The sequence below is a fragment of the Domibacillus aminovorans genome, from assembly GCF_001643235.1.
Taxonomy (GTDB): Bacteria; Bacillota; Bacilli; order Bacillales; family Domibacillaceae; genus Domibacillus; species Domibacillus aminovorans.
Map to the genome: position 1 here is coordinate 173,015 of NZ_LQWY01000005.1, position 57,671 is coordinate 230,685.

Annotated in this window: 62 protein-coding genes, 1 other RNA gene, 1 pseudogene and 2 other annotated features (2 of these 66 running past the window's edge); of the genes and pseudogenes, 60 read left to right on the forward strand and 4 right to left on the reverse strand. The window is 43.4% G+C overall.

Translation table 11 applies throughout. The features are described 5' to 3' along the window. The 28 genes from AWH49_RS02925 to pheA form a co-directional block, all read left to right on the forward strand. Positions 1-974, forward strand: the 3' portion of a protein-coding gene (locus tag AWH49_RS02925) for a DUF7305 domain-containing protein (protein WP_063964577.1). It extends 277 nt beyond the left edge of the window; 974 of the gene's 1,251 nt are visible here — the last part of the coding sequence; the start codon falls outside the window, past its left edge; its stop codon occupies positions 972-974. 189 nt (positions 975-1,163) lie between these two features. Further along, a complete protein-coding gene (locus tag AWH49_RS02930) occupies positions 1,164-1,751 on the forward strand; it encodes a hypothetical protein (protein ID WP_063964578.1) in 588 nt (195 codons plus the stop codon). Between the two features lie 29 nt (positions 1,752-1,780). Next, entirely contained in the window at positions 1,781-3,145 is a 1,365-nt protein-coding gene (locus AWH49_RS02935) for a G5 domain-containing protein (protein ID WP_063964579.1), read from the forward strand. 20 nt (positions 3,146-3,165) lie between these two features. Further along, the gene (locus AWH49_RS02940) at positions 3,166-4,824 is read left to right on the forward strand and encodes a GspE/PulE family protein (RefSeq protein ID WP_063964580.1); all 1,659 of its coding nucleotides are present in this window, start codon (positions 3,166-3,168) and stop codon (positions 4,822-4,824) included. Between the two features lie 5 nt (positions 4,825-4,829). Continuing rightward, positions 4,830-5,879, forward strand: coding sequence for a type IV pilus twitching motility protein PilT (locus tag AWH49_RS02945; RefSeq protein WP_063964581.1), 1,050 nt, complete (start codon positions 4,830-4,832; stop codon positions 5,877-5,879). Further along, positions 5,872-7,080 carry a type II secretion system F family protein gene (locus AWH49_RS02950; RefSeq protein ID WP_063964582.1) on the forward strand — a complete coding sequence of 403 codons (1,209 nt, stop codon included), beginning with the start codon at positions 5,872-5,874 and terminating at the stop codon, positions 7,078-7,080. The genes AWH49_RS02945 and AWH49_RS02950 overlap by 8 nt, the downstream gene beginning before the upstream one ends. Positions 7,081-7,219: 139 nt before the next feature. Continuing rightward, positions 7,220-7,663, forward strand: a complete 444-nt coding sequence (locus AWH49_RS20935) for a type II secretion system protein (protein WP_063964583.1) — start codon at positions 7,220-7,222, stop codon at positions 7,661-7,663. After that, the gene (locus AWH49_RS02960) at positions 7,663-8,406 is read left to right on the forward strand and encodes a prepilin peptidase (RefSeq protein WP_063964584.1); all 744 of its coding nucleotides are present in this window, start codon (positions 7,663-7,665) and stop codon (positions 8,404-8,406) included. Before AWH49_RS20935 ends, AWH49_RS02960 begins: the two co-directional genes overlap by 1 nt. Positions 8,407-8,422: 16 nt before the next feature. Continuing rightward, positions 8,423-9,379 carry a type IV pilus biogenesis protein PilM gene (gene pilM / locus AWH49_RS02965; protein WP_063964585.1) on the forward strand — a complete coding sequence of 319 codons (957 nt, stop codon included), beginning with the start codon at positions 8,423-8,425 and terminating at the stop codon, positions 9,377-9,379. 6 nt (positions 9,380-9,385) lie between these two features. Next, positions 9,386-9,997, forward strand: coding sequence for a hypothetical protein (locus AWH49_RS02970; protein ID WP_063964586.1), 612 nt, complete (start codon positions 9,386-9,388; stop codon positions 9,995-9,997). Beyond that, on the forward strand, positions 9,998-10,777 hold the full coding sequence (locus tag AWH49_RS02975; protein ID WP_063964587.1) for a hypothetical protein: 780 nt from the start codon (positions 9,998-10,000) through the stop codon (positions 10,775-10,777). A 192-nt stretch (positions 10,778-10,969) separates the two neighbouring features. Further along, positions 10,970-11,536, forward strand: coding sequence for an SPOR domain-containing protein (locus AWH49_RS02980; RefSeq protein ID WP_063964588.1), 567 nt, complete (start codon positions 10,970-10,972; stop codon positions 11,534-11,536). A gap of 97 nt (positions 11,537-11,633) precedes the next feature. Then, entirely contained in the window at positions 11,634-12,215 is a 582-nt protein-coding gene (locus AWH49_RS02985; protein WP_018394065.1) for a Maf family protein, read from the forward strand. Between the two features lie 21 nt (positions 12,216-12,236). Beyond that, a complete protein-coding gene (gene radC / locus AWH49_RS02990) occupies positions 12,237-12,944 on the forward strand; it encodes a RadC family protein (RefSeq protein WP_034286232.1) in 708 nt (235 codons plus the stop codon). A 134-nt stretch (positions 12,945-13,078) separates the two neighbouring features. Beyond that, complete coding sequence (locus AWH49_RS02995) at positions 13,079-14,089, forward strand: rod shape-determining protein (protein ID WP_018394063.1); 1,011 nt, start codon at positions 13,079-13,081, stop codon at positions 14,087-14,089. A 103-nt stretch (positions 14,090-14,192) separates the two neighbouring features. Further along, entirely contained in the window at positions 14,193-15,086 is an 894-nt protein-coding gene (mreC, locus tag AWH49_RS03000; protein ID WP_063964589.1) for a rod shape-determining protein MreC, read from the forward strand. Beyond that, positions 15,083-15,595 (forward strand): rod shape-determining protein MreD, encoded by a 513-nt coding sequence (mreD, locus tag AWH49_RS03005; RefSeq protein ID WP_034286229.1) that lies wholly within the window; start codon positions 15,083-15,085, stop codon positions 15,593-15,595. The genes mreC and mreD overlap by 4 nt, the downstream gene beginning before the upstream one ends. Positions 15,596-15,662: 67 nt before the next feature. Continuing rightward, positions 15,663-16,340, forward strand: a complete 678-nt coding sequence (gene minC / locus AWH49_RS03010; RefSeq protein ID WP_018394060.1) for a septum site-determining protein MinC — start codon at positions 15,663-15,665, stop codon at positions 16,338-16,340. 1 nt (position 16,341) lies between these two features. Beyond that, the gene (minD, locus tag AWH49_RS03015) at positions 16,342-17,148 is read left to right on the forward strand and encodes a septum site-determining protein MinD (protein WP_018394059.1); all 807 of its coding nucleotides are present in this window, start codon (positions 16,342-16,344) and stop codon (positions 17,146-17,148) included. A gap of 84 nt (positions 17,149-17,232) precedes the next feature. After that, entirely contained in the window at positions 17,233-17,682 is a 450-nt protein-coding gene (locus tag AWH49_RS03020) for a hypothetical protein (RefSeq protein ID WP_063964590.1), read from the forward strand. Beyond that, positions 17,675-18,490, forward strand: coding sequence for a M50 family metallopeptidase (locus tag AWH49_RS03025; protein WP_063964591.1), 816 nt, complete (start codon positions 17,675-17,677; stop codon positions 18,488-18,490). Before AWH49_RS03020 ends, AWH49_RS03025 begins: the two co-directional genes overlap by 8 nt. Positions 18,491-18,537: 47 nt before the next feature. Then, positions 18,538-18,611 (forward strand) — a sequence feature (ribosomal protein L21 leader region). Positions 18,612-18,623: 12 nt separating this feature from the next. Further along, positions 18,624-18,932 carry a 50S ribosomal protein L21 gene (gene rplU / locus AWH49_RS03030; RefSeq protein WP_063964592.1) on the forward strand — a complete coding sequence of 103 codons (309 nt, stop codon included), beginning with the start codon at positions 18,624-18,626 and terminating at the stop codon, positions 18,930-18,932. Between the two features lie 12 nt (positions 18,933-18,944). Next, positions 18,945-19,277 carry a ribosomal-processing cysteine protease Prp gene (locus tag AWH49_RS03035; RefSeq protein WP_018394055.1) on the forward strand — a complete coding sequence of 111 codons (333 nt, stop codon included), beginning with the start codon at positions 18,945-18,947 and terminating at the stop codon, positions 19,275-19,277. Positions 19,278-19,290: 13 nt separating this feature from the next. Next, entirely contained in the window at positions 19,291-19,575 is a 285-nt protein-coding gene (rpmA, locus tag AWH49_RS03040) for a 50S ribosomal protein L27 (protein ID WP_018394054.1), read from the forward strand. A 164-nt stretch (positions 19,576-19,739) separates the two neighbouring features. Continuing rightward, on the forward strand, positions 19,740-20,276 hold the full coding sequence (locus tag AWH49_RS03045) for a Spo0B C-terminal domain-containing protein (protein WP_063964593.1): 537 nt from the start codon (positions 19,740-19,742) through the stop codon (positions 20,274-20,276). A 15-nt stretch (positions 20,277-20,291) separates the two neighbouring features. Further along, positions 20,292-21,581, forward strand: coding sequence for a GTPase ObgE (gene obgE, locus AWH49_RS03050; RefSeq protein ID WP_063964594.1), 1,290 nt, complete (start codon positions 20,292-20,294; stop codon positions 21,579-21,581). A gap of 28 nt (positions 21,582-21,609) precedes the next feature. Continuing rightward, positions 21,610-22,071 (forward strand): ACT domain-containing protein, encoded by a 462-nt coding sequence (locus AWH49_RS03055; protein WP_034286227.1) that lies wholly within the window; start codon positions 21,610-21,612, stop codon positions 22,069-22,071. A gap of 33 nt (positions 22,072-22,104) precedes the next feature. After that, complete coding sequence (pheA, locus tag AWH49_RS03060) at positions 22,105-22,974, forward strand: prephenate dehydratase (protein WP_018394050.1); 870 nt, start codon at positions 22,105-22,107, stop codon at positions 22,972-22,974. Positions 22,975-23,013: 39 nt separating this feature from the next. On the opposite strand, the gene AWH49_RS03065 is transcribed toward pheA, so the two are convergent. Beyond that, the gene (locus AWH49_RS03065) at positions 23,014-23,547 is read right to left on the reverse strand and encodes a transcription repressor NadR (RefSeq protein WP_063964595.1); all 534 of its coding nucleotides are present in this window, start codon (positions 23,545-23,547) and stop codon (positions 23,014-23,016) included. A gap of 20 nt (positions 23,548-23,567) precedes the next feature. Continuing rightward, complete coding sequence (locus AWH49_RS03070) at positions 23,568-24,671, reverse strand: cysteine desulfurase family protein (RefSeq protein WP_082862648.1); 1,104 nt, start codon at positions 24,669-24,671, stop codon at positions 23,568-23,570. Between the two features lie 95 nt (positions 24,672-24,766). On the opposite strand from AWH49_RS03070, the gene nadB reads away from it, so the two are divergent. From nadB to yajC, 15 genes and pseudogenes are all read left to right on the forward strand, one after another. Further along, a complete protein-coding gene (nadB, locus tag AWH49_RS03075; protein WP_063964597.1) occupies positions 24,767-26,353 on the forward strand; it encodes an L-aspartate oxidase in 1,587 nt (528 codons plus the stop codon). Continuing rightward, positions 26,307-27,167: a carboxylating nicotinate-nucleotide diphosphorylase gene (gene nadC, locus AWH49_RS03080; protein WP_034286221.1), complete on the forward strand. Its 861-nt coding sequence runs from the start codon at positions 26,307-26,309 to the stop codon at positions 27,165-27,167. The genes nadB and nadC overlap by 47 nt, the downstream gene beginning before the upstream one ends. Further along, complete coding sequence (gene nadA / locus AWH49_RS03085; protein ID WP_063964598.1) at positions 27,154-28,263, forward strand: quinolinate synthase NadA; 1,110 nt, start codon at positions 27,154-27,156, stop codon at positions 28,261-28,263. The genes nadC and nadA overlap by 14 nt, the downstream gene beginning before the upstream one ends. Before the next feature lie 67 nt (positions 28,264-28,330). After that, the gene (locus AWH49_RS20485) at positions 28,331-29,152 is read left to right on the forward strand and encodes a LysM peptidoglycan-binding domain-containing protein (protein WP_063964599.1); all 822 of its coding nucleotides are present in this window, start codon (positions 28,331-28,333) and stop codon (positions 29,150-29,152) included. Between the two features lie 116 nt (positions 29,153-29,268). Next, positions 29,269-29,493, forward strand: a complete 225-nt coding sequence (locus AWH49_RS03095) for a hypothetical protein (protein WP_157723658.1) — start codon at positions 29,269-29,271, stop codon at positions 29,491-29,493. A 177-nt stretch (positions 29,494-29,670) separates the two neighbouring features. Continuing rightward, positions 29,671-30,423 carry a DeoR/GlpR family DNA-binding transcription regulator gene (locus AWH49_RS03100; protein ID WP_063964601.1) on the forward strand — a complete coding sequence of 251 codons (753 nt, stop codon included), beginning with the start codon at positions 29,671-29,673 and terminating at the stop codon, positions 30,421-30,423. Beyond that, positions 30,420-31,334 carry a 1-phosphofructokinase gene (pfkB, locus tag AWH49_RS03105; RefSeq protein ID WP_063964602.1) on the forward strand — a complete coding sequence of 305 codons (915 nt, stop codon included), beginning with the start codon at positions 30,420-30,422 and terminating at the stop codon, positions 31,332-31,334. The genes AWH49_RS03100 and pfkB overlap by 4 nt, the downstream gene beginning before the upstream one ends. Positions 31,335-31,374: 40 nt before the next feature. Beyond that, positions 31,375-31,653 (forward strand): annotated as a pseudogene (locus AWH49_RS18915) (PTS fructose transporter subunit IIB); the annotation flags it as partial. A gap of 164 nt (positions 31,654-31,817) precedes the next feature. After that, the gene (locus tag AWH49_RS03110; protein WP_244886767.1) at positions 31,818-32,558 is read left to right on the forward strand and encodes a uroporphyrinogen-III synthase; all 741 of its coding nucleotides are present in this window, start codon (positions 31,818-31,820) and stop codon (positions 32,556-32,558) included. Positions 32,559-32,640: 82 nt separating this feature from the next. Next, positions 32,641-33,255, forward strand: coding sequence for a Holliday junction branch migration protein RuvA (gene ruvA / locus AWH49_RS03115; protein WP_063964604.1), 615 nt, complete (start codon positions 32,641-32,643; stop codon positions 33,253-33,255). A gap of 18 nt (positions 33,256-33,273) precedes the next feature. Continuing rightward, complete coding sequence (gene ruvB, locus AWH49_RS03120) at positions 33,274-34,281, forward strand: Holliday junction branch migration DNA helicase RuvB (protein WP_034286211.1); 1,008 nt, start codon at positions 33,274-33,276, stop codon at positions 34,279-34,281. Next, a complete protein-coding gene (locus AWH49_RS03125) occupies positions 34,278-34,484 on the forward strand; it encodes a DUF2905 domain-containing protein (protein ID WP_082862650.1) in 207 nt (68 codons plus the stop codon). Before ruvB ends, AWH49_RS03125 begins: the two co-directional genes overlap by 4 nt. Before the next feature lie 14 nt (positions 34,485-34,498). Then, entirely contained in the window at positions 34,499-35,557 is a 1,059-nt protein-coding gene (queA, locus tag AWH49_RS03130; RefSeq protein WP_063964605.1) for a tRNA preQ1(34) S-adenosylmethionine ribosyltransferase-isomerase QueA, read from the forward strand. Then, positions 35,544-36,683 carry a tRNA guanosine(34) transglycosylase Tgt gene (gene tgt, locus AWH49_RS03135; protein ID WP_063964606.1) on the forward strand — a complete coding sequence of 380 codons (1,140 nt, stop codon included), beginning with the start codon at positions 35,544-35,546 and terminating at the stop codon, positions 36,681-36,683. Before queA ends, tgt begins: the two co-directional genes overlap by 14 nt. Before the next feature lie 35 nt (positions 36,684-36,718). Continuing rightward, positions 36,719-36,988: a preprotein translocase subunit YajC gene (gene yajC / locus AWH49_RS03140; RefSeq protein WP_018394033.1), complete on the forward strand. Its 270-nt coding sequence runs from the start codon at positions 36,719-36,721 to the stop codon at positions 36,986-36,988. A gap of 45 nt (positions 36,989-37,033) precedes the next feature. Here the strand turns inward: yajC and spoVB are convergent, their stop codons facing one another. Continuing rightward, positions 37,034-38,548 (reverse strand): stage V sporulation protein B, encoded by a 1,515-nt coding sequence (gene spoVB / locus AWH49_RS03145; RefSeq protein WP_063964607.1) that lies wholly within the window; start codon positions 38,546-38,548, stop codon positions 37,034-37,036. 98 nt (positions 38,549-38,646) lie between these two features. Here spoVB and AWH49_RS03150 point away from each other — a divergent pair, with 98 nt between their 5' ends. The 16 genes from AWH49_RS03150 (at position 38,647) to AWH49_RS03225 (ending at position 55,945) form a co-directional block, all read left to right on the forward strand. Next, positions 38,647-38,961 (forward strand): post-transcriptional regulator, encoded by a 315-nt coding sequence (locus tag AWH49_RS03150; protein WP_018394031.1) that lies wholly within the window; start codon positions 38,647-38,649, stop codon positions 38,959-38,961. 116 nt (positions 38,962-39,077) lie between these two features. Then, positions 39,078-41,342 carry a protein translocase subunit SecDF gene (gene secDF / locus AWH49_RS03155; RefSeq protein WP_063964608.1) on the forward strand — a complete coding sequence of 755 codons (2,265 nt, stop codon included), beginning with the start codon at positions 39,078-39,080 and terminating at the stop codon, positions 41,340-41,342. 173 nt (positions 41,343-41,515) lie between these two features. Next, entirely contained in the window at positions 41,516-41,848 is a 333-nt protein-coding gene (locus tag AWH49_RS03160; protein ID WP_063964609.1) for a LapA family protein, read from the forward strand. A gap of 107 nt (positions 41,849-41,955) precedes the next feature. Then, positions 41,956-44,298 (forward strand): single-stranded-DNA-specific exonuclease RecJ, encoded by a 2,343-nt coding sequence (gene recJ / locus AWH49_RS03165; RefSeq protein WP_063964610.1) that lies wholly within the window; start codon positions 41,956-41,958, stop codon positions 44,296-44,298. Then, the gene (locus tag AWH49_RS03170; RefSeq protein WP_018394027.1) at positions 44,295-44,810 is read left to right on the forward strand and encodes an adenine phosphoribosyltransferase; all 516 of its coding nucleotides are present in this window, start codon (positions 44,295-44,297) and stop codon (positions 44,808-44,810) included. The genes recJ and AWH49_RS03170 overlap by 4 nt, the downstream gene beginning before the upstream one ends. 117 nt (positions 44,811-44,927) lie before the next feature. Continuing rightward, on the forward strand, positions 44,928-47,126 hold the full coding sequence (locus AWH49_RS03175; RefSeq protein ID WP_063964611.1) for a RelA/SpoT family protein: 2,199 nt from the start codon (positions 44,928-44,930) through the stop codon (positions 47,124-47,126). 17 nt (positions 47,127-47,143) lie between these two features. After that, positions 47,144-47,587 (forward strand): D-aminoacyl-tRNA deacylase, encoded by a 444-nt coding sequence (gene dtd, locus AWH49_RS03180; RefSeq protein ID WP_063964612.1) that lies wholly within the window; start codon positions 47,144-47,146, stop codon positions 47,585-47,587. 53 nt (positions 47,588-47,640) lie between these two features. Then, positions 47,641-47,849: a binding site (T-box leader), on the forward strand. A gap of 59 nt (positions 47,850-47,908) precedes the next feature. Next, positions 47,909-49,186: a histidine--tRNA ligase gene (gene hisS / locus AWH49_RS03185; RefSeq protein WP_034286198.1), complete on the forward strand. Its 1,278-nt coding sequence runs from the start codon at positions 47,909-47,911 to the stop codon at positions 49,184-49,186. After that, on the forward strand, positions 49,187-50,959 hold the full coding sequence (aspS, locus tag AWH49_RS03190; protein ID WP_034286196.1) for an aspartate--tRNA ligase: 1,773 nt from the start codon (positions 49,187-49,189) through the stop codon (positions 50,957-50,959). A gap of 92 nt (positions 50,960-51,051) precedes the next feature. Continuing rightward, positions 51,052-51,238, forward strand: a non-coding RNA gene (gene ssrS, locus AWH49_RS03195) — 6S RNA. A 37-nt stretch (positions 51,239-51,275) separates the two neighbouring features. After that, positions 51,276-52,037, forward strand: a complete 762-nt coding sequence (locus AWH49_RS03200; protein ID WP_063964613.1) for a tRNA threonylcarbamoyladenosine dehydratase — start codon at positions 51,276-51,278, stop codon at positions 52,035-52,037. 173 nt (positions 52,038-52,210) lie between these two features. Then, complete coding sequence (locus tag AWH49_RS03205) at positions 52,211-53,002, forward strand: hypothetical protein (protein WP_063964614.1); 792 nt, start codon at positions 52,211-52,213, stop codon at positions 53,000-53,002. Positions 53,003-53,005: 3 nt separating this feature from the next. Further along, positions 53,006-53,386 (forward strand): GntR family transcriptional regulator, encoded by a 381-nt coding sequence (locus AWH49_RS03210; protein WP_063964681.1) that lies wholly within the window; start codon positions 53,006-53,008, stop codon positions 53,384-53,386. Then, positions 53,379-54,083: an ABC transporter ATP-binding protein gene (locus AWH49_RS03215; protein WP_063964682.1), complete on the forward strand. Its 705-nt coding sequence runs from the start codon at positions 53,379-53,381 to the stop codon at positions 54,081-54,083. Before AWH49_RS03210 ends, AWH49_RS03215 begins: the two co-directional genes overlap by 8 nt. Beyond that, on the forward strand, positions 54,080-54,997 hold the full coding sequence (locus AWH49_RS03220; RefSeq protein WP_094777133.1) for an ABC transporter ATP-binding protein: 918 nt from the start codon (positions 54,080-54,082) through the stop codon (positions 54,995-54,997). Before AWH49_RS03215 ends, AWH49_RS03220 begins: the two co-directional genes overlap by 4 nt. Continuing rightward, entirely contained in the window at positions 54,998-55,945 is a 948-nt protein-coding gene (locus AWH49_RS03225) for an ABC transporter permease (RefSeq protein ID WP_063964616.1), read from the forward strand. A gap of 79 nt (positions 55,946-56,024) precedes the next feature. Here the strand turns inward: AWH49_RS03225 and AWH49_RS03230 are convergent, their stop codons facing one another. After that, a complete protein-coding gene (locus tag AWH49_RS03230; protein WP_063964617.1) occupies positions 56,025-57,296 on the reverse strand; it encodes a replication-associated recombination protein A in 1,272 nt (423 codons plus the stop codon). Between the two features lie 196 nt (positions 57,297-57,492). Here AWH49_RS03230 and cymR point away from each other — a divergent pair, with 196 nt between their 5' ends. After that, positions 57,493-57,671, forward strand: partial view of a cysteine metabolism transcriptional regulator CymR gene (cymR, locus tag AWH49_RS03235; RefSeq protein WP_018394019.1) — the 5' end (the start) only. 241 nt of this gene lie beyond the right edge of the window; only the first 179 of its 420 coding nucleotides appear in the window; its start codon is at positions 57,493-57,495; the stop codon falls past the right edge of the window.

Consider the following 57,671-nt stretch of genomic DNA (forward strand, 5'->3'; position numbering starts at 1 on the left):
TTTACAGTGATTTGGAACAGCAGATTGTAAGCAGAAGTTCAGATCCGAACCGTTATCCATCGCCGGTTTTTGAAGATGCGTATGGCGAAACACCGAGTGCTGAAATAACGGTGCAAGGCAGCATTGGAAACTACACGATCACATCTACAGGAAGGATTGGAAATCAAAAACGGAAAGTTATACAGGCGTTTAGCGTAAATTGGAGTTCTGGAGAAGGAGGTTCAGGAACGCCGGAATCACCTAAGTATTCAAAGGAAACAGCTTTAATCATTAAGTCGACGCTTGATATAAATGGGAGTGTGACGATTAAAGGAGACGTGTGGACAGACGATCCGGGAGCGCTAAGTAACAGTAAATATATTAATGGAAGTATTTATAGTTTGTCAGAAACAAATCAATCGATACCGAAATTCCCTGTCTTTCCACAGAAGCCTTCTTTAGAAGAGACAGGCGATTACAAAGTCAATAAAAATAAAGAATTAATACTTTCAAAAAATGTATCATTTTTTAACCTTTTTCAGGTTAGCGACAGTATATTAACAATTAATACAGGAGAATCAGATAAGGAAATTCTTATAAATAATTTAAATTTAGGTAAAGATGGACAGATCCATATTAAGGGGACCGGGAAATTAACCATATATGTTAGTGGTGAATTCACAATGGATAACAAAAGTACAATAAACGACAACACGAAACAACCGGAGAAGCTCAAAATCTATTGGAAAGGAGCAGGTACACTAAGCTTACAAAATAATCATCAAGAAATTTACGGATTGCTGTACGTGGAAAACGGGACCATTGATCTTAATGGAGGTTTGATTAAAGGAACAATCGTTGCCAACAAATTCATTGCAAGAGGGAATGCGACAGTTGAGCATGGAACCGAGCTGCCTTTTACAAATGGCAATAGAACTCCGCTTCCTCCACCAAATGGAATCGTCAGCCCTAGTTCGATCCGCGAAGCTGAATGAAAGCAGGTAATCTTTATTGAATACCTGTTTTCATTATTTTTTTTGCAAAACTTGATAAAATTCGACATATCCACTTATTCCATTCTTTTAAATTACACGATTGTACTATACAATATTTTTTGACCAGAACTTTCTTTAAATTGTATATATAGCAAGTAGATTGACTACTTTTGATCGTGGGGGTTGTAAATGATACATATAATCATGTCCGTTATTGCGTTTTTTCTCGTATTGCCTCTATTAATCTATTTGCCGATCGGATTGACGATGAAAGGAAAATTGGTCATTGCCCTTCAATGTTTAGCGGTCGCCATAGGAGCGATCGTGCTTTTTCCATATGTGCCGATTTGGCAGACGGGGCTTCTTGTTTTTCTTGTACTATTTTTTGCCGGCTATTTCACGGTGAAATATGGCGCTATAAACTGGGCGATTGACAGCGGCACTGTTTGGGAAGAAGAACACGAAAGGGAATTTGCTTTCATAGAGCCGCTTCGTGAAGAGATGAAACAACCGTATGAAATGCCAGTGATGGATGAGATGGAAGAAGTTATTGAACCGAATGAACCGGCTGTACCGGCTTCTGAGTCTGTTAAAGAGGAAGAAGATGACTATCTCGAGTCGTTGTTTTATGGTGAGCAGGATGGTGAATCCGAGATGGATGCACCGTCTATCCCAAATGAAGAATCACATTATTTGGAAGAATTATTCAACGAAGTGGATGATGATGAAGACACGGATATTCCGCTGCTTCACTTTGATGATAAGGGAAAATTGTAAAGCGTCATGGCAGATTGGAGCACCCGCACATGAAGAAAAAAGAGACAGTAAAAATCGCCGCTATGTTTATGATGCTGACGTTGTACTTTATCGGGTTTTCGTATTACGGAACAGCTGTGTACGAGAAATTTTTTCAATCAAACGAGCGTTTTGATGAGGGAACGATGATAGGATCTGAATCGTTTGATCATGTGACAAAAGTGGAAGCGATGCGCACATTAACAGAAAAAGTAACAGCGTGGCAGCTTGATAGGGTGTTAACGTTTCAATACGTTGAAAAATCAGCGAATATAAGCACAAACTTAATCGAGTTTCAAATCGAAAAATCGATTGAAAAAGCCGTTACAGGACAAAAAAGTAAATTGTACACAACTGTTTCGGCAGAGCGTCTCCAGGCAGAACTCGATGAACAATTTCCATTGCTTCGTGACACAACGTTTGATATCGAAACGCTCACGTCAGATATTGCGGATATCGGTGATTATTTGAAACCGGAAGAGACGATAATTGATCTTACTTTATATATGAATGAAGAAGCGAAGCAGTCGATTGCGGCAGAAGCATTAACAGGAACCGTTAGTGAACCGCTGGCGGCATTTATTAAAACGAATTCGTCGATCCCGGTTAAAAGCGGGGATGTCGTATCGTTTAATAAATGGCTGTCGTCTACACAATATGGGGAGTTAGATAATGAAAGCATCAATATCCTTTCATCTGCTTTATATCGACTCGTCATGCAGACGAATTTCGTGCTGCTGGAGAAAAATCAAAGCATAGCTTTGCCGGATGATCTCGAGCTCGGGTATGAAGCGAAAGTGGATCAGGCGAACGATCAAGATTTTATTTTCTTGAACGAAAACAATACGAGTTATACCGTCGAGTGGAAAGTCCTGGACGGTAAGCTATATGGTGTGTTAAAAGGAATGCCGTTTTATTATACGTACATGCCTGTGCTTAAAAATAAAGCGGAGTTACCGACAAAAACGATTTTGCAATTTGACCCTAGTATGCCATACGGCACGACGCGCGTTGAACGGTTCGGTGAAAGCGGCGTGATGATTGACGTGTATCGACAGACGAGAGAAGGGACTTTGAAGCTAAAAGAAGAAAAAGTGGCGGAAGATTTTTACCTGCCTGTTCATCAATTTGAGTGGCATAGTACGCAAGATCCACCGCCAGAGTCTGAACCAAAACCAGTTGAACCGAATGTAGATAGCGAAATGATTACGAATCAGGAAACAGATCCAAATGCAAACACGGAAACAGACATAAATACAAATAAAGAAACAGACGTAAATAAGGAAACAAGTACAAACGCAGGAACAGATTCAACGACAGAAAAAGAAGCTGAAAAAAATACAATTGAAGAAAAAAGAGTGCTACAGAGACAATAACAAACTAAGGGTGATGGGCAATGAGAACGCAGCGAAAACGACTCGGAGACATAATCGTTGAAACGGGACTCATAACAGAAGCGCAGCTCAAATCGGTGCTGTCGGAAAAAACGTCCGATCAAAAACTGGGGGATGCTTTGCTGCAGCGTGGCTACATTACCGAGCAGCAGCTTATTGAAGTGCTTGAATTTCAGCTTGGCATCCCGCATGTCAGTCTGTATCAGTATCCGGTTGATACGAAAATATTGATGCTCATTCCGAAAGAATTGGCGAAGAAAAACTTAATTATTCCACTTAAAAAAGAAGAAAACCGATTGTTTGTGGCGATGGCAGACCCGATGGATTATTACACAATAGAAGACTTGAGGCTCTCAACTGGTTTTCAAATCGTATCGGCCATTGCATCGAAAGACGATATTATTCGGGCGATCAACAAGTATTATGATATCGATGATTCGTTTGAAGAAATGATACAGGCAGATATTGAAGAAGCGGCGATTGAACAAGAAAACAGGGACGATGATTCACCAATCGTCCGTCTTGTCAATCAAATTTTTTCTCATGCGATGGCGGAAAAAGCGAGTGACATTCATATCGATCCTCATGAAACGAAAGTGATGGTTCGTCTTCGTGTGGATGGGATGCTGCACGTTGAACGGCAGCTGCCAAAGCATATGCAAAGTATGCTCATTGCACGCATTAAAATTTTAGCGAATCTTGATATTACGGAGCATCGTATTCCGCAAGATGGACGGATTAAAACAAACATTGAATTTCGTCCGGTTGATTTGCGCGTATCTACATTGCCGACTGTGTACGGAGAAAAAATCGCTATGCGGATTTTAGATTTAAGCAGCTCATTAAACGATTTGAATCGGCTCGGGTTTAATAAAGTCAATTTGCAGCGTGTTGAAAAAATGCTCGAACGGCCGAACGGAATTGTACTTATCACCGGTCCGACCGGTTCTGGTAAATCATCGACCCTTTATGCCGGACTGAACAAGCTGAACAAAGAAGAAGTCAATATTATTACGATTGAAGACCCGGTTGAATATCAACTAGAAGGTGTCAATCAAATTCAAGTCAATCCAAATGTCGGTTTAACATTCGCTGCGGGCCTTCGTTCCATTTTGCGGCAAGATCCGAACATCATTATGGTCGGAGAAATACGGGATAAAGAAACGGCTGAAGTCGCCATTCGGGCTTCATTGACCGGGCATCTTGTGTTAAGTACTCTTCATACGAATGATTCGATTTCAAGTATTACGCGTCTCATTGATATGGGGGTCGACTCGTTTTTAGTTGCGTCATCGGTAAGCGGCATCGTGGCCCAGCGTCTCGTGCGGAAAGTGTGCCGTGACTGTGGCCGCGAAGAAGAAGCGACAAAACGGGAGATTGATATTTTCGGCAAGCGTGGATTAAAGATCGAAAAAATCAAGAGAGGCCGCGGCTGTGCTTCTTGCAACATGACCGGCTACAAAGGCCGGATCGCGATTCATGAAGTGCTCACGGTAACAGAAGAAATGAAACGATTGATTTTAAATGAAGAACCGCTTTCAAAATTAAAAGAAGCAGCGCAAAAGCAAAAAACGATTTTTCTGCTCGACGACGGCTTGCTGAAAGTACGGCAAGGAGTTACGACGACAGAAGAAATATTGCGCGCTGTTTTAATGGAGTAGACAGGATGAGAGAAAAACTTGAATTTTTATTGCGTTCAGCATACGAATTGCAGGCATCGGACATTCATTTGACGGTCGGGACAGCACCGGTTTTCCGCATTCACGGCGATTTGAAACGGTACGGAAAAGAAGTGCTTACACCGGACGACACGGAACAAATGGCCAAATCTATTATTACGGAATCATTATGGGCGTCGTTTCAAGAGCAGGGAGAAATTGATCTTTCATTCGGTATACCGAAAGTGTCGCGGTTCCGGGTAAATGCGTTTCATCAGCGGAATTGTGTGTCGATTGCGATTCGTGTCATTCCGACGAAAATTCCGTCACTCGAAGACTTGCATATGCCGCTTGTGCTAAAAAAAATCGTCAGTCGGCCGAATGGACTTGTCCTCGTCACCGGTCCGACCGGGAGCGGGAAATCAACGACGCTTGCCAGCATGATTGATTATGTAAATAAAGAAACGAAAAAGCATATTATTACACTCGAAGATCCGATTGAGTATTTGCATAAGCATGGGAAAAGCATCATTGATCAGCGGGAAGTCGGGTACGATACGAAAAGTTTCGCTAACGGGCTGCGTGCGTCGCTGCGGCAAGACCCGGATATTATTCTCGTCGGAGAAATGCGTGACTTAGAAACGATTCAAACGGCGATCACCGCGGCTGAAACGGGTCATCTTGTGCTGGCAACGCTGCATACATCGAGTGCACCGGCGACGATTGAACGGATTATTGACGTATTTCCAGCCGAACAGCAGCCGCAAATTCGGACGCAGCTGGCTACTGTATTGGGTGCAATCGTCTCACAGCGTCTATTCCCAACGCCTGATTTGCGAGGCAGACGGGCGGCTGTTGAAGTGCTGCTAAATAACCCAGCCGTTTCCAACTTAATCCGGTCTGAAAAAGTACATCAAATTGTCAATGTTATGCAGACGTCTAAAGCATCCGGTATGCAGGTGATGGCCGACCATGTGCACGATTTAGTCGAACAAGAAGCCCTCTCCCGCGACGCGGTTCTCCCTTATTTAAGAGAAAGAGCAAAAGAGAATGGCTAAATTTCACTATAAAGGCCGGGACCGGAGAGGAACGAGAAAAGGGACGATTACAGCTGAAACGAAAAAAGAAGCACTGGCTAAACTGCAAAAAAAAGGGATTCGTGTCACCGACATTCAGCAGCAAGCAGAAACGCTTTTAAATCGTGATCTTGTAATCGGACGACAAGTGAAACTGGAGCATATGGTCATTTTCCTCCGCCAGTTTTCGGCGCTGTTAGCAGCGGGTGTGACGGTCATTGATGCGACGGCGATTTTGTCACAGCAAACAGAAAGCAAAGTGCTGAAAAAAACGCTTGGTAAAATGGAAATCGAAATACGCGAAGGCAGGCCGCTTTCCGACGCCGCTGCCCATCAGCGTAAAATATTCGAACCGCTGTTTATTAATATGCTGCGGGCCGGCGAAGCGACAGGGAATCTCGACGAAACGTTTCATGATATGGCTGAGTATTACGAGCGGCAACACCGGACACGTCAAAAAGTCATTTCGGCTCTTGCCTATCCTGCAGCTGTCGGTATCATTGCCATCGCTGTCGTCATCTTTTTACTCGTCTCGGTCGTGCCGACATTTGTTCAGATGTTCGCCGATTTTGGCGGCGAGCTGCCGGCGATTACGCAGTTCGTTATTTCATCGAGTGAATGGATGCAGCGCTATTGGTATGTTGTGATCGGTTTGATTGCACTGATCGGCTTTTTCATCTGGGGTGTCCAGCAGCGGAAAGAAACAAAATTTTATTACGATTATGCGATGTTAAAAATGCCGATTATCGGAAATCTCATGCAAAAAGCAGTACTTGCCCGGATGACACGAACACTTAGTTCATTATTTTCGAACTCGGTGCCCATTATCCGGGCGATGGAAATGGTCGGTGAAGTCGTTGAGAATGAAGTAATTGAGCGTGTCATAAAAGAATCACGCGATGCACTCGAACGAGGAGAATCATTAACCGGGCCGATGAAAAAACATTGGGCTTTTCCGCCGCTCGTTCATCATATGATTTCAATCGGTGAAGAAACAGGCTCACTCGATTCCATGCTATCAAAAGTGGCCGATTTTTACGAACGTGAAGTGGAAGCGACGACCGACCGGCTGAAATCATTAATTGAGCCGTTTATGATCGTTCTGCTAGCGGGGATTGTCGGTACGATCGTAACGTCGATCCTTATACCGATGTTTGAGATTTTTAATACAGTACAGTCATAAAAGCCAGAAAAAATTAGTACTTAATTTATTAAACATTTATTGAATATAGATAATAAACGGAGTAAGATGAAGGTGAAAAGTAAGATATTCATAGTTTGGAAGAATTGAACAAAATAATAGATATTCAGGAGGAGAAAACATGTTAGTAGCGATGAAACGAAACATGAAAAATGAAAAAGGCTTAACATTGATTGAATTGCTCGCTGTCGTCGTCATTCTCGGTATTATTGCAGCTATTGCCATCCCGTCTATTGGTGGACTTATTGATAACTCGAAAAAAGATGCACACATTGCCAATGCGACGCAAATGATTAACTCAGCGAAAACATATGTCGCGGGGAATGCAAACTCTACTCTAGATGCAAATCTAACATTGGAAGATATGATTGCCGGCGGCTATATTGATGAAATGGAAGACCCAGATGGTGGGGTATATGTTCCGAAAAATTCCGAAGTAGTAATTGCTAAAAGTGGGAATTCATACACGTATACTGTAACGCTTGTTGGGACTGAACGTAGTATTAAAGATAAAGAAATAGATGAATTAGACAGAGCTGCAGTCGAAGAAAATGCTACACCGTAATGATCTCTATATTAATCTTCCTCTATGGTCTCATCTTCGGCTCATTTTATAACGTCGTTGGTCTCCGGGTTCCGGTCGGGAAGTCCATTGTGAAACCGCGCAGCGCTTGTTCGCTGTGCGGTCATCAATTGACCGCCCTGGATCTGATTCCGGTCGTTTCATACATATTCCTTAAGGGACAGTGCCGCAAATGCGGGGCTCACATATCCCCCATTTATCCTTTAACAGAGCTGCTGACGGCGCTGTTATTTTTGTATGCGTATCTTTATTTTGGGTTAACAATGGAATTTCTACTAGTTATTCTCTTCATTTCGATGCTGATCATTATCGTCGTCTCCGATCTTGCTTACATGCTGATCCCTGATAAAATATTGCTGTTCTTTTTTAGTTTGTTTCTCATCGTTCGAATTATTCACCCGCTCACGCCGTGGTGGGATTCGCTCCTCGGTGCTGCGGCAGGCTTTTTCCTTCTTTTGATCATTGCTATCGTCTCAAAAGGCGGGATGGGCGGCGGTGATATTAAAATGTTCGGTGTTCTCGGGTTTATGATGGGGACGAAACTTGTGTTGCTGACGTTTTTTTTATCGTGTGTATTTGGCGCTGTAATCGGGCTTGTCCTCCTGATTTTTGGTATAGTAAAAAGAGGGAAACCGATGCCGTTTGGACCCTATATTGCGATGGCCGCGATCACCGCTTATTTTCACGGCGGCGAGCTGATTCACTGGTATCTCCAGTTTTTTTAATAAAGGAGAAATTTAAATGGCGTTTCGATTATTTTCCAAAAAAGATAAAATGATTAATCTTGTGTTTACCGATTATGTGATCCGCTACGTAGAAATAAAGCAAACGTATCCGCTCATTATTGAAAGGTGCGGTGAGCGATTCATTCCGGACGGACTCATTCGAAGGGGTGAAATTGTCGATTTTGATGCGTTGCTGACCGTTTTGGAAAACTGTGTCGACGAGTGGAAAATAAAACATCGTACTGCTCGCTTTATCGTACCCGATCATTTCGTCGCGATGCGGGAAGAAAAAGTCGATGCTGATTTGCAAGATGATGAAATTAAAAATTACATTTTCATGCAAATCGGGTCTACCATTCATTTGCCGTTTGAAGAGCCGGTATTTGACGTTTCTATGATCGGAGAACATGACGGAAAAAAAGGCGTGTTATTAATTGCGGCGCCGGAAGAAAAAGTACGTGACTATATGAATGTAATTGAAGAAGCGAAATTAAAACCCGTTGCAGCGGATATTGGGCCGCTTAGCTTGTACCGCCTTTATCACCAAGAAGACATTACGAATGTGAAGTCACACGAGCTTATGATTCATTTAACGGAAAACGTAATGATGCTGTCGATCTTTCATGAAAATCGGCCGAAGTTTATGAAGCCGGTCTTTATCGAAAAAAATGAAGACATGGTAGAAGTGTTAGGAACAGAAAGGGATGAAGCAGATGAACTAAGGGATGTACTGAATGAGCTGGAAAAAGTGATCAACTTTTATGAAAATTCGCTTCATAAGGGGCAAATTCACATTGATAAAATCTTTTTTAATGGCGATCATCCGCAGTCTGATTTCGTTCATCATCATTTTGAGACGAGACTCGGACTTCGCGTTTATGGCAATGACGCTGTCGAAGCTATAACAAAAGATGGGAGTGCGCTGCCTCCTTCATTTTACGAAGCGGCTGGACTTGGATTGAAAGAGGGATGATGGACAATGTTAATTGAGATTAATTTGCTGCCTCAAAAAGAGAAAAAAAGACTGTCATTGTTCGTTATCCTTCTTTTCATTGCGCTGCTTCTGATGGCGTCAGCCAGCGCATTTTTTGTCATTTATACGAAAAATAAAGAGCTCGACAATGTGGAGCGGCAGCTGTCTAATGCCGTACAGCTGCGGGAAACACTTGAAATGAATGCGGCGAGTAACAGAGGGGCAACCGCAAGCAGCGCCGAAATGCTAAAAGAGGCGATTACTTGGGCAGACCGTATGAAAGTACCTGTATCGCCGATAGTAGCGCATTTAATTGAGCGGCTTCCAGAACGCGGCTTTTTTCAAGCTCTTTCCTATACGAGTGAGGAGTCGCTGATCGTCACGATTCAATTTGATACGAGTCGTGACGCGGCTTATTATTTAAGTGAACTGAAATCATCCAAATGGGTCGATTCAGCGAAGATTTTAACATTGAATACGTCCGTTGAGGAAGGCGAAGAAGATGCACAGGCCATTTTGGACGACGCGAATGCACTGCCTCGTTACGTAGTTGAATATGAAATCGTTTTTAATACGGAAGTGGTCAATGACACACTGGCGCAGGGGGCGAACAAATAAATGAGTAGAACACGTCTTTATGCAATTCTCATTTCGATTGTTGTCATTGCCCTTTATGCATACGTGTATTTTGCCATGTATCGACCGGTCGTCTTCAATATTAAGACGACTAATCAGCAGCTGCAGTCTGAAGAAGAATTGATCGCCGTACTTGAGCAGCAGGCCACAGGGACGGCGGTGAGCGGGCCGTCTGTTGCGACAGGCACGCTGCAACATAAAGTACCTGTCAAACCGATGAGTGATAGACTTTTACTTGATTTTGAAAAAGCGGAATTGCTGTCAAGAAGCTTGATTACAGCGATTGTGTTTACTGAAGGGGAAGAGGAAACACTCCCTACAACGCCAGAAAAAGACATTACTCAATTAGAAAAAAGGGGGACAGCGGTCGATCAAGTGGAAGAATCAACTGATGAAAATGTGACAGATGCAACGGAAGAGGAGATAGAGCCTGCTGAACAGCCGCTCCCTGAAGAAGTGCTTCCTGTAGGCATCCGCAAAATCCGTGCGCAAATAACCGTCGAATCGCCGGACTATGCAGAAATGGACACGTTTATTGACACGCTTGAAAATCAAATGCGCATGTTAAAAGTGGAGCAGCTTACATTTACAGGACCGGAAGAAGCACAAAAATTAGCTGGTGAAGTAGAACCGATTACGTACAACATAACAGTTGCGGCGTACTACATGCCAGAATTGCTTGATTTGTTGCAAGATTCACCGGAAATCGATACACCGGATCCAGCCAATAAAAAAGACCCGTTTGTTACCGTTGAAGAGTGAAAATAAGTGTGTGCTGACGTGTACCCCGGAATGCTGAGTAATAAAAAGAACAGAACGCCTGCCGTTCTGTTCTTTTTATGGTGAAAAACCGTATATATAATAAAGTGAAACTTCATTTATCCCCCACTCCGCCTTCTTTTCGATGTCTTGAAGTGGGGATCTTACTGCGGGATAAACATGGGAGGGATGAAGATGGACGAGCTGGACTGGACACGGCCAAACAGTGATGTTCTCGTCTGGCAAATGCCAGGAGAAGAAGGGCCCGCTGTCTCGAAAAAAAAGAAATCCATCATTCGGCCGGCTGCTGGAGCGACAATCGTCTTATCCGCGCTGATTACCGGTACACTATTTGGCGTGACGATGATTCGTGCCGTGAATGTGGAAGAGATAAAACCGCCGGCAGCAGTTGTGAGCGAGGTACCTGTACAGGAAACGAAACGAGTGGATGTGACGGTTTCAGTCATTCAAGGGGGCCTTTTTTCGACGAAAGAAGCGGCGAAAAAAGGTGTTGAAAACGCAAAAGCAAAGAAAATTACGGCAAACTATGTTTCATCAGAGGGGCAATATATGGTCCTTTACGGTGTGTTTTCGTCACCGGATGAAGCAAAAAGTGCTGCCGGGCTGTTAGAAGAACAAGGAACGGCTGTTTATGTGAAAGACGTGACCGCTTCGATGACAGAAGCCGCTGCAAAAACGATGACAGAAGAAACCGATCCGCAAAAAAAAATAAATCAATTAAAAGAAGCCATGTCACGATAACCTGCCCTCTTTTGGCAGGTTTTTATTGTTGGATTTACGTACATTTGATATGATGGATTCGTATTCTCCCAATCCTTTAACAGAAAGGTGATCCTCTTTGACAAACATCGTTCTTGCTTCATCGTCGCCCCGTAGAAAAGAATTGCTTACTCAAGTTTTCATTCCATACACTGTTCATGCTGCTGATACAGACGAAACGATTTTAGAAGGAACCACGCCGTCGGCTGCGGTTGAACAACTCGCTCTCCGTAAAGCGGAAGCCGTTTTTGCGCTCTATCCGGATGCAGCTGTGATCGGTGCAGATACAGTCGTTGTCCATAACGGACGTATTCTCGGCAAACCGGCAGATGCAGCGGAAGCCCGTGCGATGATTGCCGCGCTGTCTGGTACCATTCATTCTGTCTATACAGGCGTCGCGATCGTGACGCAAAATGAAAAAATCATATTTCATGAAAAAACAGATGTTGAATTTTGGGAACTATCAGAGGAAGAAATAGCTGGCTACATCCAGACGGGCGAACCGTTTGATAAAGCGGGTGGCTACGGCATTCAATCAGCTGGTGCGCTGTTCGTTAAAGCGATTCAAGGCGACTATTTTACCGTTGTCGGCCTCCCGTTATCCTCTTTGTATCGCCATCTAAAACGTCTCGGAATCGTAACAGGCACCTTTTCTTCTTAAATGAGAAAGGAGAACGAACGAATGACAAATGATCAACAGTTGCCAGCGAAGCCTATAATGATTAGAGACGTACCACCCCATGACCGTCCGCGTGAGCGAATGATCGCGAACGGGCCGCAAAGTTTATCCACCCACGAACTCCTTGCTATCCTACTCAGGACAGGAACGAAAGAAGAGTCGGTCCTGCAGTTATCCAACCGCATATTAAACGAATTTGAAGGGCTACGTCTATTAAAAGATGCTTCTCTTGAAGAAATAACCTCTATCCACGGAATCGGCAGCGCAAAGGCCATTCAATTGATGGCCGCTGTCGAAATCGGCCGCCGAATCGGGCGATTGAAATATGAAGATCGGTTTATGATCCGTTCTCCTGAAGATGCAGCGAATTATATGATGGAAGAAATGCGTTTTCTTAGTCAAGAACATTTCGTATGTCTATACTTAAATACGAAAAACCAGGTCATGCATAAGCAAACATTGTTTATTGGCAGCTTAAATGCCAGTATTGTGCATCCGCGCGAAGTGTTCAAGGAAGCATTTAGGCGTTCCGCTGCATCAATCGTGTGTTTGCATAATCACCCGAGTGGTGATCCTGCACCTAGCCGGGAAGATATTGATGTTACGAAGCGTCTCGTAGAGTGCGGTAAAATACTAGGGATTGACGTACTTGACCATCTCATTATAGGAGAGAAAAAATATGTGAGCTTGAAAGAAAAAGGTTATTTATAACGCTATGCTTTTTTTTTTTGTTCCGCTATAATATAAGTTATGGTTTTTGAGACGCTTTTCATACAATTTAACAACCATCAATAGAGAAACAATTACGATAAAAAGGATCTGCTGAGGAAAGGGAGATACACTACATGTTTGGAATTGGGAGCCGTGATTTAGGCATCGACCTAGGGACTGCAAATACACTTGTTTATGCGAAAGGAAAAGGAGTCATCGTTCGTGAACCATCCGTTGTCGCATTGCAGACAGATACGAAGCAAATTGTCGCTGTTGGGAATGACGCGCGAAATATGATCGGAAGAACGCCAGGTAATATTATTGCCACACGTCCGATGAAAGACGGCGTTATTGCTGATTACGAAACGACTGCTACGATGATTAAGTACTACATTAAACAGGCAACAAAAGGCACATCGGGTTTTCTTTCAAGCAAGCCATATGTTATGGTGTGTGTGCCATCAGGGATTACAGCGGTTGAAAGACGTGCGGTTATCGATGCGACACGTCAGGCCGGTGCGCGTGATGCGTATCCGATTGAAGAGCCATTCGCTGCAGCAATCGGTGCGAATTTACCTGTATGGGAACCGACAGGCAGTATGGTTGTTGACATTGGCGGCGGGACAACAGAAGTAGCGATTATTTCACTTGGCGGCATCGTGACAAGTGAATCACTTCGAATTGCAGGCGATGAGATGGATGATGCGATCGTGGCATACATTCGCAAGCAATATAACTTGTTAATCGGTGATCGTACATCGGAAATGATCAAGATGGAAATCGGCTCAGCTGGTGATACGGATGATATTCCGAATCTGGAAATTCGCGGCCGTGATTTATTGACAGGATTGCCGAAAACAATTGAAATTACGGCGAAGGAAATTGCGGATGCATTGAAAGATACCGTATATGCGATTGTCGATACGGTGAAAAGCACGCTTGAAAAAACACCGCCTGAACTGGCAGCAGACATTATGGACCGCGGCATCGTGTTAACAGGCGGCGGTGCACTTCTTCGTAACATGGATAAAGTGATCAGTAAAGAAACGAATATGCCAGTGATTATCGCAGAAAACCCGCTTGACTGTGTAGCCATTGGGACAGGTCTTGCGCTAGATCATATTCATTTATTTAAAAACAAATAATTTATGACGATGAGGCCGGTTCTCCGCGCGTTCTAACCGGTTTTTTCTGGTGCGCTGAACCTGCCTCACCGTTTTGAATGCTTAGAAAACTGAGGTGGAATTCATGCCGCAATTTTTAACAAACAAGCGCTTGATCATTTTGCTCGGCAGCATCATTATTCTTGTGGCATTGATCGGCTTTTCCATTCGCGACCGCGAGAATATTACATGGCCTGAAAAGTTTGTAAAAGATGTGACCGGCTTTGGACAGAACATTATATCGAAACCAGTTAGTGCAATAGAAGAGTTTTTTGACAATGTCGGGCGTTTGCGGAATACATACGAAGAAAATGAAAAACTGCGAACGCACTTAGATAAGTTAGCTCAGTTGGAAAGCGATGTTACCCGCTTAGAAAAAGATAACGTGGAACTGCGGAAGTTACTTGAAAAAGAGGATAGTTTAGCAGATTACGAGCCGGTGCAGGCAACCGTTATTGCCCGCAATCCTGATCGCTGGTATGACCTGATTACGATCGATCAAGGTGAATCAAATGGCATTGAACCGGATATGGCTGTTATGACAGCAAGCGGCCTCATTGGAAAAGTAAAAAATACGTCTAAATTCACATCAACCGTGCAGCTGCTATCGTCAAATGACGCGCAAAATCGTGTCTCGGCTTTGATTCAATCGGATAAATCGAATTATGGGTTGATTGAAGGGTATGACGATGAGAAAAGAATGCTCAAAATGACAAAAATTCCATCTGATGCAAAAGTGGAAAAAGGACAGTTTGTGACAACGTCAGGTCTCGGCGGCGTGTTTCCGAAAGGGCTTGTCATTGGAAAAGTAATGGAACTTGTTCCGGATGAATTTGGCTTAACACAAACGGCACTTGTAGAACCTGCCGCAAGCTTCTATGATCTTGAGCATGTCATGGTGTCCAAACGTACGATGACGAAAGTGCTTCCGGAAGAAGATAACCGTCAGCAAGTATTAATAGAGGAGGAAGGGCTGTGAAAAAAGGACTTCTTCCTCTTTTGATGATTGCACTTTTTTACAGTGACAGTGTCTTTATGCTCTTTTTTCCGGAAAATGTATTTGATGGTGCATACGTACCAGCACCGCATTTCTTTATTATCGGGCTTTTATTTATGTCGGTCTTCTATGATCGGAATACGGCGATTAAATATGGCTTCTTATTCGGCTTTTTATTTGATCTGTTTTATACAGAGCTGCTCGGTGCCTATTTGTTTTTCTTGCCGTTAATTGTCTATATTACGTCAAAACTAACAAAATGGCTGCAAAGCACATTCGTCATTTTTTTCATTATTATCTTATTTGATATTGCGTTGTTTGAAATGATTGTGTATGGATTGAATCTGCTTGTTCAGCGGACAGAAGTATCATTTGAACCATTTGTTTCTATGCGTCTCTACCCAACACTTGCATTAAACGCACTCTATTATATTCTGTTCGCCATTCCGCTCCGAAATGCCTTTCAAAAATTTAAAAACAAATTCGGCTAACTCGTTAAAAAAAGGAACTTGGCATCGTGTTGTCGAATAATGAGACGTACAGAGGTGGAAACTAGCTATGAAAACGGGACAAAACGTAGTCATTAAAGGCACGAAAGACGGCCTCACTCTTCAATTAAATGATAAATGTGCGTATAATGAATTAATAGAAGAATTAGTAGAAAAACTGGATACCGTTACAAATGATGGGCAGGATGCGCTTATTACCGTAACGGTGCAGACTGGTAATCGTTACGTAACAGAAGAAGACAAAGAAGTATTAAAAAATGTCATTCGAAAGCGTCAGCACCTCGTAGTTGAGGACATTAAATCAAATGTGATAACGCTTGATGAAGCGGTGCGCTGGAAAGAAGAAGAAGAGATTGTCTCTTATGCGGGCCGGATACGTTCGGGACAAGTTCTTGAAGTGCCGGGTAATCTATTATTAGTCGGGGATGTAAACCCGGGCGGCACGATCAAGGCTGGGGGAAGTATTTATGTGATGGGCGCATTAAAAGGCGTCGCGCATGCCGGATGCTATGGAAACGACAGGGCTGTTATTGCAGCAGCGAAAATGATGCCGACGCAACTTCGCATCAGTAATCATTTGACAAGATCTCCTGACCGTTATGACGAAGAAGAAATAACAGAATCTGAATGCGCTTTTATTAATGAAGCGGATCAACTTGTCATTGACCGGCTGCAAGTGCTAAAATATTTGCGGCCTGATATATCGACGTTTAAAGGGGGCTTTTGAAGTGGGTGAAGCAATCGTCATTACTTCTGGAAAAGGTGGTGTCGGCAAAACAACAACGACAGCCAATCTAGGAACAGCGCTCGCGCTGCAAGAAAAGAAAGTGTGTCTCATAGATACAGATATTGGTCTTCGGAATCTCGATGTGGTCATGGGGCTTGAAAACCGAATTATTTATGACCTTGTCGATGTTGTCGAAGGGCGCTGCAAAACACATCAGGCACTTGTCAAAGATAAGCGTTTTAACGATCTTCTTTACTTGCTCCCAGCCGCACAGACGACGGACAAGTCAGCCGTAACACCGGAGCAGATGAAAAAGTTAATAGAAGAATTAAAGCAAGATTATGATTACATATTAATCGACTGTCCGGCCGGCATTGAACAAGGCTATAAAAACGCCGTAGCTGGTGCAGATCATGCGATCGTTGTGACGACGCCTGAAAAGTCCGCTGTACGTGATGCAGATCGCGTCATTGGCCTTCTCGAAAAAGAAGAAGGCATGGCACCGCCGAAACTCGTCGTCAATCGGATTCGCAGTCACATGGTGAGAGAGGGAGACATGCTCGATGTCGATGAGGTAGCATCACATTTGTCGATTGAATTAATCGGTATAGTTGCAGATGACGATGAAGTGATTAAATCATCCCATAACGGAGAGCCAGTTGCTCATAATCCGAATAACCAGGCATCCATTGCATACCGCAATATTGCCCGGCGCATTTTAGGTGAATCTGTGCCGCTCCAGCAGCCGGATCAACAGCAAGAAACCATTTTCACGAAATTTAAACGATTTATTGGCATAAGCCGATAATAGAGGAAACCGCTTATTAAAGCGGTTTTTTTCGTATTTTCTCCTGCTTTTGCATACACTTAAGAAAAGGCAGGAGGAGTCATTGTGAAGAAGAAAATAGTGGGTTCATTGCTTCTATTTTTATTCGTGTACGCAAATCGAGATCATGCGGCTGTCATTTGGTTGTTTACGGATGATTTCACATTTGCCCGTACTGCTTCTATGTATGAACAGCATCTCGGTATATTGCTACCATCTTTAGATAAAGAAACAGATCGAGCTATTATGGCCGCCAATGTTTCACATGGGTTAAAAGCAGATAAAGAAGGCATGGTCGTACGAATCAATCGAAAAGATCATTTAATTGTGCTCCAGCATAAAGATGACAGCGAAACGGAAGTGAATGGTCTGTATGTACATGATTTTCGGCTGTTTGAAAAAGTGAATAAAGGAGAATGGATCGGGGAAGCGGCGATGGAATCGGTCCATATTATCGTACGCAAAAATGGACAGGTAATTTCAGAAAAAGTAATGGAGCCTGCAGAAATTGATTAGCGTTCATCCGCTTACGTGGCTGCTGGCCGCTGCCGCTGCTGCGATTGGAATGTTTGCAGAAGCTCTTTGTTTATTAATAATTGTTTTTATACATGAACTCGGTCACGCGGCAGCGGCAAAATATTGCGGCTGGCGTATTGTCAAAATTGAATTGCTTCCGTTCGGCGGAAAGCTGGAAACGAGTGAACATGCCGGCCGGCCGCTCACAGAAGAATGGCTTGTCGTCCTGGCCGGTCCAATGATGCATATTCCGATGACGTGTATAGGCATTTTACTTCTGAAAGCAGGTATGATGGAACCGGCAATCTATGCGTTGTTTTTTCAATTGAATGTTCTTATTCTTTTCTTTAATTTATTGCCAGTTTTGCCGCTTGACGGTGGAAAAATGGTGTTGCTTCTATTATCAGCTGTCCGTCCTTATTATGCTGCGTATAGGCTGGCCATTCATTTCTCTTTTTTTATGCTTGTTTGTCTGTTTGGTGCGGCGGTCTATTTTCTTCCATTTTATATACAATTAATTTTGACCGTTTCTTATGTTGCAGTACAGCTTCTTGTCATGTGGAAGGAAAAAGAGTATATGTTTATCCGATTTTTAACTGCGCGTTTTTACGAACCTGTACCCCTCCGAGTAAAGCGAATTCATATTGGCAACCGGCAGTCTTTACTTGAAATGGTTCGCATGTTTCGACGAAATCGAACACATCTTTTTATTGTGAACCGAAAAGAGAACATCACGGAATCGCGGCTATTGGCATATTATTTTAAAGGTAATAAAAAGGTCGATGAGATCATGGGAAATAACGATTGACATAGAAATCTGAAAGTGATAGAATTCATATGTTATTGTTTGTAGCACCCGTGCTACAACCGCACACAGCAGGTTCAAGCATCGAAGGATCACCTGTCACGTGGCGAGTCTGAGTAACTAGGGAGGTGCAGGAATGTACGCAATTATTGAAACAGGCGGCAAGCAGATCAAAGTTGAAGAAGGCCAAGAAATCTACATCGAAAAATTGAACGCAGCAGATGGTGACTCTGTCACTTTTGATAAAGTTCTTTTCGTTGGCGGCGACGACGTAAAAGTTGGAAGCCCGATCGTAGAAGGCGCAACGGTAACGGCGAAGGTTGAAAAGCAAGGACGCGCGAAGAAAATCATCGTTTTTAAATTCAAAGCGAAGAAAAACTACCGCAGAAAGCAAGGACACCGTCAGCCTTACACAAAAGTAGTCATTGAAAAAATCAACGCATAAGGCGATGATCCGATGATTTATGTAAATGTCAAAAAAGATCAATTCGGCTTTATTTCATCGTTCACAATGGAAGGACATGCCGGTTACGCTGAAAAAGGCGAAGACCTTGTCTGCGCTGGTGCATCGGCTGTTTCATTCGGTTCACTGAATGCAGTCATAGCACTGACAAACGTAACGCCTGACATTGATCAAGGCGAAGATGGCGGTCTACTTTCATGCTTCATTCCGGAAGACTTGCCGGTTGAAGTCAGAGAACAGGTGCAGCTTCTTTTAGAAGGTATGGTCGTTTCATTGCAGACGATTGAACGCGAGTACGGACAGTATATTCAAATAAACTTCCAATAGGAGGTGAAAACACATGTTGAAATTAAATCTTCAATTTTTCGCATCCAAAAAAGGGGTAGGTTCTACTCGAAACGGACGTGACTCCCAGTCGAAGCGTCTTGGCGCTAAGCGTGCTGACGGTCAATTCGTAACAGGCGGATCTATCCTTTACCGTCAACGCGGTACGAAAATTCACCCGGGTGAAAACGTAGGACGTGGCGGAGATGATACATTGTTCGCAAAAACGGACGGTATCGTTCGTTTCGAACGCGTTGGACGCGATCGTAAAAAAGTAAGTGTTTATCCAGCTGCTCAATAAGCAGACGGACAAATGGAGGTGTTCTGAAAGTCATACTTTCGGAACACCTCCATTTTTTTATGCATTGCAGACTATCTTTCCCGTTCAAACTGTAAATTTTTCTGCTATACTAACAGAAAGGAATTTGTTGTTTTGGAACGGACACGGGAGGTGCACAAGTACAGATGAAAGAAAAAGATTGGACCATTATAGACGTACTCCGTCATGCGCGGCATGACTGGATGAATGACATACAGCTGATTAAAGGTTTTCTAGCTTTAAATAAAATAGATGAAGCGGCCCGTGCAGCCGATCATATTATTGTCAAAGCTGTGCAGGAAGCGAAACTGTGCAATCTTGGTATGCCAGGGATGGCGGAGATGTTCATCACATTTAACTGGGAGAAACATAAATTTTTGCTTGAATTTGAAATAAATGATGAAATCGTTATAGAAAAAGTGGATGATCAACTTGTGACCCGTTTTTTTCAATCCATCTTTTCATTGTTGGACCGGCACATTTCACAATATAGCGGTCAACATGTATATACTGAGTTTTTTGAAAAAGAAGGACGTCTGGCTGTAAGGATTGAATGGGACGGTGAGCTTGTCGACCGATCTCGTTTAATAGAACAGATCCTGCAATTGCTTCAGTCTGATGCAATGTACGGCGAAATCATGAAATCAGATGATCAGGATATACTAATAGAAGTGAACTTTTAGGAGGAAAAAAACAATATGTTTGTAGATCAGGTTAAGATATATGTAAAAGGCGGCGATGGCGGGAATGGCATGGTTGCATTCCGCCGTGAAAAATATGTGCCAAACGGGGGTCCGGCTGGCGGTGACGGTGGAAACGGAGCGAATGTTGTATTTGAGGTGGAAGAAGGTTTACGCACGCTGATGGATTTCCGTTATCAGCGTCATTTTAAAGCGCCCCGAGGAGAACACGGCATGAGCAAAGGGATGCATGGTAAAAATTCAAAAGATATGATCGTTAAAGTACCGCCAGGAACGGTCGTGACAGATGATGTAACAGGCGAAGTCATTGCGGATTTAGTCGAGCACGGACAGCAGGCCATTATTGCCCGCGGTGGACGCGGTGGACGCGGCAACAGCCGTTTTGCGACACCGGCAAATCCAGCACCGGAAATTTCAGAGAATGGTGAGCCTGGTCTTGAACGCGACATTACACTAGAATTGAAATTGTTGGCAGATGCCGGACTCGTTGGCTTTCCAAGCGTCGGTAAATCAACGCTTTTATCGGTCGTCACAGCAGCGAAACCGAAAATTGCAGCATATCATTTCACAACGCTCGTGCCGAATCTCGGCATGGTAGAGACGGAAGATGGACGCAGCTTTGTTCTAGCTGATTTACCGGGATTAATTGAAGGAGCGCACGAGGGAACAGGCCTTGGACACCAGTTTTTGCGCCATATTGAACGGACGCGTGTCATCGTTCACGTACTGGATATGTCTGGTATGGAAGGTCGTGATCCGTATGATGATTACATCACGATTAATAATGAATTGAAAGAATACAATCTCCGTTTGACGGAGCGTCCGGAAATTATTGTCGCCAATAAAATGGATATGCCGGATGCCGAAGAAAATTTAGCGGCATTTAAGAAAAAAATTGATCCAGATGCAGTTATTTTTCCGATATCAGCGTTAACACAAAGTGGTTTGCGCGATCTATTATTTTCCATTGCTGATAAAGTGGATGAAACACCGGAATTCCCACTTGATCACGAAGAAGAAGATTTGTCCGTAAACCGTGTCGTATACCGCCACGAAAAAAAGGATGCGGAATATGTTATCTCTCGTGGCCTGGATGGTGCATTCGAATTGACAGGCAGCAAAATTGAAAAGCTGTTTAAAATGACCGATTTTTCGCGTGAAGAATCGATTCGCCGATTTGCACGGCAGCTCCGTTCGATGGGAGTCGATGATGCTTTGCGTGAACGTGGAGCAAAACATGGTGAGATCGTACGTCTCATGGACTATGAGTTTGAATTTATTGACTAACAGCTGACAGCGGTTTGGAAAATGGGGGATGGACTTGGGAAAGAAAGAGCAAAATGAAAAATTTTATCTCGTACGTGAAGATGTGCTTCCAGAAGCGATGAAAAAAACGCTTGACGCAAAAGAGCTGATTGAGCGAAAAAAAGCCGATTCAGTATGGGAAGCTGTTCAGAAAGTGGACTTAAGCCGGAGCGCTTTTTACAAATACCGCGATACGGTGTTTCCTTTTCATACGATTGTTAAAGAACGGATTATTACGCTGTTTTTTTATCTGGAAGACCGGTCCGGTACCCTATCTGAACTGCTGGCGGTTGTGGCGGGCTGCGGTGGAAACATCTTGACGATACATCAGACTATTCCACTGCAGGGGCGCGCAAACGTAACGATTTCTTTAAATGTTACCGATATGAAAGTGGGGCTCGATGAACTGCTAGTCCGCTTGAAAAAACTTGAATTTGTCGATACGGTGGAAGTACTCGGTTCGGGTGCTTAACGTGTTTTAACAGAGACTATAGGAGTGAATGGTTTGAGAAAGATTGCTTTTTTAGGACCAGCAGCGACATTTACTGATATCGCTGTGTCAGATGCGTTTCCAGATGATGAACGTATTCCATGTGTTACAATTCCGGAATGTATGGATTTTGTGTTAGAAGGAAAAGCGGATCTGGCTGTCGTACCAATTGAAAATGCACTTGAAGGCACAGTCAATATGACGATTGATCATCTTTTTCATGAAGCAGATTTGACGATTGTCGGAGAGTTGACAGCGCCGATTCAGCAGCACTTACTCGTGCATCCCGATCATGCGCCACAATGGAAAGAGGTAGGACGTGTGCTGTCGCATCCGCATGCCATTGCACAATGTCATAAATTTTTGAACCGTGAATTATATGGAATCCCGACTCAACAAATGACATCAACGGCCGCAGCCGCGAAATATGTAAACGAACATCCAGAGCAATGTATTGCAGCTATTGCGAATTCATTGTCGGCAGAAGAGTATGGTCTTGTTGTCGTACAGACGGATATTCATGATTATCATTTTAACCATACACGTTTTCTTGTGTTGTCGAAAACACATGAAGAATTGACATTTCCTTTGCCGCAAACGGGTGGGAAAACGACGATCGTTGTGACGCTACCGACAGACCGGCCGGGTTCGCTACATCAAGTGCTGGCGACGTTTGCATGGCGTAACTTAAACTTAGAAAAAATCGAGTCGCGGCCGCTTAAAACGGGTCTCGGTAACTATTTTTTCATCATCGATGTCGCACAGCGAATCGATGATGTGCTCGTTCCAGGCGCATTCGCTGAAATGGAAGCACTTGGCTGCAAAGTACAAGTGCTTGGCAGCTACTACGGATATGAAGTAGGACAAACTCCAAGTAAAATATAAAATAAGACTGCCTGGAAAATGGCAGTCTTATTTTATATTTTACTCCAGCAAAAGCCCTGCTTTATCCAGCACCTGCTCTGCTTCATCAAGTGTCGCTTCATCTTTTGCAGAAATGGTGTGCAAGTGAACGCCGCTTGTTAGTTCAGACAAATAAGCAGCGTTCGTTTCGTTAATTTTCTCTAAAAAGTGGAGGACTTCTTTTCGGTTTGATACCATAATGGAAGCCGTTAAATCTCCGTAAACAGGATGTTCAACTTTTACATCTTTCACAAGAACGCCAAGATCGACAAGCAGAAGTAGTTCTTCCTCTGTCTTGTCCGGTGGATGAACACAGGCGACAATTCGTTCATACCCGGTTTCTTCTTGGTTAGTTAAGTACAAATATCCTTGGCTCGTTGCCATAATCGGAACACCGCGTGCTTTTAATAATGTGATATCACCAACGATTACTTGACGGCTTACGCTTGCTTTTTTAGCTAACTCACTGCCAGTTAGAGGTTTATTTTCATGTTGAAGCCAGTTTAAGAGCAACGAACGCCGCTCTTCACCAGCGAGTTTCTTTTTATCTGTCATCCGTTATCCCTCCACTAGTATCATATCATAGCCGCCTCCGTTGCGACATGAGCGAGTGATCGGGCGAGTTCCAGTACTTCTTCTTCTGTCGTCCCGTAGCCAAGTGAAATACGGAAAAACTGCCGTGCTTCATCGATTGACAGCCCCATTGCGATGGCCGCTTTTGTCCCTGCAGCAGCAGATGTATCGCATGCACTTCCAGTCGAAATACGTATATCTTTTGCATTTAATGCGAGCATAACGAGCTGACCTTCAATGCCGGGTATACACATCCCGATCACACCAGGAAACTGTTCTGTTTCATCGGCTTCAATCCATTTGCATAACGTCCCATTCAGTTCTTTTTTTAACAAATTTCTTAAATAGGAGAGACGTTTCAGATCAATAGCGAATTGGGAAGCTTCGACAAATGCAGCGATCGCAGGGGTATCTACTGTACCGCCTCTCACTCCTTTTTCATGTGTCAGACCGGGAAAGACTGGTGTGATTAAACAATGCGGTGATAAATAAATAGCACCGCATCCTTTAGGCCCGCCAATTTTATGAGCTGAAAATGTCATTGCATCGGCTTCAATCCTCGTTATATCAACTTTCCCAAAAGATTGTACACAATCGGTATGAAATAAAATACCGTGTTTTTTTGCTAAACTGGAAATTTTTTCAACAGGCTGGATGGTGCCGATTTCAGGATTAATGTGTTGAATCGAAATGAGTACCGTATCAGGACGAATGGCAGCAAGAACCTCACCTATGGAAATAACGCCATTTTCATTCATCGGCAGTTTTGTTACTTCAAACCCTTCAGATTCAAGCAACGTCATCGCAGAATGAACGGATGTATGTTCTGCCATCGATGTGATCACATGCATTCCTTTTCGATTTCTAGCCATTGATAAAATGGCCAGTATGTTTCCTTCAGTGCCGCTACCTGTGAAGTAAATCCCGTCTGCCGGCACACCCGCTTTTTTGGCGATTTGTTCACGGCATCGTTGCAACAGTAAATTAGCTTTCGTTCCTTCATCGTGAGGACTAGATGTGTTCCCAGGAAAATGAAGTGCCGCTTCTATATACACATCAATGGCTTCCTTTCGCATTGGAGAGGTAGCCGCATAGTCGAAATACATTATTTACACTTCTCTCTATTATAAATTTAATCTTGTCATATTGTTTATTTTATGTGAAGATAGGTGTCAAGACAACTGTAAAGTGAGGGTAAGCGATGAAATTTACGTCACAGGTCGTCATTATTGGATCAGGCATTGCCGCTTTGCAGGCAGCCAAACATTTAGCAGCGCAATTGAATGTGATTGTTATCACAAAGTCAATGATCAGGGACAGTAACTCGTATTATGCACAGGGAGGCATCGCCGCTGTGATGTCTACAAATGATACGTACCGTTCTCATATAGAAGATACAGTAAAAGCAGGGGAACATCATCATAGCTTGTCCGCTGTCGAGCAGCTTGTCGAAGAAGGCGCACAAGGCGTACAACAACTTTTAAATGAGGGATTTCCGGCAGACCGCCGTTCAACTGGCACGCTTTCACTCGGTTTAGAAGGGGCGCACAATGAACATCGGATTGTTCATTCTGGTGGTGATGCGACCGGTAAAATGATAATCGAGCATTTATTAAAGTCAATGCCGGATAATGTACGTATTATGGAGCAGGAAATGGCATTTGAACTTATCGTGTCAAATGAAACATGTACGGGTGTGAAAACGAAAACGATTGACGGCACGATACACACATATGAAGCGGATCATGTAGTGCTGGCAACGGGCGGAGCAGGAGCGCTCTATCCATTTACGTCAAATAGGAAAACGTTAACAGGTGACGGGATTGCGCTTGCTTACCGCGCAGGTGCAGTCGTGACAGATATGGAGTTTGTTCAGTTTCATCCGACTCTTTTATATGTAAATGGTGAAGCGAAAGGGCTTGTGTCAGAAGCGGTTCGCGGAGCAGGAGCAGTACTTGTGGATGAAAGTGGACGCCATATTATGGAAGGAATTCATCCGATGAAAGATCTTGCTCCCCGGCACATTACCGCGTTTGAACTATACAAAGCACGCAAAAACGGTCATGATGTGCTTCTCGATATTTCCATGATTGATCATTTCGAGAAGAGCTTCCCAACCATAACCGCTCTGTGTATTAAAAATGGAATTGATATAAAAGACGGATTCATCCCTGTTGCACCAGGCAGCCATTTTTTAATGGGTGGAGTAAAGGCGGATTCGCAAGGGAAAACGTCGATTAATGGTTTATATGCAATTGGTGAAACAGCCTGTACGGGTGTACACGGAGCAAATAGGCTTGCAAGTAATTCCCTTTTAGAAGGAATCGCTTTTGGAAAACGAATGGCGGCGTATATATTGTCTTGTGATCAAAACGTGCAGGTCAAAAAGAGGGCCGCGATTGCTTTTCCATTAACTGTTCCACCGCTTTTTGAAATAGATGAATTGCAAGCGATGATGATGGACAACGTAGGTATTACTCGAACGAAAGAAGGGCTTAATCGTCTAGTAGATTGTTTGAAGGTTGTGGAAAATACAAACGGAGATATAAGTCACTTATCCGTTTCAGAAATAGAACGATTGTTTATGCATACGACAGCGTATTTAATTGCAAGGTCAGCACTTGAGCGAACTGAGACGCGAGGTGCCCATATTCGAGCAGATTTTCCGGAAGCGAGAGAACAGTGGGGGCAAAGCTGGGTGACATTTGAAAAAGGAAAAATATCGGTGAGGAGTGGAGAACATGAATGGAATCAAACTCGATCAACTGCTTACAGCATTTTTTATTGAAGATATTGGCGATCGGGATGTATCAGGAGAAAGCATCTTTTCTGAAGAGGAAATGGGATCATTTACATTTACAGCGAAAGAAGCCGGTATTTTTTGCGGACGAGCTATCATTGAAAGAGGATTTCGGTTAGTCGATGAACATGTCACGGTGTCGGTTTTGAAAAAAGATGGCGACGTTGTGAGGCAAGGTGAAGTGATTGCTCGTATTCAAGGTTCATTGCGCGCGCTGCTTTCTGGGGAACGGGTCATATTAAATCTTGTGCAGCGAATGTCAGGCATCGCGACAGCAGCGGCGCAGGCAGTGAAAGAAACAGAAGGAACGAATGCGCGCGTCTGTGATACGAGAAAAACGGTGCCTGGATTGCGCATGATAGAGAAGTACGCAGTGAGAACAGGTGGTGCTTTTAATCATCGCACCGGTTTATACGATGCTGTTATGTTAAAAGATAATCATATTGCTTTTGCTGGAAGCATTTCGCGTGCTGTAGAAAAAGCACGTTCTGCTTGCGGCCATACGATGAAAATTGAAGTGGAAATTGAAACGAAAGAGCAGCTGATAGAAGCAGTGGAAGCGGGCGCGGATATTGTCATGTTTGATAACTGCACGCCTGAACAGATCAAATCATGGCTGCCGATTGTACCGGCGCATATTGCAACAGAAGCGTCCGGGGGGATTACGATTGAAAATATACGCGATTATGCGTTAACGGGTGTTGGCTGGATTTCTCTCGGTGCATTAACGCATTCAGTGAAAGCACTTGATATAAGTGCACGAGTGGACATGAAAGGGGCTGTTTTAAATGGCATTAAATGAACTGTTAAAGACGAATGAAGGAATGCTTCCGGAAATATACCGGCATATGGAGCGGGGGACAATGGAACAGCGGGTGCGCGAGATTAAACAAGAACTTGGCTCTGCCCTGTTCATTCCAGGTCACCATTATCAAAAGGATGAAGTGATTCAATTTGCCGATGCAATCGGGGATTCATTGCAGTTAGCACAAGTGTCGGCGGCGAACCAGGCAGCAGAGCACATTGTCTTTTGCGGCGTGCATTTTATGGCAGAAACGGCTGATATTTTAACGAATGACAACCAAACGGTCTATTTGCCTGATATGCGTGCGGGCTGCTCGATGGCGGATATGGCAGATATTTATCAAACTGAACGGGCTTGGACGACTCTCCAGCAAACATTTGGTGATACGATCATTCCGCTCACGTACGTGAATTCAACCGCTGCTATTAAAGCATTTACCGGAAGAAATGGCGGTTCATGCGTTACATCATCGAATGCGCGCTCGATGGTAGAATGGGCATTTACGCAAAAACAACGTATTTTATTTTTGCCGGATCAGCATCTTGGCCGGAATACGGCATTTGACATCGGTGTGCCGCTTGACCATATGGCGGTTTGGAATCCGATCACAGATACGCTTGAATATGACGGAGATATCGCGAATGTTCAAGTTATTTTGTGGAAAGGACATTGCTCTGTTCACGAAAACTTTACCGTTTCCAATATTGAAGAACTGCGCCGGACGAGACCGGACATGAACATCATTGTGCATCCGGAATGCCGCCGGGAAGTGGTGGCACTATCTGATGATAATGGATCCACGAAATACATTATTGACGTAATCGAAAAGGCGGAACCTGGCACGTCCTGGGCGATCGGAACAGAAATGAATCTAGTGAAACGGATTATTGCGAATCATCCTGATAAAGACATTATCTCGCTGAATCCAAATATGTGTCCATGTTTGACGATGAACCGAATTGATTTGCCACATTTGCTCTGGTCGCTAGAAACAATTACGGCAGGCAAAAAAGGCAATATTATTAAAGTAGACGAGAAAACAGCATTACAGGCAAAGATGTCACTTGACCGGATGCTGGCACGGGCAAACTGACATTTTTTCGGCACAGCAGGATACCGGGCGCATACAATATGTTGAATGCTCATTGAGGAGGGAAACAATGAAAATCCATATTGTTCAGCGCGGTGACACACTCTGGTCGATTTCTGAAAAGCACGGTGTTTCGTATGAAGAAGTAAAGAAGCTAAACGCTCATCTGGCAAATCCGGATATGATTGTACCGGGTATGAAAATTAAACTGCCTGATACTGTCAGTCATAAGGGCAGCGAGCGTCCATATAAGGGCAGCGAACGTCCATACAAGGGCAGCGAGCGTCCATATAAGGGTAGCGAGCATCCATATTCGAACGAAAAACCGAATGGCCGTCCGCCGCTACTAGAATCGGAAATGGACGAGATGAAGGAACCAAAGATGCCATCGATGCCGCCGATGCCAGAATCGCAAATGCCATCGATGCCGCCGATGCCAGAATCGCAAATGCCATCGATGCCGCCGATGCCGGAATCGACACTGCCGGTACCGCCGATGCCAGAATCGCCAATGCCATGTCCATCGATGCCATGTCCGCCGATGCCAGAACAGTGGATGACACAACCCGTTCCAGCACCATCTCCTGCTGAACAAGGATATGAACAGGGATATGAGCATGAAATGATGATGCCATGTCCACCAATGCCATGCTATTTTTACCCGATGCCTTTTCCGATGCCTCATGCAATGCCTTATGCAATGCCTCAAATGCCTCAAGCAATGCCTTATGCAATGCCTCAAATGCCTCATGCAATGCCTTATATGCATGAGATGGAAACAGAGCAAGAAGAAAATGAAAATGAAATGAAAGAAAATGAAATGAAAGAAAATGAAATGAATGAACATGGATTTCCGCATATGATGCCGCATTGTCCGTACTGCAATCGATGAAGTGAAACGTAATGGTGAAGACGCGCAATATGTGCGTCTTTCTTTCATATGAACAAATGAAAAAGACCAAGAAGGGAATGCTACCTTTAATCAGAATTTTAAAAGGGGGCAGTGAAGTGAAAACGCTATTTGCCGAATTAACATTTGATGAAACGAAAATTTCAGGTGATATTCAATCTAAATTAAAAAGTGCTCTTTTGAACCACGGGATAAACGTTATCGCTGTAACAGATAAACAGCCAGGGGGTACGCTCCGAGAAAGCGGAATGGATAAAAAAGACGCCATTCAAGTGCAGTCTGATTTAAACTCAGCAGGTGCAGGCGGCATGGTTTCACCTTAATATAGAAGAGAAGTCGATCAGCATCATGCTGATCGACTTTTTTAGTGTAAACAATCAATATGTATGGATTATTGGTTTGTCTTGATTGATTTTGGATTAATTTGATTGGAAATGATTGTTTTCTTATAAAAGCGGTTGTATAATGAAGGAAACAAAAAGAACAGGGGAATGAAGGCAATGTTGACGGAAGAACGTCATTTGACCATTTTAAACCTTTTAAAAGAAAAAGAAGTAGTCAAAATTCATGAATTGACTGAATTGACAGGTGCCTCAGAGTCGACAATGCGCAGGGACTTGACTGATTTAGAAGATAAGGGTCTACTCAGACGTGTTCATGGCGGTGCAGCGAAAGTATCAAGAAAACGCACAGAACCGTCGATGAACGAAAAAACGAACCGATTTTATGAAGAGAAAAGTGCGGCCGGCCGTCTTGCTGCATCCCTCATCGAAGACGATGATTGTATTTTCATTGATGCGGGCACAACAACATTAGCCATTATTCCTTACATTCAAGCAAAAAATATTGTGGTTGTGACGAATGGATTTGATCATTTGCGACTGCTTGCTGAACGGGGAATTGAAGCATATGGTACAGGCGGCAAGCTGAAAGAATCGACAAAAGCATTAACTGGCACTGGTGCTGTTCACAGTTTGCAGCAATATTGGTTTGATAAAGCATTTCTTGGCGTAAACGGCATTCACATGGTGGCTGGCTACACAACGCCGGATCCGGAAGAAGCAACAGTTAAGAGAGAAGCACTAAAACGAGCACAGCAGCCTTTTATTGTAACCGATGCATCGAAATTTCAGGAAAGCACGTTCGCCTATATAGCAAGATTGGAAGACGCGGTCATTGTGACAGGTAAAATAACTGATAAAATGAGGCGGATGTTTGCAGAAAAAACGGACATTAAGGAGGCGTTAATATGATTTACACGTGTACGTTAAATCCAGCCGTCGACTATGTTGTGCGAGTGGAGGATTTTCAAGCAGGCGGCTTGAATCGATCGGAGAGTGCCGATTTATATGCGGGCGGGAAAGGGATCAACGTGTCACGCCTATTGAAGAGGCTTGGCAGCGATACGTGTGCTATCGGATTTGCGGGCGGATTTATAGGCGATTTTATTAAAAGTGAACTTGACCGTGAAGGTGTTTTCCACCGATTTACATCCGTTCATGGCGTCACGCGTATTAACGTGAAACTAAAATCAGGTACCGAAACAGAAATTAATGGGCCGGCTCCGTCTATTTCGGAAGAAGAGGCGAATCGACTAGTGCAGTTGACGGGAGAGTTGACAGAGCATGATTGGTTTCATATCGGCGGCAGCGTACCATCGTCCCTTCCAGCAGATTATGCAGGTACATTAATGGACACCGCACGCAAAAAAGGGGCACGTGTTGTCGTGGATACGAGCGGTGCGGCATTAAAAGCTTTACTGCCATACAACCCTTTTTTTATTAAACCAAATCATCACGAGTTGAGCGAACTATTTAATACAGATGTTAGTACGAAGGAAGACGCGGCATTTATTGCGAAAAAATTAGTCGATGGCGGTATTGGAAATGTCATCGTTTCTATGGGCGGTGATGGAGCGGTTTTTGTTAACAATGAATCAATTTATTTTGCCGTATCACCAAAAGGAACGGTGAAAAATACAGTCGGGGCAGGCGATTCAATGGTTGCCGCGTTTATGGCGAAAATTGATGCTGGACTTGAACCGCATGAAGCATTTCACTGGGCAGTTGCAGCTGGCAGTGCGACGGCCTTTTCTGATGATCTATGTACGAAAGAAGAGGTAGAAGATGTCTATAGCCATGTGAAAATTGTAAACGTAGAATAGGAGGGACGGTCAAAATGAAAATCACTGATTTGTTGAAGAAGAAACAGCCGCACCTGTTCAATCGGGTGCACCGTCTGTTCTCGCTGTGATAGCCTGTCCAACCGGGATCGCACATACTTATATGGCAGCGGATGCATTAAGGGCAAAAGCGAAAGAAAAAAATATTCATTTTAAAGTGGAAACAAATGGGTCAAGTGGTGTGGAAAATGCGCTGACAGCCGATGAAATTGCGAACGCAACAGCGATCATCGTGGCGGCGGACAAGCAAGTGGAGATGGAACGCTTTAAAGGTAAGCATGTCATTCAAGTACCGGTCGCACAAATGGGACGGTTCAACAATACGTTGAATCGTCTTTTTTATGGAAAAATGCAAGTGAAAAAGATAGTATTAAAAGAAAAGAGAAACGGGGAGAAAACGTGGGAAACTTACATGAGAAGCGAATTGCGATTACGGGTTCAAGAAAAATGGATGAAATGTGTACGATGGTTGAAAAAAAAGGTGGCATCCCGCTTGAGCGTCCGTTGCAGGAAACGATTAAATGCACACCGGAAGAAATGAAAGCAGCCATTGAGTCTGTTACGCAAAAAGGGACGGACTGGAGCATATTCACCACAGGAATTGGTACTAATACGTTATTTGAGGCAGCTGAATCACTCGGATTGCTTGATGAATTAACACAAGTCATTGGAGCCTCACGTATTGCCAGTCGTGGATATAAAACGGTGCAAGCGTTGAAGAAGTATGGATTTACATCTGAAATTGTTGATGGGGATGGAACAAATGCTGGATTGCTTCACGCGCTTCAGGACGTTTCATTTAGCGATCATAATGTTTTTTTGCAGCTGCATGGCGAACCTGTCCCTGCTCTTGAAAATACATTGGCCGAAAAAGGAGCAGATGTATCACGCGTATTGCCCTATAAAACGACTGTTCCGAATCCAGCGATTGTCACACAGCTTGTCGATGAGGTAATTACAGGTGAGATCGAAGCGGTGCTATTTACTGCTACCCCGCAAGTACGCGTGCTGTTTCAAGAGGCGGAAAAACGCCATTTGTCAACTGATTTGGCAAAAGCATTTAACGAAATAGCCGTTGCTGGATCAGTTGGAAAAGTGACGACAGGTACGTTAAATGAGTATGGGATCACGCGTGTCGTCGCACCAGAGCGTGAACGGATGGGAGCATTAATTGTGGCCATCGACGAGTATTACAAAACTAACTGAATATTCACGGAACGGACGTTCCTTTTTTAGCCCGTGTATGGTATGATAGAATGAACGAATCGTGTTTAAAGGAGACAAAAAATTGTACGAGTACATAAAAGGTACTATTTCATTCATTGGACCAGAATACATTGTGATTGAAAACAACGGAATTGGATACCGGCTGTTAACGCCAAATCCATTTGCATTTTCAAAATACGAACAAACGACTGTGACTGTTTATGTGTATCATCACGTGCGGGAAGATGCGCAGCTTTTGTTTGGTTTTATGACATCGGAGGAAAAGCGGTTGTTTGAAAAGCTGATCAGCGTATCTGGCATCGGACCAAAAGGAGCGCTTGCGGTACTTGCATCAGGTGAGCCGTCACATGTAGTCGGTGCCATTGAACGGGAAGACGAACCGTATTTAATAAAGTTTCCGGGTATCGGGAAAAAAACAGCACGCCAGATGATTCTTGATTTAAAAGGGAAACTGGATGGTGTGACAAGTGATACGCTTTCAGGTTTATTTCAGCCTGAAAAAGAAGCGGTTACCGTGGCGTCCGGTAATATAGAGTTGGAAGAAGCGCTTCTCGCACTGGAAGCACTCGGCTATTCTGCACGGGAAATTAACCGTATTTCCGCACGCCTTAAAAAAGAAGAGGCCATGCCAACGGATGAATACATTCGAAAAGGGCTGCAGATGCTGCTTGGATAAAAAGGGGGTTCTTTCCATATGATAGGGGATAATCGTGTACTCTCAGGTGATGCCGGAGCTGATGAACGGTTTGAAGAACAGTCGCTCCGTCCGCAGACACTGAATCAATATATCGGACAGGATCAAGTGAAACAAAACTTGTCCATTTTTATCGAAGCTGCTTTAAAGAGAGAAGAAACACTGGATCACGTGTTATTATACGGACCGCCGGGACTTGGAAAAACGACGATGGCTGCCGTCATCGCGAACGAAATGGGTGCTGGATTTAGAACAACATCGGGACCTGCGATTGAACGACCAGGGGATCTAGCGGCTGTATTAACAGCTCTTGCACCAGGCGATGTACTGTTTATTGATGAAATTCATCGCCTGCCGCGCTCAATAGAAGAAGTGCTGTATCCGGCGATGGAAGATTTTTGTCTTGATATTGTGATTGGCAAAGGACCGGAAGCACGCTCTGTTCGCCTTGATTTGCCGCCGTTTACGCTTATCGGTGCAACGACGCGTGCAGGTGCCCTGTCTGCACCGCTTAGGGATCGGTTTGGCGTTCATTCAAGGCTCGAATATTACACGACGGAACAGCTGACAGATGTTGTGCTGCGGACAGCTGATATATTTGGAACAACGATCGAAGCAGAAGGAGCAGAAGAGCTGGCACGCCGCTCACGAGGTACGCCGCGAATAGCGAACCGTTTATTAAAACGTGTACGTGACTATGCGGAAGTACGCGGTGATGGGAATATTACGCTTGAAAAAGCAAATGAAGCACTTGAGCTGCTGCAAGTCGACCGGCTCGGCCTTGATCATATTGACCATAAACTGCTCACGACCATTCTTAGCCGTTTTAAAGGTGGTCCAGTCGGGCTTGATACACTTGCGGCAAGCATCGGTGAAGAGTCAACGACGATTGAAGATGTGTATGAACCGTATTTATTACAAATTGGCTTTTTACAAAGAACACCGCGTGGGCGCGCTGCGCTGCCGGCTGCCTATGAACATTTTCATATGGAGATACCGGCACAATGACTGGATTGGGTAAACTATTCATGATCATTGGAGCCGTTCTGCTTGTCATCGGCATTTTGATGCAGTTTACAAAGCTTGGCCGGCTTCCCGGCGATATTATCATGAAAAAAGAAAATGCGACTATTTACTTTCCGATTGTCACATCGATTGTTGCAAGCATTGTGCTGTCGCTTATTTTTTATCTAGTTGGAAAATGGAAATAATTAGAGGTGTGAACATGAAAGTAGAAGATTTTGATTTTGATTTACCGGAAGAACTAATTGCGCAGATACCACTTTTAGAACGTGCGGAAAGCCGGATGATGGTGCTGGACAAACAAACGGGCAACATACAACATGACGTTTTTAAACATATTGTTGAGTACATACAACCTGGCGATTTGCTTGTTTTGAATGACACAAAAGTACTACCGGCCCGTCTTCATGGTGTGAAGGAAGAGACAGGCGCAAACATTGAAGTTCTTCTTTTAAAGCAGGATGAAAAAGATGTATGGGAAACGCTCGTTAAACCGGCGAAGCGTATTAAAGAAGGCAGCATCATTTCATTCGGCGATGGAAAGCTTCGCGCTGTGTGCACCGCTGAAAAAGAACACGGCGGCCGTATGCTTCGCTTTGAATATGAGGGGATTTTTTATGAAGTGCTTGATGAACTTGGCGAAATGCCGCTTCCTCCCTATATAAAAGAACAGCTTGAAGAAAAAGACCGCTATCAGACGGTCTATGCAAAAGAGCGTGGATCTGCTGCTGCTCCGACGGCAGGGCTTCATTTTACAGAACAGCTGTTAAATGAGATAAAGATGCGCGGTGTACGTGTTGAGTTTATTACGTTGCACGTCGGTCTCGGAACATTCCGCCCGGTTTCAGTAGATACGATTGAAGAGCATGATATGCATGCGGAGTATTATACTATTTCGAAACAGACGGAAGACGCCATTCGTGAAACGAAAGAGAATGGTGGACGTGTGATTGCTGTCGGAACTACGTCTGTCCGAACGCTGGAAACAGCAGCACTTGATCACGGTACTGTAAAAGAATCAAATGGCTGGACGGATATTTTTATTTATCCAGGGTTTGAATTTCGTGCAATTGATGGGATGATTACGAACTTTCATTTGCCGAAATCGACGCTTATTATGTTAATCAGTGCGCTCGCAGGACAAAAGGAAGTGCTAAAGGCATACGCTGAAGCGGTAAAAGAACAGTATCGCTTTTTCAGCTTTGGTGATGCGATGCTTATTATCGATTCGAAAGGTGGGACTGACAATGACAGCCATTAAATATGAACTCATTAAAACGTGCAAGCAGACGGGTGCACGGCTAGGCCGCGTTCATACGCCGCACGGAAGCTTTGAAACACCCGTATTTATGCCCGTCGGCACGCTCGCAACGGTAAAAACAATGTCACCGGAAGACATTAAGCAAATGGGGGCGAACATTTTACTGAGCAACACGTACCACTTATGGCTTCGCCCGGGTCATGACATTGTACAAGAAGCAGGTGGCCTCCATAAGTTTATGAATTGGGATGGCGCTATTTTAACGGATTCTGGCGGCTTCCAGGTCTTTTCATTAAGTGAATTTCGGAAAATTGAAGAAGAAGGTGTTCATTTCCGCAACCATATAAACGGAGATAAATTATTCTTATCCCCGGAAAAAGCGATGGATATCCAGAATGCACTCGGTTCTGATATTATGATGGCGTTTGATGAGTGTCCGCCGTATCCAGCTGAATATGAATACATGAAAAAATCGGTTGAACGTACATCCCGCTGGGCAGAACGCTGTTTAACTGCGCATAAGCGTCCTGAAGACCAAGGATTATTCGGCATCGTGCAAGGGGGAGAATACGAGGAACTGCGCCGTCAAAGTGCGCGTGATCTCGTATCGCTTGATTTCCCTGGCTATGCGATCGGCGGTTTGTCCGTTGGCGAACCGAAAGATGTCATGAATCGTGTGCTTGATTTTACAACGCCACATTTGCCGGCAGATAAGCCGCGCTATTTAATGGGTGTCGGTTCACCTGATTCATTAATTGATGGGGCGATGCGCGGCATTGACATGTTTGACTGCGTACTGCCAACACGCATTGCCCGTAATGGCACATTAATGACAAGTGAAGGCCGTCTCGTTGTAAAAAATGCAAAATATGCGCGTGATTTCGGTCCGCTCGATCCAAATTGTGACTGTTATACGTGTAAAAATTATTCGCGTGCTTACATTCGCCATCTGCTTCATTGCAATGAAACGTTTGGAATTCGACTTACTACTTATCATAATCTTCATTTTCTGGTAAACTTAATGGAAAACGTACGTCAAGCGATCCGAGAGGACCGGCTTGGTGATTTCCGCGAGGAGTTCTTTGAGCAATACGGTTTCAACCGTCCGGATGCAAAAAACTTTTGACGTCTTCTGTTTTTGGAAAGGAGTGAAAAAAGAATATGAATCAATTATCACAGTTTTTACCATTAATTGTTATGTTTGCACTGTTTTATTTCCTGTTGATCCGTCCACAGCGAAAACGCCAGCGTCAAGTGTCAGAAATGCAAAACAACCTGCAAAAGGGAGATAAAATCGTCACGATTGGTGGACTTCACGGTAGGATCGAATCCTCTGATGAAAAAACGATCACGATCGTATGCGGCGATGGTACACGCTTAACGTATGACCGCGCATCTATACGTGAAATTGTCGATAAAGGCACCATTTAATCAAAAAACAGCCTCCAGAGCTATTACTTCTGGAGGCTGTTTTTGTTAAGAACGCCAGAACAGCAGTGTAGATATATCTTTTTTCTTGAAAATACCAAGAGCAGCCGCGCCGAATAAATACATAATGAAACAAAAGAGGATGCCGCTTAAAAGATGGGGAACGGGTGTTGTATATAAAAATGGCATAACTGCGTCCATTGCAAGATATGTAAAGACAACAAGGAGCATCATTTTTATATAAAGACCGTATTGCAATTTCATCGGAACGGCTTTTAGCATGGATGCTGTATGAAGAAGTGTGACGAGCACGATACTTGATGCAATTCCGATGGCGGCGCCGGTAATGCCAAACTGGGGCTCCTTAGCGAATAAAAAGATGACGCATAGTTTTACAGCATTACCGAAAAAGCTGTTCATCATCGCAGCACGGGACAAATTTAATGCTTGCAGGACAGCTTGCAGAGGTCCTTGGCAGTAATATAAAAGGAAAAACGGTGCCATAAGTTGAATTAAATCGGCTCCTTTTTCGGTATGATACATAATGGACATGAGCGGTTTTGAAAATAAAAACAGAACAATCACCGCGAAGCCGCCTGAAAAAAAACAAAACCGAATGGATTCATTAATACGCCAGGCAATCGCGCTGTACTTTTTTTTACTGAATGATTCACTAATATCCGGTACGAGTGAAGAAGATAGTGCAAGTGTTAAAAAAGACGGCAAAAACATAAGTGGGAGTGCATAGCCGGTTAACACACCATATTCCTTCATTGCAGCGCCTGCTGTCAGTCCGGCAATGGCTAAACTTTTGACGACAACGATCGGTTCTAAAAACCAAGCACCAGATCCGATCAGCCGGCTGCCAACTGCCGGCAGAGCGGTTTCAGCTAGTTCGTTGGTCAACTGACGATTTGTTCTTTTTCCAGGCCATTTGCGCAGCTTTCGCCAATCTGAACGAAAAGCCCCAAGTAAATAAAGAAGTGAAGCGAGTTCACCGGCAGAAGCAGCGGCCATCGCGCCGGCGGCCGCATATTCAATCCCGTATGGCAGGAGCATGCGTCCGGAGACGATAATGAGCGCAATCCGCACGATCTGCTCTATCAGTTGTGATAGTGCGGCGGGTTTCATATTCATTACACCGTGAAAATAACCACGCAAAATCGATGAAATGGCAATGATCGGAATAGATGGTGCAATCGCATAAAGAGGAAAAACAGCACGTTTGTCATGAAAAAGCGTTTCAGCAAGATATGGTGCAAGCAAGCAAAGAAGCGGTGTGAAAATGCATGCAAGCGATAAGGTGAAAAAAAGGGAACTCATTAAAATGTGTTTTCGCTGTTGATCATTTTCAGCAGCCGCAACACTTCTTGTGACAGCAATAGGCAATCCAAATTGGACAGCTGTGACGGTTAAAATAAATGCGGGAAATACGGCCATATACAGACCGATCCCTTCTTCGCCAATTAAACGGGCAATGATCATTCTGTTCACGAAACCGAGTATTTTTACGAGGAAAATGGCCCCTGCCAGCCACATCGTTCCTTTTATAAATGATGACAATGTGCCACCGCCTTTTCTGAAAAAGTAATTGTAAAGAAAATATTGTATAATGAGATATATGTACAAAGAGGGACGAGCATGACAGGGGGACACGATTGATGGACAAACATCCGTATGACACATATTACCGAAAACTTTTACCTGCATTGGTTAGTAAAGTGGAAGAATTTAAGCTATTTGAATATCATACAGTCAGTATTCAAACGCTCTGGCATTATTTAACGAAAAAGAAATGGAAAGTCGTACAGGAAGAACCGGCAGTCTCCAAATTGGTCTCAGATGTATTATCCGTGAAGCCAGGTGATTATATGAGTTTCACACAAGTAAGTGCTTACAAATCACCAGAATGGGGTACGCCGCTTTCAGATGAAGAAATGACGAAATTATTTGAACCGCGTAAAAATAGTGAGTAAATTGACAGTCTCTTTTATCTCATTCATAATGAATTGTGCTGATGAATTCTGGTGTTCGTTACCGGAATTTTTTTAATCAATTATATTTTTACATAAATTAAGGAGTGGGAATTGACATGGTAAAGCGGAGCCGGATCGTTGCATTTCTCCTCGTTGTGCTCGTCTTGTTTGGCACGATGAGTGGGACAGCGAACGATATCGTCAAAAATATTAAACTCGGTCTGGATTTGCAGGGCGGGTTTGAAGTATTGTATGAAGTACAACCTGCGAAAGAGGGACAGAAAATAACCGAGAGTGTTGTTTCTGACACATCAGAAGCGCTTGATCAACGAATCAATGTACTCGGAGTAAGTGAGCCGAGCATTCAAGTGGAAAATGGAAATCGAATTCGTGTTCAGCTCGCGGGTGTGGAAGATCAGGAAGAGGCCCGCAGTATTCTTTCTACACAGGCGAATCTTTCATTTCGTGATGTGAATGACAAATTGATGCTGGATGGAAGTGATTTAGTAGAAGGAGGGGCTGATCAATCTTTTACTCAAACTGGCCAGCCTAACATTGTACTGCAGTTAAAAGATAGCAACAAGTTCAAAAAGGTAACAGAAGAAATTTTAGCGAAAGCTCCAAATAATCAGCTTGTAATCTGGCTTGATTTTGAAGAGGGAGTCGACTCATACGCATCGGAAATTCAAAAAGAAAATCCGAAATTTTTATCCAATCCTAATGTGAACGAAGTATTGAGTTCTGACCAAGTTACGATCGAAGGAAGTTACACTGTTGAAGAAGCCCAATCTCTTGCTGATTTATTGAATGCGGGCGCCCTTCCAGTAAAACTGAATGAAATTTATTCGACATCTGTTGGTGCTCAGTTCGGTGAACAGGCGCTTGATCAAACGGTCTTTGCCGGTATTGTAGGGGTAGCGATCATTTTCTTATTTATGCTGTTGTATTATCGCATACCTGGTGCCGTCGCTATTGTGACGTTATCTGTCTATATTTACCTTGTTCTTCTTATCTTTGATTTAATGAATGGTGTGTTAACATTACCTGGTATTGCCGCGCTTATTCTCGGTGTCGGGATGGCTGTCGATGCGAATATTATCACATATGAGCGGATTCGAGAAGAATTAAAAATTGGCCGTTCGGTGAAAGCTGCCTTCCATACGGGCAGCCAAAATGCATTTTTAACGATTCTCGATGCGAACGTGACGACACTCCTTGCTGGCGGCGTACTTTTTTACTTCGGGACAAGCTCAGTTAAAGGATTTGCGACAGTTCTTATTATTAGTATTTTAATGAGTTTCATTACCGCTGTATGGGGATCGCGTCTACTTTTGGGCCTCCTTGTGAACAGCAACTGGCTGAAAGATAAACCGGGACTATTTGGGGTGAAGAAATCAAATATTCACTCGATTAGCGAAGGATATGATGCGCTCGATTTGCCGACGCGCTTCGATAAAATTGATTTTGTTAAACCGCATAAAAAATTGTTTGCAGCTTCCGCTATTGCCATCATTGCTGGGATGATTGTGCTCGGTATTTTCCGTTTGAATCTAGGGATTGATTTCTCAAGCGGATCGCGAATGGAATTGCTTTCAAATAAGCCGTTGACTGAACAGGTGGTCGAAGCGGAACTCGATAAGCTCGGTTTTGTAGCAGAAAAAATTACGATTGGCGGCGAAGATGAAAATATTGCTTCCGCTCGATTTAAAGAAACGTTGTCGCAAGATGACATCGCGAAAGTGAAAGCAGCCCTCGGTAAGACATTCGGGGCCGATCCAAATGTAAGTACCGTTTCACCTATTGTCGGAAAAGAACTGGCGAAAAATGCTATAATGGCACTTGCGATTGCAGCAGTCGGGATTATTTTATATGTTGCTGTACGCTTCGAAATTTACATGGGTGTAGCCGCGGTCCTCGCGCTCTTGCATGATGTGTTTTTCATCATCGCTTTCTTTAGCATAACGCGTCTTGAAGTAGATATTACATTTATTGCGGCCGTCTTGACGATTGTCGGTTATTCGATCAATGATACGATCGTGACATTTGACCGTATGCGTGAAAATATGGCGAAGAAGCGGAGAATTAAAACACCAGAAGAATTGGATGAGATTGTAAACAAAAGTTTACGTCAAACGTTGACACGTTCTATAAACACGGTCTTAACCGTTGTCATTGCCGTTATCGCGCTTATTATGTTCGGCAGCCCATCTATTTTGAACTTCTCGATAGCCCTGCTTGTCGGCTTAATCGGTGGTGCGTATTCATCCATCTTTATAGCTGCTCAATTGTGGCTCATCTGGAAAAAGAAAGAATTGAAGAAAAAAGGAACGCTTATTACGTATAAAGAAAAAAATACGAATAAAGATGAACTTCAAGTGTAAGTAAAAAGCGAGGGAGATTAACTGCCCTCGCTTTTTTTATGTGAACAAATCGTTCATTTGAATCGATTTTTCCGAATATGATACTTGCTTTCTTTATTTCAAAAAGAAAGCAGTTGTTATGTTTTAAATGCATGTAAAATAGGGAAAAGAAAGGCAGGTGAGGAGGGGAAAAGATGAAAACTCAAACAACATTTATTTTCGGATTAATTTTTGCACTCGCTATTGCTATTTTTGCTGTTATTAATGTGGATTCTGTCACAGTGAACTATTTATTTGGTCAGGCGCAGTGGCCGCTTATTCTTGTTATTTTATTTGCTGTTTTAATGGGTGGCCTTGCGATATTTATGTTCAGCTTGTTCCGGACGATGGCATTAAAACGTCAAAATAAAGAGATCATCCGTCAAAATGAGCGGTTGAAAAAAGAAATGCATGAATTAAAGCTAGAGCACCGTAAAATGGATTTTCCTGAAGCGAATTCAACTCGGTTAATCCCGGACGGTGAATAATAAACCGGTGTCAAGACGAATGAAAATCCGTTTTGACACCGGTTTTTTCTCGTTGTTGTCAATTGGGGAAGTGCGCCGTATAATGAGAGGGTTATGGGGTGAAATTTATGTTGAAATCGAAAATGCGCTGGATCGTTCGTGATATGGATCGGCAAAAAAGTGAAAAATTCGCCGCAGAAATCGAGATGAGCCCACTTGCGGCTTCATTGCTTTTAAGCCGCGGCATTGATAATGTTTCAGCGGCACGTGCATTTTTATTTGAAGAAGGCGTTTCATTTCACGATCCATATTTATTAAAAGATATGGACAAAGCAATTGACCGGATTAAGCAGGCGAAAGAACAAAATGAGCCTGTTCTTGTTTTCGGTGATTATGATGCAGATGGTGTAAGCAGTACGGCTGTCTTAATGACAGCTCTTCGTGATTATGGTATTCGAGCAGAGTATTACATACCGAACCGATTTACAGAAGGATATGGACCGAATGAACAGGCTTTCCGTAATGCGAAAGAAAGTGGATTCGGTTTAATTATGACAGTTGATACAGGCATTTCAGCTATTCATGAGGCGCAAGTAGCAAAAGAAATCGGCATTGATTTAATCATTACCGATCACCACGAACCAGGTCCCAAACTACCCGAAGCACTTGCAATTATCCATCCGAAACATCCCGATGGATCGTATCCATTTGGTTATTTAGCGGGAGTTGGTGTTGCTTTTAAAGTCGCGCATGCGCTTTATGAATATGTCCCGGAGCAATTATTGGATCTTGCAGCTATCGGTACGATTGCGGACCTTGTGCCGTTGAATGGGGAGAACAGATTGCTGGCGAAAAAAGGACTAGCGGCTCTTCGCCAATCCGAGCGTCCGGGGATCGTTGCCATGTGCAAGCAAATGGGGACAGAACAGTCTTCGATTAATGAAGAAACAGTCGGCTTTATGATCGGACCGCGGATTAATGCAGCGGGGCGTCTAGATGATGCTGGACCTGCCGCTGATTTAATGATGACCGAAGATATGGAAGAAGCGCTCATGCTTGCAGAAGAAATTGATGCAATGAATAAAGAACGGCAGTCCATTGTAAACGAAATGGCGAAAGAAGCGATTGACATCGTGAACCGTGATTTTCCACCTGATCAATTTCCAGTTATTATAGTTGGCAAAGAAGGCTGGAATCCAGGTGTCGTCGGCATTGTGGCTTCACGATTGACGGACACGTTTTATCGCCCGGCAATTGTGCTTGGCTTTGATCGTGAAAAAGGCATCGCTAAAGGTTCAGCCCGAAGTATTAAAGGGTTTGATCTATTCCAAAGCCTATCTACTTGTCGTGATATTTTGCCTCACTTTGGCGGCCACCCTATGGCTGCAGGGATGACATTATCGATTGATGATGTGGATGAATTGCGCAGCAGAATGGTGAAAATTGCTAATGAAACATTAGCAGAAGAAGATTTTATACCTATTGTGAATGTTGATGCGGAAGCGGATATAGTTGATGTATCTGTACAGAGCATTGAAGAACTGCGAAAATTAGCACCATTCGGTATGAATAACCCGAAGCCGCTTTTTTTTATTAAAGATGCGAAACTGGCAACGATGAAAAAAATCGGAGCGAATCAGACGCATTTAAAAGTAGCACTGGAACGAGAGGGACAGACGATTGATGGTGTCGGATTCGGCATGGGTGAATATGCCGATCAAATTGCCAAAACGTCCGACGTCTCGGTGATCGGTGAGCTGTCAATCAACGAATGGAATAATATGCGCCGTCCACAGCTTATGCTTCGTGATATGCGCGTGGATGACTGTCAATTGTTTGATATGCGCGGTGGACAGCCGGTATCAAAATGGTATGCGGATGTACCGGAAAACCGAATTGGCATTGCATTTTCAACAAAAATAAAAACAGCAGATCCATCTATTTATACGTTGACGACAATCGCTGAAGCGGCTGCCTTATCAATTGATGAAAAGAATATTGTATTTATTGATTTACCGGAAGACGAATCGATCATTCAGGCCCTTCTCGGGGGTAAAAATCCGGCTCGTATTTATGCGCATTTTAATAGCCGTGAAGGCCATTTTTTCAGTACAATACCGACGCGTGATCATTTCAAACGATATTACGCCTTTTTGCTTCAAAGAGAATCGTTTGACGTGAAAAATCAAGGTGATTTATTCGCTAAAAAGCAAGGCTGGTCGTATGATACGATTCGTTTCATGTCAAAAGTGTTTTTGGAGCTTGGGTTTGTTAAAATAAACGAAGGAAAGATTGAAGTGCAAAAAGGGGCAGAAAAGCGTGATTTAAGTGAATCATCTGCATATAATCGTAAGCAGACGCAATATAAGCTAGAACAGAAGCTTCTATATTCATCCTATCGTGAACTGAAAGACGTAATCGATAAATGGATCAAACAGCCTGCTTCATACAGGGAGGAACGAGAGAAATGAATTTACAAGACTATATTAAAATCGTGCCGGATTGGCCAAAGCCAGGCGTGCAATTTAAAGATATTACACCGTTAATGGACAATGGCGATGCGTTCCGTTATGCGACGGATCAAATTGTTGAGTATGCACGTAAAAAAGAAATTGATCTCGTGGTTGGTCCGGAAGCGCGTGGTTTTATCGTCGGCTGTCCGGTAGCGTACTCTCTTGGTGTTGGTTTCGCTCCCGTTCGAAAAGAAGGTAAATTGCCGCGTGAAACGATCAAAGTGGAATACGGCCTTGAGTACGGAAAAGATGTATTGACGATTCATAAAGATGCGGTAAAACCCGGTCAGCGCGTGTTGATCACGGATGATTTACTTGCGACAGGCGGTACGATCGACGCAACAATCAAACTCGTTGAGCAGCTAGGCGGCGTTGTAGCTGGCGTTGCATTTTTAATTGAATTACACTATTTGAATGGCCGTGCGAATCTGGATGGATATGATATTTTAACCCTCCTTACTTACGATTGATTTGACAAAATAAGCCCAATTCATAAAAAAAGTGCAGGATAGCTTTACATCCTGCACTTTTTTTTCGATAATAAGAACAATTAGTTTTTTCTGAAAGGGCGAAGGTGAACAAAGCATATGGCGAAAGACCAGATATTAACCGCCGATCAGGTCATTGACTTGACTCGTACCTATTTGAACGTGGAACACGTCGAATTTGTCCGTAAAGCATATGAATATGCAAAAGAGGCTCATAAGCACCAGTTCCGCAAATCAGGTGAGCCATATATTATTCATCCGATTCAAGTAGCCGGTATTCTTGCAGATTTAGAAATGGACCCGGCGACGGTGGCTGCAGGCTTTCTGCATGATGTAGTGGAAGATACGGAGGTTACATTGCAGGATTTGACGGATGTGTTCAATGCGGAAGTGGCGATGCTTGTCGACGGTGTGACGAAGCTAGGAAAAATTAAATACAAATCAAAAGAAGAGCAACAGGCGGAAAATCACCGGAAAATGTTCATCGCCATGGCACAAGATATCCGGGTTATTTTAATTAAGCTCGCTGACCGTCTTCATAATATGCGGACGTTGAAACATTTACCGCAGGAAAAACAGCGCCGCATTTCCAATGAAACATTGGAAATTTTTGCGCCGCTAGCTCATCGTCTCGGAATGTCGAAAATTAAATGGGAACTTGAAGATATAGCACTCCGTTATTTAAATCCGCAGCAATATTACCGGATTGTGAATTTAATGAAGCGAAAGCGCGATGAACGAGAGCAATATTTAGACGATGTTATTGATGAAATGCGGACGGGCCTTAAAAATATGGATATTACAGCCGAAATTTCTGGTCGACCTAAACATATTTATAGTATTTACCGGAAGATGGCGATGCAGCATAAGCAGTTTAATGAAATTTATGATTTGCTCGCAGTCCGAATCGTTGTGGACAGCATTAAAGACTGCTATGCAGCACTCGGCATTATTCATACGTGCTGGAAACCAATGCCTGGAAGGTTTAAAGATTATATTGCGATGCCGAAAACGAACATGTACCAATCGCTCCATACGACGATCATCGGTCCAAAAGGTGACCCGCTTGAAGTACAGATCCGTACGAAAGAGATGCATCGTATTGCCGAATTTGGGGTAGCGGCACACTGGGCGTATAAAGAAGGCCGCACAGTAGATGAACATTCATCGTTTGAAAAGAAAATGACGTGGTTCCGGGAGATTCTTGACTTCCAGAACGAATCACAGGATGCCGAAGAATTTATGGAATCGTTGAAAATTGATTTATTTTCCGATATGGTATTTGTTTTTACACCAAAAGGCGATGTGCTGGAACTGCCTGCAGGTTCTGTGCCCATTGACTTCGCGTACCGAATTCACTCGGAAATTGGCAATAAAACGATCGGTGCAAAAGCGAATGGTAAAATGGTTACACTTGATTATAAATTAAAAACAGGCGATATTATGGAAGTGCTTACGTCAAAGCATTCGTACGGCCCAAGCAAAGATTGGATTAAAATGGCCCAGACGTCGCAGGCGAAAAATAAAATCCGCCAGTTTTTCAAAAAGCAAAACCGTGAAGAAAATGTTGAAAAAGGCCGCGACATGGTGGAACGTGAAATTAAAGCCATGGAATTTGATGTGAAAGACGTGATAACGCAGCAAAATTTAAAACGTGTCGCAGAAAAATTTAACTTTTTAAATGAAGAAGATATGTATGCGGCAGTCGGTTACAATGGCGTTACTGCCTTGCAAGTCGCAAACCGCCTAACAGAAAAATTGAGGAAGCGGCGCGATCAAGAAGTGGCTAATCAAGAAGTTGTCAAAGAAATTAAAGTGCCGCCGAGTCCCTCCGCTCAAAAGAAAAATGCTGGCGTGACGGTGAAAGGGATCGACAATTTACTTATTCGCTTATCCCGCTGCTGTAATCCGGTTCCAGGTGATGATATTGTTGGGTATATTACGAAAGGTCGGGGTGTTTCTGTTCACCGTAAAGATTGTCCGAACGTCAAGGCAGAGGATGATACGGAAAACCGGCTTATTTCAGTTGAATGGGAATCGGGTGCGGCAAATCAGAAAGAGTATTTGGTGGATATCGAAATTTCTGGCTACGACCGCCAGGGACTTCTCAACGAGGTACTGCAGGCAGTCAGTGAAGCGAAAACGAATATTTCCGCAGTATCAGGACGGTCTGATCGCAATAAAATGGCGAAAATTGATATGTCCATCTTCATACGCAACGTGAATCATTTGCAAAAAGTGGTTGAACGTGTGAAGCAAATTCCAGAGATTTATGCGGTCCGTCGAATTATGAATTGATCGAAGGTGTTATGTAAATGAAAATTGTCTTACAGCGAAGTAAACAAGCGTCTGTAGCAATAGATGGAGAAGTAGCGGGTAGTATTGAATCGGGTCTTGTTTTGCTTGTTGGCATTACACATGACGATACGGACAAAGACGCCGCCTGGCTTGCTGAAAAAATCATCAACTTGCGCATTTTTGAAGATGAAAGCGGCAAAATGAATGAATCCCTGCTTGACCGTGGCGGTTCCATTTTATCCGTTTCGCAGTTTACGCTTTATGGTGACTGCAAAAAGGGCCGCCGTCCGAACTTTATGGCGGCAGCTGGCGGTGAACAGGCTAACATTTTATATGAACAGTTTAACGACATGATACGTGGAAAAGGTATACACGTGGAAACGGGTGTATTTGGTGCTATGATGGATGTATCGCTTGTCAACGATGGACCTGTCACGCTCATTCTCGATAGTAAAGCGTAAAACGTGCTTGAAAAATAGGCAAAAGTTTTTTATAATTCTTTCATCATACTAAATAAAAGCCATTGACGAAGAAAAGTAATGAAAGCTTGACCGGACAGAGAAAAATGCCAAGACTGAGAGCATTTACGGTGCATCTTCATGAAAAGACACTTCCGAGGCGTTTTTCTGAATAATAGTAGGAAAAACCGCGTATTGCGTTATCAAAAAAGTGAAAGCTCCGGCTTTAACGAGGGTGGCACCGCGGAAAACTTCCGTCCCTGCAAATTTTTGTAGGGATGGAAGTTTTTTTATGTGCTTATACATACATGAGGAGGAATGAACATGTCAGTGAAAGTTCCACGCGGCACGCAAGATATTTTACCGGGGCAATCGGAAAAATGGCAGTACATTGAGTCGATTGCAAAAGATGTATGTCGCCGTTATCACTATAAGGAAATTCGGACACCAATTTTTGAACATACAGAACTATTTACGAGAAGTGTCGGGGATACAACCGATATCGTTCAAAAAGAAATGTACACGTTTGAAGATCGTGGCGAAAGAAGTTTAACCCTTCGTCCAGAAGGTACGGCCGCTGTTGTTCGTTCATTTGTTGAAAATAAAATGTTCGGCATACCGGATCAGCCGACTAAATTATTTTATACAGGTCCAATGTTCCGCTACGAACGCCCGCAGTCCGGCCGCTATCGTCAGTTTGTCCAGTTCGGTGTCGAAGCAATCGGCAGTGAAGACCCAGCGATTGACGCTGAGGTAATTGCGCTCATCATGGATATCTATAAGTCAGCGGGTCTGAAAAAACTCAATCTTGTCATCAATTCACTAGGCGATGCTGAAAGCCGGAATGCGCACCGTGAAGCGCTCATTGCACACTTTGAGCCGCGCATCGATGAATTTTGTACAGACTGTCAGACGCGTCTTGCAAAAAATCCGCTTCGCATTCTTGATTGCAAAAAAGATCGTGATCATGAACTGATGGCAACGGCACCGTCGATTCTTGATTATTTAAATGATGAATCAAAAGCGTATTTTGCGAAAGTGACGAGTTATTTAGATGCAATCGGCATAGCGTATACGATTGATCCGAAGCTCGTTCGTGGTCTTGATTATTACAATCACACCGCTTTTGAAGTGATGAGCGAAGCGGAAGGATTCGGTGCGATTACGACGCTTTGCGGCGGCGGCCGTTACAATGGCCTCGTACAGGATCTTGGCGGACCAGAATCACCGGGGATCGGATTTGCGTTCAGTATTGAACGGTTTATTGCTGCAATGGAAGCAGAAAGGATCGAGTGGCCAGTTGACAACGGATTGGACTGTTTTATCGTCGCACTCGGTATTGAGGCAAAAGACCATTCTGTCGCTCTCGTACACGAACTTCGAACGGCTGGATTTTCAGCAGACCGCGACTATCAGGACCGAAAAATGAAAGCACAACTGAAAGCATCTGACCGCCAAAAAGCAAGATTCACAGCTATTCTCGGTGAAGATGAGCTGGCTGAAAACCGTATTACAGTAAAAGATATGGCAGAAGGATCGCAGGACAATGTTCTACTTTCAGAGCTGACAGATTATTTAAAAACAAAAATGGAGGCGAAATAAATGTTTGGAAGATCATATTATTGCGGTGAAATGACCGAGCAGCATATTGGAGAAGAAGTAACGTTAAAAGGATGGGTGCAGCGTCGCCGTGACTTAGGAAGCGTCATCTTTATCGATTTACGCGACCGTACAGGCATTATGCAAATCGTGTTTAACCCGGAAATTTCAGGAGAAGCACTTGCCATCGCTGAAAAAGTACGGAATGAATACGTGCTTGATATTAAAGGGAAAATTGTGAAGCGTGACGCGGAAACGATTAATGAAAACATTGCAACAGGTACGATTGAAGTACACGTAACAGAAATCAATGTATTAAGCGAAGCGAAAACACCGCCATTTATGATTGAAGATGGTATGGAAGTATCAGAAGACATCCGTTTGAAATATCGTTACATGGATCTTCGCCGTCCGGTTATGTTTGATACGTTGAAAATGCGCAGCGACGTAACAAAAACAATCCGTGATTACTTGGATGACAGTGGCTTTCTTGATGTTGAAACACCGATTTTAACAAAATCAACACCGGAAGGCGCACGTGACTATTTAGTGCCAAGCCGTGTTCATCCAGGTGAATTTTATGCATTGCCGCAGTCGCCGCAAATTTTCAAACAGTTATTGATGGTATCTGGTGTTGACCGTTATTATCAAATCGCCCGTTGCTTCCGTGATGAAGATTTGCGTGCAGATCGTCAACCTGAATTCACGCAAGTCGATATTGAAGCGAGCTTTATGAGTCAGGAAGATATTATGCAAATGACAGAAGAAATGCTGAAACGTGTTGTGAAGCGCGTGAAAAATGTTGACATTACGGATTCATTCCAGCGCATGACATACGACGAAGCGATGAATCGTTTCGGATCTGACAAGCCTGATACACGTTTCGGTCTTGAGCTCATTGATATGGCGGATGTTGTTCGCGGCTCCGGTTTTAAAGTATTTGCACAGGTTGTTGAATCCGGCGGTCAAGTAAAAGCACTTAACGTACCGGGTGGTGGCGTGAAATATTCACGTAAAGACATCGATCATTTGACAGAATTTGCAGCGATATATGGCGCAAAAGGTCTTGCATGGCTTAAAGTCGAAGAGGATGGATTAAAAGGCCCGATCATTAAATTCTTTACAGAAGAAGAACAGGCAAAAATGCTTGAAACAGCCGGCGCCAAAACAGGCGATTTAATTATGTTTGTAGCTGATAAAAAGCAAATCGTTGCAGATGCTTTAGGTGCTCTTCGCTTGAAGCTTGGAAAAGAACTTGGCATGATCGATGAATCAAAATATAACTTCCTTTGGGTGACAGATTGGCCGCTTCTTGAGTATGACGAAGAAGAAGGACGCTACTATGCGGCTCACCATCCGTTCACGATGCCTGCCCGTGAAGATTTGGACAAACTCGAATCAGATCCAGGCGCTGTTCATGCGCAAGCGTATGACATCGTCTTGAACGGCTATGAACTTGGCGGTGGTTCAATCCGTATTTTTGAACGCGATATTCAAGAAAAAATGTTTAAACTGCTTGGTTTTACAGAAGAACAGGCAAAAGAGCAATTTGGTTTCTTACTTGATGCATTTGAATACGGCACGCCTCCACATGGCGGTATCGCGCTAGGTCTTGATCGTATGGTCATGCTTCTTGCTGGCCGTACAAACTTGCGTGATACGATTGCCTTCCCGAAAACAGCAAGCGCGTCATGTGTATTGACAAACGCACCGGGTGAAGTATCTGAAGCACAGCTGGAAGAATTGCATTTGCGTGTACGTCAAACAGCTAAATAAAAAGAATGAGATAATAATTTAAATTTTCTGATTAATTAAGTTATCTAGAGTTGACTGCTGAAAAAGCGTATGATAATATGTAATCAGAAAGGCGAATCCTGATGTGTACGTTAGTTTTTCTATCTGTTTTGACCGAACGCAATATGTTTAGGGAGTCCGGGTTTTTGGACAGCGCACATGCCCTTTGCGGGGACTTGCAACGCCTGAAGCAGGACACCCACCTGCGAGTGAGCGGGTTCAAAACATATAATCTTACACGACGGCATAATTGGGATTCGCCGTCTTTTTTTTATGTCCAAAACAGGAGTGAGTGTATATGCTTCATCAATTTTCACGCAATGAACTAGCCTTTGGAAAAGAAGGGCTTGATTTATTAAAACATACAACAGTGGCTGTGCTCGGAATTGGCGGCGTTGGCTCGTTTTCAGCAGAAGCCCTCGCCCGCTCTGGTGTTGGCCGTTTAATTCTCGTTGACAAAGACGTTATTGATATTACAAATATAAACCGCCAGCTGCCTGCGCTATTATCAACAGTCGGCCAGCCGAAAGCGGATTTAATGAAAGAGCGTATTGCTGATATTAATCCAGACTGTGAAGTCATTGCGCTAAAAATGTTTTATACTGAAGAAACGTATGAACAATTTTTCAACTATAGCCTTGATTTTGTTGTGGATGCATCTGATACGATTTCATACAAAATTCATTTAATGAAAGAATGTTTAAAACGCGAGATACCGATTATTTCAAGCATGGGTGCAGCCAATAAAATGGATCCAACTCGTTTTACCATTGCTGATATTTCTAAAACACACACGGATCCGCTTGCGAAAGTAATTCGGACACGCCTTCGAAAAGAAGGCATTAAAAAAGGCATTCCCGTCGTCTTTTCTGACGAAAGCCCAATTGTTATTCGTGAAGATGTACGCAAAGTTGTCGGCAATGATGACGCGGAAATTCGCAAAGCGAAAATGCCGCCGGCGTCCAATGCATTTGTTCCATCTGTTGCTGGATTAATTATGGCTAGCTACGTCGTGCGGGAAGTATTAAAAGACATTCGAATAGCTCGTGTAAATGATTAATGGCCATCCTTTAAATAGGATGGTTTTTTTGTTGACCTAAAATCCATCACTCTATAAATGAAACGCCAGCCGTTTAATAAGGTTGGCGTTTTTCAGTTGGGAAAAGTAGTTGACGCATATTTGTGTATTAGTGTACTATTGAAATAGTACACTAATACATGAGGTGATGATAAATGTTTCGAGGGTTATTAAAAAAGGACTTTTTGCTTGTGAAAACGTATTTGTGGGTCTGGCTAGCAGCGATTATTCTCCTTTATGCAGCCGGTTCCGTATTCGCCTCGTACAAAGGTGAATTTTATCTTGTTTTTCCATTTTTCATTTTGCTTTATATGGGCCATATGGTCCTTCTTCCAATAGCAGCGTGTATTTTGCTGAAAGCGGAAGAAAAGGGACAGTACTGGCTGCACGGTACTGCAGGTGGGAAAAAACTGCTATCCTCCAAATTAATAAGTGCTTTTCTTGTCATGATCGCTTCACTTATTTTGACAAACCTTTTAATGGCATTCAGTTTATTCATTTCTCGTTCTTCAGGCTTTTCCATCATTGAACAAGGAAAATTTCCTTTTATTGAAGGCCTTCTGTTAAAAGGACTCATGTTAAATGGAGGCATCGTAATTGGCGCTTTGTACTTCACTATATGGGGATTGTTTTTGTGGGCGCTGTATCATTCGTTAAATCAGTATCCTATGTTGAAAAAAATTCGATGGATCATTATTGCAGCTGCTTATTTTATTACGAATACAATTATCGGGAGAATGACTACATGGGATGTTGTACAATCTTTTTTCAATCAATGGACGATTCGTTTCAGTCCGAGTGCATCAAATACGATCATGTTTGAAGGATTCGGTTTTACGCTGTCGGATGGAGCAATTCAAGTATGGCCTGTCCTTCTATCTATCATTGGTTTACTCCTTTTATTTATGGCAGCAGGATGGCTTCTTGATCGAAAAGTTGAGGTGTAAATGATGAGTGCACAATTTAAAACATCAAAGCCGATATACAGTCAAATTGCAGACAAAATTGTTCAGCAGTTTGTGCGCGGCGAATTAATCCCTGGTGAAAAGCTTCCTTCTGTGCGGGAAATGGCGATCCAGGCAGGAGTTAATCCAAATACAATTCAACGTACGTACGGTGAACTTGAGCGTCTCGGTGTCGTTGAAACGAAGCGGGGGCAGGGAACGTTTATGACGGAAGAAATAGATATGAAGCGGAAGCTGCGATCGGACATTCAGCGGGAAATAATTGCTTTATTTATTGAAAACATGCGCAGCATCGGTCTTGAAGACCGGGAAATTCATGAATCTGTACAGTCATTTTTAAATGGGGGTGAAAGTGGACATGATTGAATTGCATCATGTAACGAAAGAGTATGGGAAACGAAAATCACTTGACAACGTCACATTTACATTTGAAAAAGGAAAAGTGTATGGCATTCTCGGTCCGAACGGCAGCGGGAAGTCAACGATGATGAAAATAATGGCGGGGCTTGTGTATCCATCAAAAGGTGATGTGACAATAGCAGGAAAAAAAGCAGACCGGAAAACTGCTTCTAATTTGGCCTTTTTAGCAAGCGAAGGCATGTTATACCCGGGTTTTAAAATTGAACAGATGATTCACTATTATCATTCGCAGTACAGCGATTTTTCAATAGAAAAAGCAGAAGAATTATTGACGTTCATGGAGCTGGACCGTCATCAAAAAGTGAGTCAGTTATCAAAAGGGCAACAGGGCAGGTTGAAGCTCTTGCTTGTGTTATCACGTCAGACCGATGTGCTGCTGCTTGATGAACCGTTTATCGGTCTTGATCCGATGGTGCGTGACACGATTGTACAAGGCCTCGTGTCATTCATTGATTTCGGTGAGCAGACGGTGATCATCGCCACACATGAAATTACGGAAATTGAACCGATTTTAGAAGATGCGATTATTCTTGAATCAGGTCGGATTACCGCACATTGCAATGTCGAACAAATTCGTGAAGAGCAAGGCTTATCAATTTTGGAATGGTTGAAAAGCAATTTCAAAAAGGGGGAATTGGTGTGAACGCTGTCATTCAGCTTGAAAATGTCTCGAAAACGATTAAAGGAAAAAAGATTATCGATTCACTTAACTTTACGATTCAGGAAGGAGAAGTGTTTGGATTTCTCGGTCCGAATGGAGCAGGGAAAACGACGACGATTCGGATGATTGTTGGATTAATGAAATTGTCAGAAGGTGATATTACGATTTCTGGACATAGCATTCAAACCGAATTTGAAGATGCGATCCGACACATTGGCGCGATTGTTGAAAATCCCGAAATGTACAAGTTTTTAAGCGGCTATGACAACTTAAAACAATATGCCCGCATGCAAAAAAGTGTGAGCCGCGAGCGTATTGACGAAGTCGTCAAGCTTGTCGGACTGGAAGACCGCATTCATGACAAAGTGAAAACATACTCGCTCGGAATGCGTCAGCGTCTTGGTATTGCCCAGTCGCTGCTTCATCGCCCGAAAGTATTAATTTTGGATGAACCGACAAATGGACTTGATCCGGCAGGGATAAAAGAAATTCGTCAGTACATCCGCGATCTCGCTGAAAAAGAAAGGATGGCGGTCATCGTCTCAAGTCATTTGCTTAGTGAGATGGAAATGATGTGTGACCGGATCGGCATACTTCAAAAAGGAAAGCTTATTGATATGCAGTCTGTACGAGGATGGATGGAAGAAGGACGGGATACGTACAGCATTGAAGTGGACAATGCTGAGATGGCGGCGAAATATATGAAAATGGCGTTTGAGGATCTTCAGCCAAAAATTTCGAGAGGCCGAATTACATTTGAAGCAGACAAAGAGCAAATCCCGCTAGTTATTCATTTTTTTGCAGGCAAAGGGATTGATATGTATGAAGTGAAAAAGGCATCGAAATCGTTAGAAGAACGGTTCCTGGATATTACGGAAAAACGGGAGGTGATGTAAATGATCGGGCTTATTCAAAATGAATGGATCAAACAGTTTAAGCGGCCGGGTACATATGTAATGATCGGATTACTTTTGATTATGGTGGCGGCGTTTGCGGGGTTTACAAAGTATGAGGAAAGTAAGCAGACAGAGCAGCAAAACTGGCAGCAAATTGTTCAGAGTGAATTGGCGATGTACGAGCAGCAATTGAAAGAACAACCGAATATGACTACTGATCAAAAAGAGTATATTGAAGGCCAAATAGCGATTCATGATTACCGGCTTTCGGAAAATGTACCCGTGCCGACATCAGAATATATGTGGTCGTTCGTGGAAGGCAGCAGTGATTTTCTCAGCTTTGCCGGGCTATTTATGATTATCGTTGCGGGCGGAATTGTGGCGAGTGAATATACGTGGGGGACGGTAAAGTTATTGTTGATTAGACCAATCAGCCGCCCGAAAATCTTATTTTCCAAGTATGCAGTCGTTGTACTGTTCGGGTTATTTTTAATGATGGTGCTATTTTTGTACTCGGTTATCATTGGTGCGACGCTGTTTGGTATTTCAGGTGAATCGACTCACCTTGCTTATGTGAATGGACAAGTCGTGGAGCAAAATATGCTCGTTCACTTAATAAAGCTATACGTGCTAAAGTCCGTTGATGTGTTTATTTTAGCGACGATGGCATTTATGATTTCGGCTGTGTTCAGGAATAGCTCGCTTGCGATTGGGATTTCACTGTTTCTTTTGTTCATGGGACCGAATGTGACATATTTACTTGCTATGCGCTATGATTGGACGAAATATGTGTTGTTTGCTAATACGAACTTACTGCAGTATGAAACAGGAAACGTGATGGTTGAAGGAATGACTTTAGGTTTCTCCATTGCTGTACTTGCCGTGTATTATGTAGTCTTCCAATTACTCGCGTTTTTTGTTTTTTCAAAACGGGATGTCGCAGCATAATGAAACCCCTGGATGCGGCATATAGCGTCCAGGGGTTTTATTGTTTAGGCTTATTTAAATTTAGTCATAAAGCATTTGTTCACACTTTTTTCCCTTTTTCAATTTTCTCATATACACTGGCTAAAGCCTGTTCAAATTTACCGGTCATTTTTGGATCATAGTAGCGCTTGTTTTTTAGCGTATTCGGCAAATATTGCTGAGAGACCCAGCCATTTTCAAAATCATGCGGGTACTTGTAATCTACACCGCGGCCAAGTTTGCTAGCACTTTTATAACTTGCGTCTTTTACGTGAGCAGGTATTTCGCCTGCGCGTCCAGCACGGATGTCAGCAAGGGCTGCATCAATCGCTTTATAAGCCGTGTTTGATTTTGGGGATAAACAAAGTTCAATAACGGCATTGGCAAGTGGAATGCGTGCTTCGGGAAAGCCAGTTCTTTCCGCCGCTTCAATGGCCGCAAGTATACGGGGACCTGCCTGAGGGCTTGCAAGACCGATATCTTCATAGGCGATGATCAGTAGACGACGGGCAATACTGACGAGATCACCCGCTTCAATCAGCCTCGCCAAATAATGAAGCGCTGCATTGACATCACTGCCTCTAATTGATTTTTGAAAGCCGCTTAATACATCATAGTGTGCATCCCCATCTTTATCGTGCGCAAAGCTTTTTTGCTGCAAACATTCTTCGGCTGCTTCAAGTGTAATCGGAATGACGCCATCCGAGTTTGGCGGTGTTGACGTGACGGCAAGCTCGAGCGCATTTAATGAACTCCGCACATCACCTCCAGATGCTTCGGCAAAATGATTAAGTGCTTCGTCTGTCACATCGGTTTTGTAAGAACCGAGACCGCGTTCTGAATCGTCAAGTGCGCGCAAAAGCAGTTTTTTCACTGCATCAGGTGTGAGCGGCTGCACTTCGAAAATTTGACAGCGGCTGCGGATCGCCGGGTTGATCGCATGATAAGGGTTACTTGTCGTCGCACCAATCAGCGTAATCATCCCGTTTTCTAAAAAAGGCAGTAAATAATCTTGTTTTGCTTTATCCAAACGATGCACTTCGTCTAACAGCAAAATGACTTTGCCTGACATTTTTGCTTCAGCGGCCACAATTTCCATATCTTTTTTGTTACTGGTGACGGCATTTAGCATCCGGAACGCATATTTCGTGCTGCCGGCTATCGCGCCTGCAATGGACGTTTTTCCAGTGCCAGGTGGTCCATATAAAATCATCGATGACAATTGCTTTGCATCTGTCATGCGGCGAATAATTTTTCCATGTCCAGTTAAATGATCTTGACCGGCAACTTCATCAATCGTACGCGGTCGCATTCTGTAGGCAAGTGGCTTCATAAAAATTCCCCTATTTATTGTATTTTGTCTCACTGTATCACAATCCACAGTATTCCGGCATGTTTTTTGTTTATATGAAATGATATACTATGATAAGCATGTGATTAGAGTTATTATGTAATGAATAAAAAATGTGAAAGAATTTCGAATATAACAATAGCAAAATACTCGAATTGAAAAGAAGAGGTGTAACAATATGAGGATATCTACTAAAGGACGTTACGGATTAACCATTATGATTGAACTCGCCAAAAGACACGGTGACGGACCGACATCACTGCGCGTGATTGCGGGAGCACACAATTTATCAGAACACTATTTAGAGCAGCTTATTGCGCCGCTCCGCAATGCAGGGTTTGTCCGCAGTATTCGCGG

Excerpts from the sequence above, each read along its gene's own strand:
- AWH49_RS02930 (WP_063964578.1), top strand. The coding sequence starts at position 1,164 with ATGATACATATAATCATGTCCGTTATTGCGTTTTTTCTCGTATTGCCT.
- AWH49_RS02935 (WP_063964579.1), top strand. The coding sequence starts at position 1,781 with ATGAAGAAAAAAGAGACAGTAAAAATCGCCGCTATGTTTATGATGCTG.
- AWH49_RS02940 (WP_063964580.1), top strand. The coding sequence starts at position 3,166 with ATGAGAACGCAGCGAAAACGACTCGGAGACATAATCGTTGAAACGGGA.
- AWH49_RS02945 (WP_063964581.1), top strand. The coding sequence starts at position 4,830 with ATGAGAGAAAAACTTGAATTTTTATTGCGTTCAGCATACGAATTGCAG.
- AWH49_RS02950 (WP_063964582.1), top strand. The coding sequence starts at position 5,872 with ATGGCTAAATTTCACTATAAAGGCCGGGACCGGAGAGGAACGAGAAAA.
- AWH49_RS20935 (WP_063964583.1), top strand. The coding sequence starts at position 7,220 with ATGTTAGTAGCGATGAAACGAAACATGAAAAATGAAAAAGGCTTAACA.
- AWH49_RS02960 (WP_063964584.1), top strand. The coding sequence starts at position 7,663 with ATGATCTCTATATTAATCTTCCTCTATGGTCTCATCTTCGGCTCATTT.
- pilM (WP_063964585.1), top strand. The coding sequence starts at position 8,423 with ATGGCGTTTCGATTATTTTCCAAAAAAGATAAAATGATTAATCTTGTG.
- AWH49_RS02970 (WP_063964586.1), top strand. The coding sequence starts at position 9,386 with ATGTTAATTGAGATTAATTTGCTGCCTCAAAAAGAGAAAAAAAGACTG.
- AWH49_RS02975 (WP_063964587.1), top strand. The coding sequence starts at position 9,998 with ATGAGTAGAACACGTCTTTATGCAATTCTCATTTCGATTGTTGTCATT.
- AWH49_RS02980 (WP_063964588.1), top strand. The coding sequence starts at position 10,970 with ATGGACGAGCTGGACTGGACACGGCCAAACAGTGATGTTCTCGTCTGG.
- radC (WP_034286232.1), top strand. The coding sequence starts at position 12,237 with ATGACAAATGATCAACAGTTGCCAGCGAAGCCTATAATGATTAGAGAC.
- AWH49_RS02995 (WP_018394063.1), top strand. The coding sequence starts at position 13,079 with ATGTTTGGAATTGGGAGCCGTGATTTAGGCATCGACCTAGGGACTGCA.
- mreC (WP_063964589.1), top strand. The coding sequence starts at position 14,193 with ATGCCGCAATTTTTAACAAACAAGCGCTTGATCATTTTGCTCGGCAGC.
- minC (WP_018394060.1), top strand. The coding sequence starts at position 15,663 with ATGAAAACGGGACAAAACGTAGTCATTAAAGGCACGAAAGACGGCCTC.
- rplU (WP_063964592.1), top strand. The coding sequence starts at position 18,624 with ATGTACGCAATTATTGAAACAGGCGGCAAGCAGATCAAAGTTGAAGAA.
- AWH49_RS03035 (WP_018394055.1), top strand. The coding sequence starts at position 18,945 with ATGATTTATGTAAATGTCAAAAAAGATCAATTCGGCTTTATTTCATCG.
- rpmA (WP_018394054.1), top strand. The coding sequence starts at position 19,291 with ATGTTGAAATTAAATCTTCAATTTTTCGCATCCAAAAAAGGGGTAGGT.
- AWH49_RS03045 (WP_063964593.1), top strand. The coding sequence starts at position 19,740 with ATGAAAGAAAAAGATTGGACCATTATAGACGTACTCCGTCATGCGCGG.
- obgE (WP_063964594.1), top strand. The coding sequence starts at position 20,292 with ATGTTTGTAGATCAGGTTAAGATATATGTAAAAGGCGGCGATGGCGGG.
- AWH49_RS03055 (WP_034286227.1), top strand. The coding sequence starts at position 21,610 with ATGGACTTGGGAAAGAAAGAGCAAAATGAAAAATTTTATCTCGTACGT.
- AWH49_RS03065 (WP_063964595.1), bottom strand. The coding sequence starts at position 23,547 with ATGACAGATAAAAAGAAACTCGCTGGTGAAGAGCGGCGTTCGTTGCTC.
- AWH49_RS03070 (WP_082862648.1), bottom strand. The coding sequence starts at position 24,671 with ATGTATTTCGACTATGCGGCTACCTCTCCAATGCGAAAGGAAGCCATT.
- nadB (WP_063964597.1), top strand. The coding sequence starts at position 24,767 with ATGAAATTTACGTCACAGGTCGTCATTATTGGATCAGGCATTGCCGCT.
- nadC (WP_034286221.1), top strand. The coding sequence starts at position 26,307 with ATGAATGGAATCAAACTCGATCAACTGCTTACAGCATTTTTTATTGAA.
- nadA (WP_063964598.1), top strand. The coding sequence starts at position 27,154 with ATGGCATTAAATGAACTGTTAAAGACGAATGAAGGAATGCTTCCGGAA.
- AWH49_RS20485 (WP_063964599.1), top strand. The coding sequence starts at position 28,331 with ATGAAAATCCATATTGTTCAGCGCGGTGACACACTCTGGTCGATTTCT.
- AWH49_RS03100 (WP_063964601.1), top strand. The coding sequence starts at position 29,671 with ATGTTGACGGAAGAACGTCATTTGACCATTTTAAACCTTTTAAAAGAA.
- pfkB (WP_063964602.1), top strand. The coding sequence starts at position 30,420 with ATGATTTACACGTGTACGTTAAATCCAGCCGTCGACTATGTTGTGCGA.
- AWH49_RS03110 (WP_244886767.1), top strand. The coding sequence starts at position 31,818 with ATGGTTGAAAAAAAAGGTGGCATCCCGCTTGAGCGTCCGTTGCAGGAA.
- ruvB (WP_034286211.1), top strand. The coding sequence starts at position 33,274 with ATGATAGGGGATAATCGTGTACTCTCAGGTGATGCCGGAGCTGATGAA.
- AWH49_RS03125 (WP_082862650.1), top strand. The coding sequence starts at position 34,278 with ATGACTGGATTGGGTAAACTATTCATGATCATTGGAGCCGTTCTGCTT.
- queA (WP_063964605.1), top strand. The coding sequence starts at position 34,499 with ATGAAAGTAGAAGATTTTGATTTTGATTTACCGGAAGAACTAATTGCG.
- tgt (WP_063964606.1), top strand. The coding sequence starts at position 35,544 with ATGACAGCCATTAAATATGAACTCATTAAAACGTGCAAGCAGACGGGT.
- yajC (WP_018394033.1), top strand. The coding sequence starts at position 36,719 with ATGAATCAATTATCACAGTTTTTACCATTAATTGTTATGTTTGCACTG.
- AWH49_RS03150 (WP_018394031.1), top strand. The coding sequence starts at position 38,647 with ATGGACAAACATCCGTATGACACATATTACCGAAAACTTTTACCTGCA.
- secDF (WP_063964608.1), top strand. The coding sequence starts at position 39,078 with ATGGTAAAGCGGAGCCGGATCGTTGCATTTCTCCTCGTTGTGCTCGTC.
- AWH49_RS03160 (WP_063964609.1), top strand. The coding sequence starts at position 41,516 with ATGAAAACTCAAACAACATTTATTTTCGGATTAATTTTTGCACTCGCT.
- recJ (WP_063964610.1), top strand. The coding sequence starts at position 41,956 with ATGTTGAAATCGAAAATGCGCTGGATCGTTCGTGATATGGATCGGCAA.
- AWH49_RS03170 (WP_018394027.1), top strand. The coding sequence starts at position 44,295 with ATGAATTTACAAGACTATATTAAAATCGTGCCGGATTGGCCAAAGCCA.
- AWH49_RS03175 (WP_063964611.1), top strand. The coding sequence starts at position 44,928 with ATGGCGAAAGACCAGATATTAACCGCCGATCAGGTCATTGACTTGACT.
- dtd (WP_063964612.1), top strand. The coding sequence starts at position 47,144 with ATGAAAATTGTCTTACAGCGAAGTAAACAAGCGTCTGTAGCAATAGAT.
- hisS (WP_034286198.1), top strand. The coding sequence starts at position 47,909 with ATGTCAGTGAAAGTTCCACGCGGCACGCAAGATATTTTACCGGGGCAA.
- aspS (WP_034286196.1), top strand. The coding sequence starts at position 49,187 with ATGTTTGGAAGATCATATTATTGCGGTGAAATGACCGAGCAGCATATT.
- AWH49_RS03200 (WP_063964613.1), top strand. The coding sequence starts at position 51,276 with ATGCTTCATCAATTTTCACGCAATGAACTAGCCTTTGGAAAAGAAGGG.
- AWH49_RS03205 (WP_063964614.1), top strand. The coding sequence starts at position 52,211 with ATGTTTCGAGGGTTATTAAAAAAGGACTTTTTGCTTGTGAAAACGTAT.
- AWH49_RS03210 (WP_063964681.1), top strand. The coding sequence starts at position 53,006 with ATGAGTGCACAATTTAAAACATCAAAGCCGATATACAGTCAAATTGCA.
- AWH49_RS03215 (WP_063964682.1), top strand. The coding sequence starts at position 53,379 with ATGATTGAATTGCATCATGTAACGAAAGAGTATGGGAAACGAAAATCA.
- AWH49_RS03225 (WP_063964616.1), top strand. The coding sequence starts at position 54,998 with ATGATCGGGCTTATTCAAAATGAATGGATCAAACAGTTTAAGCGGCCG.
- AWH49_RS03230 (WP_063964617.1), bottom strand. The coding sequence starts at position 57,296 with ATGAAGCCACTTGCCTACAGAATGCGACCGCGTACGATTGATGAAGTT.